This window comes from Streptomyces sp. NPDC005492, assembly GCF_040605995.1.
In the GTDB taxonomy this organism is placed as follows: domain Bacteria; phylum Actinomycetota; class Actinomycetes; order Streptomycetales; family Streptomycetaceae; genus Streptomyces.
The window spans coordinates 1-53,977 of the sequence record NZ_JBEXDX010000018.1 but is presented as its reverse complement, the minus strand read 5'-3'; the positions used below and the strand labels follow the sequence as shown (position 1 = coordinate 53,977).

The following is a 53,977-nucleotide window of genomic DNA, read 5'->3' as shown; positions in this document are numbered from 1 at the left end:
TGCGCGGCTGTCGCGGGGCGACGGACTCCTGCTCACGGGCCGGGGCGATCTCGGTGATCACTTGTCGCCACCTCCGAACTTGCTGAGCCGCAGATAGACGATCGAGAAGAACAGCAGGATCACGAACGCGACCGTGGTGAGGGCTGAGGCGTAGCCGAAGTTGTGGGCCTCGACGCTGGTGTTGGCGACATAGAGCGGGAGCGTGGTCGTCTCGCCGGCCGGGCCGCCGCCGGTCAGGGTGTAGAGGAGGTCGACGTTGTTGAACTCCCACACCGCGCGCAGCAGCGTGGACAGGACGATCGCGTCCTTGAGGTGCGGCAGGGTGATGTGCAGGAACTGCTTGAAGCGGCTGGCGCCGTCGACCTCGGCGGCCTCGTAGAGGTCCTTGGAGACGGACTGGAGGTCGGCCAGGATGAGGATCGCGAAGAAGGGGACGCCTCGCCAGAGGTCCGCGACCACCGCTGCGGAGAAGACGGTTGAGGGGTCCGACAGCCAACTCGTGCCGTACTGGCCGACTCCCATGTCGGCGAGGTAACGGGTCACGCCCGTCTGGGAGTTGTAGAGCAGCACCCAGATCGCGGAGGTCAGGACGCCCGACACGGCCCACGGGGAGAACACCAGCGCGCGGCCGATGGACCGGCCCACGAAGGTCTGGTTGACGATCAGCGCGAGCGCGAGCCCGAACAGCAGTTGCAGGCCGACCTCGACGACGACCCACTTGGCGCTGAAGGTCAACGTGTCCCAGAACTGCGGGTCGTTGGTGAAGGCCTGGGTGAAGTTGTCGAAGCCCGCGAAGCCGTTGCGCCACGGTTTGGTGGGGTTGTAGTTCTGCAGGCTGTAGTAGAAGACGCTGATGACCGGGTAGGCGATGAAGCCCAGCATGAGCAGTCCGGCCGGGGCGATCAGCAGGTACGGGAGCCTGCGCGGGGTCGCGGATCCACGGCGCCGCCGGGGTGGCGCAGGCGGTTTCGCCACGGCTGCGGCTTGGGCCATGACTGTTCTCCGTTCCAGTGGGGCGGGTACAGCAGGTGCGGATGCAGCGGGTACGGATGCGGCAGGTGCAGGAAGCGCTTGCTCGGCGGGCGCGCGAAGGCAGCGGGTGCTCAACCGGCGTACGGGTCCGGCACCTTGCCCGGCCGGGCCAGGAACTCGAAGTCGCAGCCGGTGTCCGCCTGGGTGATCTGTTCGTTGTAGAGCGCGCCGTAGCCGCGCTCGTACCGTGCGGGCGGCGGTGTCCACTCCGCCCTGCGTCGCTCCAACTCATCGTCGTCCACGTTGAGTTGGAGGGTGCGCGCCTCGACGTCCAGGGTGATGGTGTCCCCGTTCCGCACGAGCGCCAGCGGTCCGCCGATGTACGACTCGGGCGCGACGTGCAGCACGCACGCGCCGTAACTCGTCCCGCTCATCCGGGCGTCGGAGATCCGGAGCATGTCCCGGACGCCCTGCTTGAGCAGATGGTCGGGGAGCGGGAGCATGCCGTACTCGGGCATGCCCGGTCCGCCCTTGGGGCCCGCGTTGCGCAGCACCAGCACACTGTCGGCGGTGATGCCCAACTCCGGGTCGTTGATGGTCCGTTGCATGGTCCGGTAGTCGTCGAAGACGATCGCGGGGCCGGTGTGCTTGAGCAGGTGCGGTTCGGCGGCGATGTGCTTGATGACGGCGCCGTCCGGGCAGAGGTTGCCGCGCAGGACGGCCACCCCGCCCTCGTCCGCGACCGGGTTGTCGCGGGGTCGTATGACGTCGTCGTTGTGCACCCGCGCGCCGGCGAGCTGTTCGCGCAGGGTGTCGTGGGAGACGGTCGGCCGGTCCAGGTGGAGCAGGTCCGTGATCCGGGAGAGGAACCCGGGCAGGCCGCCGGCGAAGTGGAAGTCCTCCATGAGGTACGTCCGGCCGCCGGGCCGTACGTTCGCCAGGACCGGGACCGTACGCGCGATGCGGTCGAAGTCGTCGAGCGTGAGCCGGACGCCCGCGCGGCCGGCCATGGCGATGAGGTGGATCACGGCGTTGGTGGAGCCACCGAGGCCGAGGACGGTGGTGACCGCGTCCTCGAAGGCCTCCTGGGTGAGGATCGACGAGAGAACACGCTCCTTGTGGACTTGTTCAACGATCCTTATGCCGGATTGCGCGGCCATCCGATCGTGCCCCGAGTCGACGGCGGGAATGCTCGACGCGCCCGGCACGGTCACGCCCAGCGCCTCCGCCGCGGCCGTGAGCGTGGACGCGGTCCCCATGGTCATGCAGTGCCCGGGCGAGCGCGCGAGGCCGCTCTCCAGTTCGGTCAGCTCGCAGTCGCCGATGAGGCCGGCGCGCTTGTCGTCCCAGTACTTCCACATGTCGGTGCCGGAGCCGAGGACGTCGTTGCGCCAGTGCCCCGGCAGCATCGGTCCGGCGGGCACGAACACGGTCGGCAGGTCGACGCTCGCGGCGCCCATGAGCAGCGCGGGAGTCGACTTGTCGCAGCCACCCATGAGGACGGCCCCGTCGACCGGGTAGGACCGCAGCAGTTCCTCGGTCTCCATGGAGAGGAGGTTGCGGTAGAGCATCGGGGTCGGCTTCTGGAAGGTCTCGCTGAGTGTGGAGACCGGGAATTCGAGGGGGAAGCCGCCCGCCTGCCACACGCCTCGCTTGACCGCTTGGGCGCGCTCACGGAGGTGCACATGACAGGGATTGATGTCCGACCAGGTGTTGAGGATCGCGATGACGGGCTTGCCGAGGTGTTCCTCGGGGAGGTAGCCGAGCTGGCGGGTGCGGGCCCGGTGGCTGAAGGAGCGCAGCCCGTCGGTGCCGTACCACTGGTGGCTTCTGAGCTCTTCCGGTGACTTCACAGGGACCATCCGGCGGCTATCGCGGCGACCTCGTCGCGCTCGCTCTCGGGCAGGGGCTTGCTCGGCGGGCGGACCTCGCGGCGGCACAGGCCGAGGGACGCAAGCGCTTCCTTGACGATCGTGACGTTGTTCGCGGAGCCGTTCGCCGCCCGTAGTTCCTCGAATCGGCGGATCTGCTCCCACACCTTCATCGCCCCGGGATAGTCCCCGGATCGAAGCGCTTCGATCATGTTCAGCGAGACGGACGGGGCGACGTTCACGAGCCCCGAGGTGAAACCGGTGGCGCCCGCCGAGAAGTAGGAGGGCGCGTACGGTTCCGCCAACCCGGCCACCCACACGAAGCGTTCGAGCCCCGCGTCCCGGGCGAACGCGGCGAAGCGGGCCGCGTCCGGGACGGCGTACTTGACGCCGATGACGTTCGGGCAGTGGTCGGCGAGTTCGGCGAGCCGGGCGCCGAGCAGTTGGGCGTTGCGGATGTAGGGCACAACGCCCAGGTCGGGCACGGCCTCGGCGATGGCACGGTGGTAGTCGACCCAGCCGCCCTGCGAGACATAGGGGTGGACGGGCTGATGGACCATCACCATCTGGGCACCGAGGTCGCGGGCGTGCTGGGCGGAGGCGATGGCGGTGGGCACGTCGTGTCCGACACCGACGAGGACGACGGCGCGGTCGCGGGCCTCGGCGACGGTCAACTCCGTGACGAGTCGGCGCTCTTGAGGGGTCAGGGCGTAGAACTCGCCGGTGTTCCCGTTGGGCGTGAGGATGCGGATCCCGCCGTCGAGCAGCCGGCGCAGCAGGGCCCGGTGCGTGTCCTGGTCGACGCTGCCGTCCTCGGCGAAGGGGGTCACCGGGATCGCCACCACGTCGGCCAACGCGGCCCGCCCGGTCTCGAACGCCGCCGTCATGCCTGACCGTCCTCTCCCTGGGCCGCCGACTCGGCGTCGGGGAAGGCCCGTTGCACGAACGACGCGATGTGGGCGTGCAGTGCGGTCGCCGCGGCGTCCGCGTCGCCGTCGAGGGCGAGCCGCAGGATCTCGCGGTGTTCGCCGGCCTCCCGTTCCCAGGAGGGCGAGGCGGCCCAGGCGACGGCGGAGACGAGGGCGGCCTGGTCGCGGACCTCGTCGAGCATCCGGCCGAGCAGCGGGTTACCGCAGGGCAGGTACAGGGCGCGATGGAACTCCCGGTTGGCGAGGGAGCGTTCGGCGGTGTCGGTGGCCTCGTCGGCGCGGGTCAGGGCGGAGCGCGCGGCGTCCAGGGAGGAGCCCAGCCGTACGGCCCGCCTCAGCGCCTCGGGTTCGAGGAGCAGCCGGACGTCGTACACCTCGCGCGCCATGTCCGCGTCCACCATGCGCACCGTGACGCCCTTGTACTGGTTCATCACGACGAGCCCGGTACCGGCCAGGGTCTTGAGCGCCTCGCGCACCGGGGTCTTGGACACCCCGAACTGTGCGGCGAGTTCGGTCTCGACCAGCGGCTGACCAGGGGTCAACTGCCCGGTGAGGATGCGGTGTTTGATCGCGTCCAGCACGTACTGCGTGCGGGACGGGATCGGCGTGGGCACAGAGGTCATGCGCGCCTCTCGGATGTCACGTGGCTGCGGTCGCGTATCCGATCTCAGGTATCTGATCTCGCGTATCGCGTCTCATATATGACGTACGAAGTACGACGCGTTGAAGGTAGGAGCGGCCCTGTGTTTCGTCAATGCTTCTGACAGAAGAACGAGAAAGCGCTTCACATGGTCTTGGTGACGCCTTCGAGGGCGGCGGAGGTCCGGCCGGGGAAGATCGCGGCGGCGCGTTCCAGGGCCGCTTCCCTGGTGAGGGTGGGTCCCACGTGGGTGATGAGGAGTTCGCGCGCGCCCTTGGCGCAGGCCCCCGCGTCCTCGGGTGTGAGGTGCACCTGGCGTTCGCCTTCGCGATGCCGGTCGAGGTCGGCCTCGCAGAGGAACACGTCGGCGCCGCCCGCGAGTTCGGCCAGCGCCTCGCAGGGGCCGCTGTCCCCGGAGTAGCCGAGCACACTCCCCTGGCACTCGGCGCGCAGCCCGTACGCCTCGGTGTCGTGGAGGACGGCGCGGGCGGTGAGCCGGAGGTTCCAGTGCCGGACGGCGTGACCGTCGTAGAGCGGCCGGAAGTCGAAGACACCGCTCAGGAACCGTACGTCCGGCTGCCCGAAGAAGCCGGCGAGCCGGGCGGCGCAGGCCTGCGGGGCGTAGAGCGGGATCGGTGCGGCCGGGGCCATCCCGCCGAAGGCGAACGCGTAGGCCGCCGCGAGGAGATCGGCGCTGTGGTCGGCGTGCAGATGCGAGACCCAGATCGCGGTGAGCCGTGCCGGATCGGTGTGCCGCTGCAACTCCGCGAACGTGCCGGTGCCCGCGTCCATCCACACCTCGGCGCCGCCGCCGCGCAGCAGATATCCGGAGCAGGGGCGGCCGGGGCGCGGATGCGGGGAGGCGGTGCCGAGGACGGTCAGGCTGAGGGGCATGGTGGGGAAGAGTACGGTTCCGGGACCCTCCGTACTCATATTTCAGGGCGTTCCACGACGCCTGGCCCGGGAGCGCCCGGCCGTCAGTACCCTGACGCGGTGATGGCCACCACTCTCCTGTCGAGGGCGATGAGCGGCACCGTCGACCCGCCCCTGCTTCCGATGCCGGATCGTGTCGTCGAGCTGCTGCCGCGACTTGGCAGCCCGCCGCGGCTGGCGGCGCACCTGCGGGCGGTCCATGACGTCGCCCATCAGCTCGTCGACTGGGTCGAACGGCACTGTCCGGCCGCGGAGTTCGACCGCGAGGCGGTGCTCTTCGGGGCGGCGACGCACGACGTGGGCAAGACGGTGCACGTCTCCGAACTCTCCGGACCGGGCGCGGCGCACGAGGAGGCGGGCCGAACTCTCCTGCTCGACCACGGAGTTCCCCCCGAACTGGCCTGCTTCGCCGCGACGCACGCATCCTGGACGCGGTCGGCTGTCGGCCTGGAGGACCTCCTAGTGAGCCTCGCCGACAAGGTCTGGAAGAACAAACGCGTCCCCGACCTGGAGGACCTCGTCGTGGCCCGGCTCGCCGAGGCGACGGGCCGGGCGGTGTGGGAGGAGTTCCTCGCGCTCGACGAGATCCTCACCGGGATCGGCGACGGGGCGGACGCGCGTCTGGCGTTCCAGTCGTCGTTCCCGGTCCACGTGTGAGACCGGTTCAGTCTGAGGGCAATGGCTCCTCCTCCGCGCCTACGGCTTCCAGCCCGGATCCCGTCCGCTGAGGCCGACCGCCCGGTCCAGCAGAGGTGCTTGCGCCGCTACCGGCACCACCGGCCTGAAGATCCCCCGCCTCTGGTCGGATCCTCGGCTGCCGCAAGGGCGTTCCAGGCGTCGTTCCCGGTCCACGTCTGAGGGCGAAGGTTCCTCCCGTGTCTAAGGCTTCCAGCCCGGATCCCGTCCGCTGAGGCCGACCGCCCGGTCCAGCAGAGGCGCGTCCGCCGCTACCGGCACCACCGGTCCGAAGATGCCGCCCCCTCTGGTCGGATCCTCGGCTGCCGCGAGCAGGAAGGCGTGTGAGGCCTGGAGCGCGACCGGGTCGGGGTCGTAGGACTGGCCGGTGGCCGTGGCCAAGTCCCAGCCGTGGATGACGAGTTCGTCTACGGCGACGGCTGCGGCGACCGCGCCGGGGAGGTCGACGCCGCCCGCGCGGGTCATGCCGGTCCAGGCGGCCGGGTCGCGCCAGGCCTCGGCGAGTGCGTCGAGGACCTTGGGGAAGTCCTCGCGCCAGCCGGGGCCGATGTCCGAGGCGGCGCTGTCCGGTGCGGTGTCCGTCATGACGCCGAGGTCCTTGCGCGCGGCGTCACGGAAGGCGACGGACAGGCCGAGCAGGTGTCCCAGCAGGTTGCGTACGGCGGTGCCGGGACACGGGGTCACGTCCTTGAGCTGCTCGTCGGTGACGCCCTCCACGAGACGGGCGACGACACGTGTCTGCGGGCCGAGGTCGAAGATGCTGTCGCTCATGCGCTTCCCTTCCGGGGATCGGTCTTCACTCATGAGGTAGACCGCCGGCGCTCCCGAAACTCATCGCACACCCGTGGCGGACCCGCGCCGCGCGTCGTTTCTACGGCACCTGCCCGATGCCTCTCCCCCTGCCTTAGACCCACGATGACCAGGCATGACGACAAAAGACTGGACTGTGACCCGCGTCGTGCGGGACCGCAACGCGGGGCTCTCGCTCGCGGGGATCACGGTATCCGGCTTCGGCAGTTCCGCGCTGTGGCTGGCGTCCGGCATCTGGGTCAAGGATCTGACGGGCTCGAACGGTCTGGCGGCGCTGTGCCGGTTCGCCCTCTGGGCGCCGACCATGATCGGCCCCCTCCTCGGCACGCTCGCCGACCGCACCCGCCGCAAACCCCTGATGATCACACTCGACCTGGCCCTGGCGGCCCTCCTCCTCACCCTCTTCACCGTCGACTCCCGAGGTGACCTGTGGCTCCTCTTCGTGGTCCTCTTCCTCTACGGCGCGGCGGACGTCGTCCATGACGCCGCCGGGTCGGCACTCGTCTCCGCCGCCGTCGACAGTTCCCTGCTCGGCGACCTCAACGGCCTGCGCATGGCCGCCAACGAGGGCATGAAGCTCGTGGCGCCGCTGGCCGGAGCGGGCCTCTACACGGTGTACGGCGGCGCGCGTGTGGCGCTCCTGGACGCGGCCACGTTCGTGCTCGCCGCCGGCCTGTACGCCCGTCTCCGCGTCCACGAGACCGCGCCGGACCCGCGGCAGGTCACCAACTGGCGCAGGCAGACCGCCGAGGGCGTCCGTCACCTCCGGACGCACCCACGGCTGCGCCCACTGGTCGTGGCGGGCGGCTCCACGATGCTGTGCGCGGGTCTCAACGGCGCGATGATCTACGCGATCGTGGCCGGCCTCGGCCACTCGCCCGCGTTCACCGGTGTGCTGTACGTCGTCCAGGGCGCGGGCTCGGTCGCGATCGGGCTGCTGTCCGGGCCGGCCCTGCGGCGCCTGGGCGAGCGCCGGTTCGCGGCCTGCGGGATCGCCCTCACCGCGTGCGCGACGGCCCTGCGGGCGATTCCGTCCGACCCGGTCGCCCTGGCGTGCAGCGCAGCGAACGGTGTGGGCCTGCCCTGTGTGCTGATCGCGGCGCTGACTGCCGTACAGCAGGAGACACCCGGCTCCCTTCTCGGCCGTACGACCGCCACGGCCAACACCCTGATGTTCATGCCGAACGCGCTCGGGCTCGCCGTGGGTGCGGGCCTGGTCGAACTGGTCGACTACCGGCTCGTGTTGGCGGTGCTGGGCACGGCCGAGCTGCTGACGGCGGTGCCGTTGCTTCAGAGCGCCGCCAACGCCTCCCGTACCTCCGCCGAGTCACCGTCCGACGCCAACCCCGCGTGATAAAGCCGTAGTTCGCTCGCCCCGAGGTCCCGCGCCCGTGCGGCGTCCGCGGCCAGCGCTCCCGGCCGTCCGCCCATCCCGGAGACCACCGTGAAGTTGGCGGCCAACACCGCCCCGGCCCGGGCCTGTTCGGCGAACGGGGTCAGCAGGCCCGCTCCTCCCGTGCAGGGGACGACCACGCCGTCGGCGATCGAGAGGATGTGGCGGGGGTCCACGCCCGCGTTGGCGCCGCAGTGGTACGACTCCGGGTCCGCGTGGAGCAGGACCTGGAAGTCGGCCGGGGCGGCGGCTCGGACCGCCGCGACCGCTGTCTCCTGGAGTGCGCGGGCCCGCTCGTCGCGCCACGCGCGCGTGGCCGTCGCGTTGGCCATGCCGAGGAGTTTCTCGACGCCCGCCCAGCCGCCGTCGGAGGGCGCCCCACGCCACACCGGCTCCAGCGCGGCCCGTACCACCGCCGCCAACTCCTCGCCGTCGAGACCCTGTTCGCCGTAGCCCTCCCGGCAGGTCGGGCAGAAGCACAGGGCCATCAGGTACTGGCCGGCGTCCCCGAGGCCGATGCCGGCGGTCTTGTCGTGGGCGTGCAGGTGGGCGAAGCCGTACCAGCCCAGGGATTCGAGTTCCGTGCCCTGCGCGCCGGGGCGTACCGCCGCCTCGGCCGCGAGGTCGACGAGGTACTCGCGTGTGGCGGGCTGCGCGATGCAAGGTGCCCAGGGGTAGCGGTCGCCGTAGGCGTTGATCACCGAGGTGCCTGGATGTTCCGCGCCCAGGCGGGAGTTGTGGGCGAGGACGACCCAGGTGTGCACCTCCAGGCCCGCGTCCGCGAGGGCGTCGGCGGCCTCGCCGTAGGCGTCGCCGGGGGCCCAGTCGCCGGCCGGGTACGGCCTCAACTCCCGTCCCGCCCAACGGGTGTCCGGCGGATACAGGACGGCGGCGTGCTCGGCGGTGACGACGCGGTGGCGCGGGTGACGGGGCGTCAGCGCGCGTGTGGAGTGGTAGGCGGAGGCGAGGGTGGCTTGTCGGACGCCGAGTGCGGCGATCCTGGCGCCCGCTTCCGGGTCGCCGTTGACGTCCCAGGGGTAGACGAAAGCCGATGCCTTCACGCGTCCTCCTCGATCGGCGAGTCCGCCCGCGATTCGATCAACGCGTAGCCGCGCTCGATGAGTTGGGCGAGTTGCTTGATGTGGTCCTCGGTCGGTTCGGTCAGCGGTGGGCGGACCTCGCCGACGTCCAGTCCCCGCATGCGTACCCCCGCCTTGACGAGCGACACCGCGTAACCCCGGCCCTGGGCGCGGAGTTCGACGAACGGCCGGTAGAAGCCGTCCAGGAGGAGGTTCGCCGTGGTGTCGTCGCCGGTCGCCAGCGCCCGGTGGAAGGCGAGCGCGATCTCGGGGACGAAGCAGAACACGGCGGACGAGTAGAGGGTGATGCCGATGCCCCGGTAGGCGAGCTGGGTCTGTTCGGCGGTCGGCAGTCCGTTGAAGTACAGGAAGTCACCGGGTACTTCGGTGCGTACGGTGCTCACGATCCGCTGCATCAGATCGAGGTCGCCGAGGCCGTCCTTGAACCCGATGACGCCCTCGGTGCGCGCGAGTTCGACCACCATGGCGGGGGTGAACACCGCGTTGTCGCGCTGGTAGACGATGACGGGCAGCGCGGTCGCCGCGGCCACCTCCCGGTAGTGCCGCAGCAGCCCCTCCTGCCCGGCGACCACCAGATACGGCGGCATGGCGAGCAGCCCGTCCGCCCCGGCGCGCTCCGCGAGCCGCGCGTACCGTACGGCGAGCGCCGTGCCGTAGCCGGCGCCCGCGACCACCGGCACCCGGCCGTCCGTCGCCTCCACGGCCGCCCGGACACACGCCTCGAACTCCTCGGGCAGCAGCGCGTGGAACTCCCCGGTGCCGCAGCACGCGAACACCGCGGCGGCACCGGCCTCGACGCCCCGGCGGACATGCGCGCGGTAGACGTCGAGGTCCAGGGAACCGTCGGGGCCGTACGCGGTGACGGGGAAGAACAGCGGCCCGCTGGGGATACCGAGCCGGGCGGCGAGAGGGGCTGGCGTCACGGGCTCTCCCTTATGACAGGCGAACAGGCGCGTGCGTTCTTCTGATCAGTGTCTACATTTCTGAACATGCCCACCCTAAGGAGCCTCATAAGGGCGGGTCAAGCACGCGCATACGCAACGGAGGAGCGGATTCACCAGGTACGCGCCACACTTGACGCACCCGACGAGCAATCCCTAGCTTGTCCATGAATGTGAATGCCAGCCACACATGAGGAGAACGAGGATGCCCGCTCCCCGCACCGCTCCGCGCACCATTCTGCTCACCGGCGCCGCAGGCGGGCTCGGCACCCTGATGCGGGACCTGCTCCCCTCCTACGGCTACGACCTCCGTCTGCTGGACGTCCGCCCGATCGAGGACGCACCGGACGCGATCACCGCCGACCTCTCCGACCGGGCCGCGCTGCGCGAGGCCGTCCGGGGTGTCGACGCGATCATCCATCTCGCCGGCATCTCCCTGGAAGCCTCCTTCGAGAAAATCCTCCGGTCGAACATCGAGGGCACCTACAACCTGTACGAGGCCGCCCGCGAGGAGGGCGTCCCCCGCATCGTCTTCGCCTCCTCCAACCACGCGGTGGGCTACACACCCAGGCCGCGGCACGACGACCCGCTGATCCCGGTCGACACCCCGCACCGCCCCGACACCTTCTACGGCCTGTCCAAGTCCTTCGGCGAGGACCTCGCCCAGCTCTACTGGGACAAGCACGGTCTGGAGACCGTCTCCGTCCGCATCGGCTCCTGCTTCCCGGAGCCCAGCAGCGTGCGCATGCTGTCGATCTGGATGAGCCCCGCCGACGGCGCCCGCCTCTTCCACGCGGCCCTCACCGCAGAAGGCGTAGGGCACACCGTTGTCTACGGCTCCTCCGCCAACACCCGCCTGTGGTGGGACCTGACGACCGCGCGGGCTCTCGGTTACGAACCCCAGGACGACTCCGAGCCGTACGCCGAGAAGCTCATCGCCGAGCAGGGCGAGCTGGAGCCGGACAACGAGGCGCACGCCTACCTGGGCGGCCACTTCGTGAACGACCCGCCGATCTGGCCGTACTGACGGGAAAACGACCTTCGCGACGGCGGGCGGGCACCGAACGGGCCCGCCCGTCGGCATGTTCGGGCACGGACGCTGCCCGATCTCACGCCCCGGCGGACAGCCGTGCAGGTCCGCGACGGGCACCGCGTGCGGTAAACGGTCACACACGGGCAGCATCGGGCGTGCAACAGGCCTGGTCAGTGCCGCGCACCCGCTGTAGAACTTCCCCCAAGGGTCCCACCGGGCCCGAACGGGCAGTACTCCAGTGAGTGGGAAGGCGGTGTCGGCCATGAGCACGAGTTCGGCGGAAGAGCGTCAGCGCGAGATCGTGCGTGCCGCGCGGCGCACCGGCGCGGTCGACGTCACCGCGCTCGCCGCCGAGCTGGGCGTGGCCAAGGAGACCGTACGGCGGGATCTGCGGGCCCTGGAGGACCACGGGCTGATCCGCAGGACCCATGGCGGCGCCTACCCCGTGGAGAGCGCCGGTTTCGAGACGACGCTCGCCTTCCGCGCCACCAGCCATGTCCCGGAGAAGCGCCGGATCGCCCTCGCGGCGGCCGAGCTGCTCGGGGACGCCGAGACGGTCTTCGTCGACGAGGGCTTCACCCCCCAGCTCATCGCCGAGGCCCTGCCCAGGGACCGACCGCTGACCGTGGTCACCGCGTCCCTGCCGGTCGCGGGCGTGCTCGCCGAGTCGGAGAACACCTCGGTGCTGCTGCTCGGCGGCCGGGTCCGGCACGGCACCCTCGCCACCGTCGACCACTGGACGACGAAGATGCTCGCCGGCTTCGTCCTCGACCTCGCCTTCATCGGCGCCAACGGCATCTCCCGCGAACACGGCCTGACCACCCCCGACCCCGCGGTCAGCGAGGTCAAGGCACAGGCCATCCGCGCCTCCCGGCGCACCGTGTTCGCGGGCGTGCACACCAAGTTCGGGGCGGTCAGCTTCTGCCGGTTCGCCGACATCGGCGCCCTGGAGACGATCGTCACCAGCACCCTGCTCCCGTCGGCCGAGGCCCACCGCTACTCCTTGCTGGGGCCACAGGTCATCCGCGTCTAACGCACCGTTCGACATCCCAACTCACCCACCAGGGGTGTGCCGTTCCGGTGCGCATCCCTTTTCTCCCCATACGTGCAGGAGCGATCCATGCGAACCCAGAGCCGACGACGGCCGCCGCGAGCCACGCTCGCCCTGGCCGCCGTAGGGACGCTGCTCGCCCCGCTGCTCTCCGGCTGCTGGGTCGGAGCGGGCGGCGCCGGATCAGGCGGCAACTCGATCAACGTCCTGATGGTCAACAACCCCCAGATGACCGAACTCCAGAAACTGGCCCCGCGCTTCACGAAGGAGACCGGCATCAAGGTCAACTTCACGGTGCTGCCGGAGAACGACGTCCGCGACAAGATCAGCCAGGACTTCGCCAACCAGGCCGGCCAGTACGACGTGGCGACCCTGTCCAACTACGAGATCCCGATCTACGCCCGCAACGGCTGGCTGCACGAGATGGACTCGTACGTCGCCAAGGACACCGCCTATGACGAGCAGGACATCCTCAAGCCGATGCGGCAGTCCCTGACGGCCGACGATGGCAAGCTCTACGGGCAGCCGTTCTACGGCGAGTCCTCCTTCCTGATGTACCGCAAGGACGTGTTCGCCGCGAAGGGCCTCACCATGCCCGCGCACCCGACCTGGACCCAGGTGGCCGACCTGGCCGCCAAGGTCGACGGCGCGAAGCCGGGCATGAAGGGCATCTGTCTGCGCGGACTGCCGGGCTGGGGCGAGTTGATGGCGCCGCTGACGACTGTCGTGAACACCTTCGGCGGCACCTGGTTCGACAAGAACTGGAAGGCGCAGCTCGACTCCCCCGGCTTCGAACAGGCGACGAAGTTCTATGTCGACCTCGTCCGCAAGCACGGCGAGTCCGGAGCGGCCCAGTCCGGCTTCGCCGAGTGCCTCAACAACATCACCCAGAGCAAGGTCGCCATGTGGTACGACGCCACCTCGGCGGCCGGATCACTGGAGGCCAAGGGCTCCCCGGTCAAGGGCAAGATCGGTTACGTCCCCGCGCCCGTCGAGAAGACCGACTCCTCCGGCTGGCTCTACACCTGGGCCTGGGGCATCCAGAAGGCGTCCCACAACTCCGACAAGGCCTGGCAGTTCGTGTCCTGGGCGTCCAGCAAGCAGTACGAGCAGTTGGTCGGCGACACGGACGGCTGGTCCAACGTGCCGGCCGGCAAGCGCGCCTCGACGTACACGAACCCCGACTACGTCAAGGAGGCCGCCGCCTTCCAGGAGATGACCAAGGCGGCCATCGAGGGCGCCAAGCCCAACGACCCGGGGGTGCAGCCGCGCCCCGCGCCCGGCATCCAGTTCGTCGACATCCCCGAGTTCACCGACCTCGGTACGAAGGTCTCCCAGGAGATCAGTTCGGCCATCGCCGGACGCCAGTCCGTCGACTCGGCCCTGAAGAAGTCCCAGAAACTCGCCGAGAAGATCTCCAAGGAGTACGAGGGACGATGACCGCCACGACAACGGCCCCTCTGGCCGCTACTCCGACCCGCACCGCGCGACAGCCCTCGGACAGGCTGCGCGCCTGGGCCACCCGCGCCCCACTGCTGCCCGCCCTGGTCTTCATGATCGTCGTGACCCAACTCCCGTTCGTGGCCACGCTGGTGATCTCCTTCTTCGACTGGAACGCCCTCTATCCGAAGGCCCGTCACTTCACCGGCGTCGACAACTACCACGAGGTCCTGACCGACGCCGACCTGCGCCACTCGGTCTGGACGACCATCCTCCTCACCGTGGCGGTGGTCCTGGCCAGCCTGGTCCTGGGCCTGCTGCTCGCGCTGCTCCTGGACCGGAAGTTCCGCGGCCGGGGCTTCGTCCGCACCCTGCTGATCGCGCCCTTCCTGGTGGTGCCGGTGGCTGCGGCCCTGCTCTGGAAGCATGTGCTCTACAACCCTGAATACGGCCTTCTCAATGGGCTGTTGCACTATGTGGGCGGCCCCCAGCCGGACTGGATCTCCAACACCCCGCTGCTCGCGGTCGAGGCCTCCCTGGTGTGGCAGTGGACGCCGTTCATGATGCTGATCCTGCTGGCCGGGCTGCAGAGCCGCGACCACCAGCAGATCGAGGCCGCCAAGGTGGACGGCGCCAGCGACTGGCAGGTCTTCCGCTATCTGACGCTCCCGCATCTGCGCCGCTACCTCGAACTCGGCGCCCTGCTGGGCTCGATCTACATCGTCCAGAACTTCGACGCGGTCTTCACGATCACGTCCGGCGGACTGGGCACCGCCAACCTGCCCTACACCGTCTACCAGAGCTTCTACCAGGCGCACGAGAACGGCCTCGCCTCGGCGGCCGGTGTCCTGGTCGTCATCGGTTCGATCATCATCGCGACCTTCGCCCTGCGCGTGGTGTCGTCCCTGTTCCGTGAGGAGGCGTCCCGCGCATGAGCAGCATCGCCGTACGCGCGCGTGCCCGGCGCAAAGGAGCGGGCCTGGGCCTGGTGGCCTGGCTGCTCGGCATCGTGTTCTTCCTGCCCATCGCCTGGATGGCGCTGACGTCCTTCCACTCGGAGGCGGACGCGGCGACCAACCCGCCGTCCTTCGGGGCCGCCCTCACCCTGGACGGCTACCGGGAGTTCTTCGGCACCGGCGGCGGCGCGAGCCCCTGGCCCGCGCTGGTCAACTCACTGGTGGCGTCGGTGGCTTCGACGCTCTTCGTGCTGCTGCTGGCGTTCCCGGCGGCCTACGCGCTGTCGATCCGCCCGGTGAAGAAGTGGACCAACGTCCTGTTCTTCTTCCTGTCCACGAAGATGCTCCCCGTGGTGGCGGGCCTGCTGCCGATCTACCTGTTCGCGAAGAACGCCGGGATGCTGGACAACATCTGGCTCCTGGTCATCCTCTACACCTCCATGAACCTGCCGATCGCGGTGTGGATGATGCAGTCCTTCCTCGCCGAGGTCCCGGTCGCCGTCATCGAGGCGGCCCAGATCGACGGCGCCCGGCTGCCGACCATCCTCGCGCGCGTGGTGGCCCCGATCTCCCTCCCGGGTATCGCGGCGACCGCCCTGATCTGCTTCATCTTCAGTTGGAACGAGCTGCTGTTCGCCCGTGTGCTCACGGGTGTCGTGGCCGAGACCGCGCCCGTGTTCCTGACCGGTTTCATCACCAGCCAGGGCCTGTTCCTGGCGAAGGTGTGCGCCGCGTCGCTCGTCATCTCCCTGCCGGTGCTCGCCGCGGGGTTCGCCGCCCAGGACAAGCTGGTCCAGGGCCTCTCCCTGGGAGCCGTGAAATGAAGGCCGCCGTCATCGAGTCCGTGGGCCGCGCCGTCGTCACCGAGGTCCCCGATCCGACGCCGGGCCCCCGCGAGGTCGTCGTCGAGGTCGCCGCCTGCGGGCTGTGCGGCACCGATCTGCACATCCTCCAGGGCGAGTTCGCGCCCAAGCTGCCGATCGTGCCGGGCCACGAGTTCGCGGGCGAGATCGTCGCGGTCGGCACCCAGGTCACCGAGGTCTCGGTCGGCGACCAGGTGGCCGTGGACCCGTCGCTGTACTGCTACGAATGCCGGCAGTGCCGCAACGGCCACAACAACCTCTGCGAACGCTGGGCCGCGATCGGCGTCACCACGGCGGGCGGCGCGGCCCAGTACGCGGTGGCCCCGGTGGCGAACTGCGTGAAGCTGCCCGAGCACGTGCGCACCGAGGACGCGGCCCTCGTAGAGCCGCTGTCGTGCGCGGTGCGCGGCTACGACGTCCTCAAGTCCCGCCTCGGCGCGCACGTCCTGATCTACGGCTCCGGGACCATGGGCCTGATGATGCTGGAGCTGGCCAAGCGCACCGGCGCGGCGAGCGTCGACATAGTGGACCTCAACCCGACGCGCCTGGAGACGGCCCGCACGCTCGGTGTCTCCGGGTCGGCGGCGAACGCGGACGAGCTGGACCGGCCGCAGGGCTGGGACCTCGTCGTCGATGCCACCGGCAACGCGGCGGCGATCCAGGACGGCCTGGACCGGGTGGCGAAGGCGGGCACGTTCCTGCAGTTCGGCGTCGCCGACTACGCGACCCGGGTGACCATCGACCCGTACCGCATCTACAACCAGGAGATCACCATCACCGGCTCCATGGCCGTGCTGCACAGCTTCGAGCGGGCGGCGGAGCTGTTCGCGAACGGGGTGCTCGACCCGGAGGTCTTCATCAGCGACCGGATGGAGCTGGAGCGGTATCCGGAGGCATTGGCGCAGTTCGCGGCGGGTGTGGGGCGGAAGATCGTGGTGGTTCCCTGAGCCGAACGGGGGCCGGTCCAACAGTAAGGGAACGGTAAAGCGGTGTCGTTCGTTCACCGGCCATGACAGCTATGACCCCTGGCTCGAACATCCCTCTTCCGGTCTCCCGGGTGGCGGTGGATGTCGCCGCCCCCGTGCGGCTCGACGTGTCGAGCCTGCTGCTCACCGGCGACGGCAAGGTGCGCTCGGACGACGACTTCATCTTCTACAACCAGCCGAACGGCCCGGGTGTGGCGTACCGCTCCGGCGGCGGTACGTCCCCGGACGCGATCACCGTCGACACGGCCGCGCTGCCGCCCGGGATCGAGAAGATCGTCGTCACGGCGAGCCCCGACGCCGCGGGGCAGACCTTCCAGGGCATCGAGCCGACGGCGACGATCCGCAACGCGGACGACGGCTCGGTGCTGGCCACCTTCACACCGCCTCAACTGGGCGCCGAGACTGCCCTGGTGGTCGTCGAGATCTATCTCCGCAACGGCGCCTGGAAGGCCCGCGCGGTCGGCCAGGGCTACGCCAACGGCCTGGCGGGCATCGCCACCGACTTCGGCGTCTCGGTGGAGGAACCGGCCCCGGCCCCGGTGGCCGCGCCCACTCCGGTCGCTCCGCCGGTACAAGCCCCGATGGCTCCCCCGCCGCCGCCCGCCGCGCCCCCGCTCGGCGCCGGGAAGATCAACCTCGACAAGGGCCGCGTCAGCCTCCAGAAGAACCAGACGGTGTCCCTGGTCAAGGGCGGCCGCCCGCTCCTCTCCCAGGTCAAGATGGGCCTCGGCTGGGAGCCCGCGTTCCGCGGCAAGGACATCGACCTGGACGCCTCGGTCATCGCCTACGGCCCGCAGCGCAACCACATCGACAGTTGCTACTTCGGCAAGCTGTCGATCCTGAACGGCGCGATCAAGCACTCCGGGGACAATCTCACCGGCGAGGGCGGCGGTGACGACGAGGTGATCGTGGTCGACCTCGGCCGTATCCCCCAGGAGGTCACCGGCCTGGTCTTCACGGTCAACTCCTTCTCCGGCCAGAAGTTCACCGAGGTCGCCAAGGCCTACTGCCGCCTCTTGGACGCCGCGACCGGCGAGGAACTGGTCCGCTTCGACCTCACCAACGCCGAGGCCCAGACCGGCGTGATGATGGCCAAGCTGATCAAGCAGTTCTCCGGCGAGTGGGACATGACCGCGATGGGCGACTTCGTGAAGTCCCGCACGGTGCGCGGCATGGTGAAGCCGGCGGCACAGTCCCTGTAAACAGCACAAGCAACAGTCCTACGACCGCTGCGGGCGCCCCTGAGCCGGACAGGCACGGGGCGCCCGGCGCTCAGGGCCGCAGGCCGTCCGTCAGCAGGGACAGATAACGCCGGATGTGCTTGCCCTGTCCGTTCGCCAACTCCGAGGCCGTGGACACCCCGTGGGCCAGTCGCAGGACCTCGATCGGCTCGATGTCCTGACGCAGGGCCCCCTCCCGCTGCGCCGCTTCGACCAGCCGCTCCGCCGCGCCCTTCATCGACGTCGCGCAGGCCGTGAGCGCCGCCTGGCTGCCGTCCGTGACGGCCGAGCCCAGCAGGGCCTTCATCCCGCGCACCTGGATGGTGCCGACACAGACCTCGTACAGCCACTCGGCCAGCGCCTCGCCCGGCGGCAGTTCCTTCGCGAGTTCGTCGGCGCGGGTCCCGAGCGCCTCGATCCGCTCGACGTAGGCCGCCTCCAGCAGCGCCTGCCGTGTCGGGAAGTGCCGGTAGAGCGTGCCGGACCCGACCCCGGCGCGCTTCGCGATGTCGTCGAGCGACGCGTTCTCCCCGTGCTCGGCGAATGCCTCGGCCGCCACCTTCAGCAGGCGCTCGTAGTTGCGCCGAGCGTCCGCGCGCATGGGCCTGACCTGCGTCATCCAGATACTCCTTGCGAACCGGGGACTCTCTCCGTATCTTACCGAGTACTAAACGGAGACAGTCCCCGCTTATCTTGGCGGGCAGTCCGCGCTGCCCGCACGCCTTTCAGCCGGGGACACCAGACCGGGAGAACTCCATGTCCACCCCGTCCACCACCGTCAACGCTCCCTCCGCACCACCCCGACCCGTCAGGCTCGGCACCGTCCTCTTCGTCGTCGTCACCGCCTACTTGATGGTCGGCGTCGACTCCACCGTCGTCAACGTCGCGCTGCCCGACATCCAGAAAGACCTCGACTTCAGCCCCACCGGCCTGTCCTGGGTCCTCAACGCCTACACGCTCGCCTTCGGCGGACTGCTCCTGCTGGGCGGCCGGGTCGGGGACATCGTCGGCCGCCGCCGTACGCTCACGATCGGCGTCCTGCTCTTCGCCACGTCCTCCCTCCTGGGCGGGCTGGCCGCCGACAACGCCTGGTTGCTCGCGGCCCGCGCGCTCCAGGGCATGGGCGCCGCGCTCATCGCGCCCAACACCCTCGCCCTGATCACCACCAACTTCCCGGAGGGCCCGCGCCGCCACCACGCGCTCGGCATCTACACCTCCATGGCCGGCATCGGCGCCTCGATAGGGCTGGTCATCGGCGGCATGCTCACCTCGTGGGCGTCCTGGCGCTGGTCCCTGCTCATCAACGTACCGATCGGCATCGCGGTCGCCCTCGCCCTCCCCCGCTTCGTCGGCGAGACCCCGCGCCACGCGGGCCGGTTCGACGCGGCGGGCGCGCTCACCGGCACCGCCGGCATGACCTCGCTGGTGTACGCGTTCATCCGGGTCTCGTCGGACGGTTGGGGCGATCTCCAGGCACAGTTGGGGTTCAGCGCGGCGGCGGCCCTGCTGGCCGGCTTCACCCTGGTCGAGTCCCGCGCCGAACAGCCGATCATGCCGCTGCGCCTGTTCGCGAGCCGCAACCGCGCGGGCGGCTACGCGGGCGTCCTGCTGCTGCCGGCGGGCATGTTCGGCGCGTTCTACTTCCTCACCCTGATCAGTCAACGGGTACTGGACTACAGCCCGTTGCGCGCGGGCTTCGCCTTCCTGCCGATGACGCTCGCGATCTTCACGGTCGTCCGCTTCGTACCGCGACTGCTCGCCCGCTTCGGCGCGAAGCCGGTCCTGCTCACCGGTATGAGCCTGCTCGCCACTTCGGCCGGATGGCTCTGGCAACTCCGCCCGGACGACGGCTACTTGACCGGTCTCCTCGGCCCGCTCCTCCTGATGGGCGTGGGCGTCGGCCTCAGCTTCATGCCGCTCAACGCGACGATCCTCGCGGGCATCGAGCCCCGCGAGGCGGGCGCCGCGTCGGGCCTGCTCCAGACCCTCCAGTGGCTCGGCGGCACCCTGGGCCTGTCCATCCTGGTCACGGTCTACGGCACGGCGACCCGGCACGCGACCGGGTCACCGTCCGACATCCTGGTCCACGGCTCGGCCCGCGCGTTCGGCGTCGGCGCGCTGATCGCGCTGACCGCGCTGCTGGTGTCGGCGTTCGTGATCACCGGCAGGAGGACCGAGAAGGCGGCCTAGAACAGGGCGCTGTAGGCGTTCAGCGCCGGCTGACCGCCGAGGTGGGCGTAGAGCACGGTGGAGTCCCGGGCGATCTCGCCGCGCTCGACCAGGTCGATCATCCCGGCCATCGACTTGCCCTCGTAGACGGGGTCGGTGACCATCCCCTCGGTGCGGGCGGCGAGGCGCATCGCGTCCAGGGTGGTCTCGTCCGGGATGCCGTAGATGCCGGCGTGGTAGCGGTCGTCCAGTTCGACGTCGTCGACGGTCAACTCCCGCTTGACGCCAATCAGTTGGCCGGTGCCGTGCGCGATACGGGCGACCTGCTCGCGGGTCTCGGCGGGCTTCGCCGAGGCGTCGATGCCGAGCACGCGTCGCTCACGCCCGCCCGCCTCCTCCAGCGCCCGGAACCCGGCGACCATCCCTGCCTGGGTGGAGCCGGTCACCGAACACACCACCACGGTGTCGAAGAAGACGCCCAACTCCCGCTCCTGCTCGGCGACTTCGTAAGCCCAGTTGGCGAAGCCGAGGCCGCCGAGCGGGTGGTCGGAGGCGCCGGCCGGGATGGCGTACGGCTTGCCGCCGCTCTCCTCGACCTCCCGCAACGCCTGCTCCCAGCTCTCTTTGAAGCCGATACCGAACCCGGCCTTCACCAACCGCACATCGGCTCCGGCGAGCCGGCTGATCAGGATGTTGCCGACCTTGTCGTAGACGGAGTCGGGCCACTCCACCCAACTCTCCTGGATCAGCACGCACTTGAGCCCGGCGCGGGCGGCACAGGCCGCGACCTGGCGAGTGTGGTTGGACTGCACACCGCCGATCGAGACGAGGGTGTCGCAGCCCTTGGCGAGGGCGTCGGCGACGAGGTACTCCAGCTTGCGCGTCTTGTTGCCGCCGTACGCCACACCGGAGTTGCAGTCCTCGCGCTTGGCCCACAGGGCGGCGCCGCCGAGGTGGGCGGTGAGGCGCTCCAGCGGGTGGACGGGCGAGGGGCCGAAGAGGAGGGGGTAACGGTCGTACGAGGAAAGGGACATGGGGTTCTCCCGGGTCGGTCGGGGCACGGATCAGTCGGGGTCGGCGAGGCCTTCGAGGCCGCGCCAGATCTCCGCCGTCACGCGGACCGCGTCGTCCACGTCGCCGTCGGCACAGGCTTCGATGAGCCGCTCGTGCAGTCCTGCCGAACGGCAGTTGCCGCCCTCGCCGAAGCGTCGTCGCTCCAGCCGGCGGATCAGCGGGGTGTAGCGGGCGACGGTGGCGGCCGCGGCGCGGTTGCCGCTCACCCGGACCAGGACGTCGTGCAGTTCGTCGTCGGCACGCAGCGCGGCGTCCACGTCCCCGGCGCGCACGGCGGCGGCGAACCGGTCGTTGGCGGAGCGCATCACGTCAACGTCCGTATCCCGCAGGAGGGGTACGGCGATCCGCGTGACCAACTCGTGCAGAGCCCCGACCACGGCCGCCGCGTCCCGTACGTCGGCGGCCACGACCGGGGTCACCCGCGTGTAGCTCTGCGGCTTGCTCTCCAGGAGCCCGTCGTCCACGAGCCGCGAGAACGCCTCCCGCACCGGCGCCCGCGACAGCCCGAGCCGCTCCGCCAACTCGGCGTCGCGCACCACCGCGCCGGGCTCGATCTCCCCGGCGACGATGGCGTCGCGGATCGCTTCGTAGGCGCGGTCCCTGAGCAGGGTGCGCCGGACGGGTCGTAGGGCCTCCATGAACCGAATCGTAGAACTGAAATGTTAGATGTCAATAGTGGCCGAGCCCACTGACACCTCAGGCGGCCCAGGGCCAGTCCGCGTCCCGGGCGGCCTCCAGCAGCGGCACCATCCGGAAGGCCGCGTCCGAGAGGCCGCCGAAGGTGTGCCGGTTGGCCTTGCCGGACGGGCCGTGCCCCACCCGGTATCCGGCGAGGTTCCAGGTGTAGACCGGCACGTGGGCCGGGACCTGCTCGGTCGGGTCGCCGTGGCGGCTGTACGCGGCCTGCTCGTCGGTGATGATCAGCACCCGGTCCTGGCCCCGGTAGTGCGCGCGGACCGCCGAAGTGGTGTCGGTGCCGCCCAGGTCGCCGAAGCGGCCCAGGGTCTTGAGTACCGAGTCGCGCGCGCCGAAGTCCAGCCGCCTGCTCGTGGTGCCGAACTCGACGAGGTCCGCGTCGGCCGCCCGCAGCGCGAGCGCCGCGCCGAAGATCGCCGCCGCGTCGGCCCGGTTGAGCTCCGAGCGGTCGGACAGCCGCGCGTAGAACATCGAACCCGAGCGGTCCACCAGCACCAGCGTGCGGCCGGGCAGCGCGGGCACGTTGGCCAGCGAGTGGCCGAGCGCCCGCTCCAGCGGGTACGACCAGCGCAGCGAGGGCGCGTGCCGGTACGCGGCGAGGTACCGGAAGGGGAACTGCCGCGAGCGCGCGACCTCCGCCGGGTCGCTGATCTTCGCCGCGACCCGGGCCGCGACCTCGTCCGAGACCCCGGCCTCGTCGAAGTTGCGCAGGTTGCGGACCAGCGCCATCGAGCCCATGGAGGGGATGACGGCTTCCCAGGCCGCCTTGTCCATCGGGCCCTGGAGCCAGCCGGCCAGCGCCTCCCAGGTCATCCCGGCCGCCGCGAGCCGCTCGGCGCCGTCGGGCGCGGTGACGACCGCGCGCCGCCGCTCGACGGGCAGCGCCATCAGCTCGCGGTGCGCGGTCAGCACGGTGTTCGACGCGGGCGGTACGGCGGTGTCCGGGTGGTGCCGGCGGTCCAGGGCGTACTGGAACAGCTCGCCCTGCCACGCCTTGTCCGGGTCCGGCGCCGCGTGCACCAGGTTGAGGATGTCGCCGAAGCGGTACCCCTTGGACTCGGTGTCGTACTTCAGCAGCGACCGGCCGCCGTAGAGGCGTCGTACGGCGTCGGCGACACCGCGCTTGACGGGCTTGGGGATGTTACGGCCGTACAGCGCGGTCCAGTACGCGAGCAGCTCGCCGGGCTCGTCCGGGCGCCGGAGCACGGAGTCGACGACCTGGCGGTTGGAGGGGCCGTCGGTCGCGCCGGCGTCGAGGCGGGCCTTCACGTACTCGGCGGCGCCCACGATCGAGGCGGTACGGAGGTTTCCCTCGCCGCGCAGCCAGCCGAGGAGGCCGGCCGTCCAGGCGGGGTCGGTGACGGCGAGCTCGCGCACGAGGGTCGCGAAGCGGTCGTCGCGGTCGGCGCCGGTCTCGTAGAAGGTCTGCTGCGAGACGAAGTTGGCCACCGCGAGCAGGAAGAGCTCGGAGCGCGCGTCACGCTCACGGCCCTTGCCGCCCTGATAGGTACGGAGCACGCGGCCCGTGGAGGTGACGCGCGAAGTGGGCTGGGGCTTCGCCGCCTTGGTGTTGAATCGCGCCATGGTGAATTCCCCCGAATTCTTTGGTGTTTCGGAAGGAGGGCGCAGCGAAAGGTGGGTGCCCGAGTTCAGAAGGCGGCGACGGACTTAGCCAGATGCTCTACCGAATTGAGCTACACCGACCCGAAGTCGATGACGGGACTCGAACCCGCAACCGTCCGATCCAATGAAGTAACCGTTGCCTACGCACCGGGCACCCACCATGAGCTGCGCCTCCCGAGATCAAGAACGGCCGCGGTGCCTGATTCGGTTTCAACGAAGTAACCGCCGCCTGCGCACCGGGAGGTGCGTGCTGTTGTGATCTCAGAGTAGGAGGCGCAGCCGAGGATGGGCGAACGAATTACTAGCCGCGCTTCTGCCGCTTCCATGGCCCCGTGATCGCCAGCATGATCCCCGGCGTCTGGATGTTGGCGTACAGGGTCTTGCCGTCGGGTGAGAAAGTGACGCCGGTGAACTCGCTGTATTCGGGCTTCTCTGCGGTGCCGATGTTGAGTTCGTTGCGGGCGATCGGGTACGTGCGGCCGCTGTCCGTCGCGCCGAAGAGGTGCTGGACGCCCTCGCCGTCCTCGGCGATGACGAGGCCGCCGTAGGGAGAGACGGTGATGTTGTCGGGGCCGTCGAACGCGCCGTCCACGGACGGGTCCGGGTTGACGCCGAGCAGCACCTTCAGGGTCAGGGTGCGGCGCTTGGGGTCGTAGAACCAGACGGCGCCGTCGTGCTGGACGGGGCTCTCCGTGCGGGCGAACGAGGAGACGATGTAGGTGCCGCCGTCGCCCCACCACATGCCCTCCAGCTTGCGGGCGCGGGTGACCTCACCGGTGGCGAACTGCTTGCGGACGGAGGTGGTCTTGGCGTCGCGGTCGGGGACGTCGACCCAGTCCACGCCGTAGACCGTGCCGATCTTCGTGGCGCGGGAGAGGTCGTCGATGAACTTGCCGCCGGAGTCGAAGCACTTGAAGGCCTGGAGGACGCCCGCGTCGTCGGCGAGGGTGCGCAGTTGGCCGCGGCCGTGGTGGAAGTGCTCCGGCGGGGTCCAGCGGTAGAGGAGGCCGTTCGGGTTCGCCGCGTCCTCGGTCAGGTAGAGGTGGCCGCGCTTGGGGTCGACGACGACCGCTTCGTGGGCGTAGCGGCCAAGTGCCTTGATGGGCTTGGGGTTTCGGTTGGCGCGCCGGTCGGCGGGGTCGACCTCGAAGACGTAACCGTGGTCCTTGGTGAAGCCGTTGGTGCCGGCCTTGTCCTCGGTCTCCTCGCAGGTGAGCCAGGTGTCCCAAGGGGTGTTGCCGCCCGCGCAGTTGGTGGCGGTGCCGGCGACGCCGACCCACTCGGCGACGTGGTCGCGGCGGACCTCGACGACCGTGCAGCCGCCGGCCGCGGCGGGGTCGTAGACGAGGCCCTCGGTGAGCGGGACGGGGTGGGGCCAGTTGGCGCGGGGGCCGGCCAGTTCGTGGTTGTTGACGAGGAGGGTGGCGCCGCGCGGGCCGTCGAAGGTGGACGTGCCGTCGTGGTTGGAGGGGGTGAACTCGCCCGATTCCAGCTTGGTCTTGCCGCTGTAGGTGATGACGCGGTACTTGAAGCCGGCGGGGAGGGCGAGGAGGCCGTCGGGGTCGGCGATCAGCGGGCCGTAGCCGACGCCGACGTGTCCGGCCGTCGATTTCCCGGCCGTGCTCTCGGCGTCTACGTCGGTGTCGGTGAAGGCGAGTGCGTTGGGTGCGGTGGCGAGGGCGCCGACGCTGCCCGCCAGTGCGACCCCGGCACCGGTGATCGCGGATCTGGCGGCGAAATCCCTGCGAGTGAGCGACATGGTGTCTCCTGTGACGGTGGGTGTGCCGTGGAGGGTGGCGGACCTCGGTCGGCGCCACGCTTCCGCCCATGTCTGAACACGAGTTGAACGCCGGCCGACTTCGCCGGGCTCTCTTCCATGAATCCGTATGCGCTCACCCATGGGACTCAAAAGTCACGGGTGGCTCGCTGGTTCAACTCCCTTGCTGGGAGCGGGCCTTGAAGGCCGCCTTCCGTGCTTCCTTGGCGATCCGCTTGTCGGGGTGCAGCCGTCCCATCGCCTCCAGGACGTCCGCGGTCGCCGGGTGGTCCACCCGCCAGGCCGCCGCGAAGAACCCGTTGTGCTGCTGGGCCAGCCCCTCGACCAGGGCCTGCAGCTCCTCGGAGTTGCCCTCGGCGGCCAGTTGCGCGGCCACCGTGTCGACGGTCAGCCAGAACACCAGGTCCTCGGAGGGGGCGGGGACGTCACTCGCACCGCGTTCGCTGAGCCAGACGCGGGCGAGGCCGCCCAGTTCGGGGTCGTTGAGCACCGCGCGCACCGCGGGCTCGGCCTCGCCGCCAACGAGGGAGAGCGCCTGCTGGCAGAGCAGCCGTCGTAGCGGCGCGCCGGCGTCCCCACCGCGGGCCGCCGCCAGCAACTCCCGTGCGGCGTCGAGGGGTTCACGGCCGGCCAGCCACTGCTCGGTCTCGGCCCGCGCGGCCCCCTGCGGGAACGTCGACGTCCCGTCGAGCAGCGCGTCGGCGCCCTTGTCGGCGAGGTCTCCGACGGCGGGCGCCGCGAAGCCGGCCTCCAGGAGCCGGGCGCGCAGGCCGTAGAGGCCGAGCGGGGTGAGCCGCACCATGCCGTAGCGGGTGACGTCGGTCTCGTCGACGGCCGCCGAGGACCCGTCGGCCGGTTCGTCGGAGTCGGCCATGAGGGCCTCGTCGACGGGCTGGTACTCGACGATCCCGACCGGTGCGAGCAGCCGGAACTGGTCGTCGAGGCGCATCATCGCCTCGGAGACCTGCTCCAGTACGTCGTTGGTGGGCTCCCCCATGTCGCTGGGCACGATCATCGACGCGGCCAGCGCGGGCAGCGGGACGGGGCCGTCGCCGGGGCCGTCCTCGTTGACGGTCAGCAGATAGAGGTTGCCGAGGACGCCGTCGAGGAACTCGGCCTCCGCCTCGGGGTCCCAGTCGAGTGACGAGAAATCGACCTCGCCGCCCTCGTCCACGGCGTCGACAAGACCGTCCAGATCGGGCACGCTCGCATCGGCGAGGAGGGTGTCGAGGGCGCCGAGCCACACCGCGAGCACGTCGTGCGGCGAGCCGGAGGTGAGCAGGGCCAGCTCCTCGCCCGCCGCCACGGTGCCCTCCTCCTCGTCGACGACCTCGACGAGCCCGGTGTCCACGGCGACCCGCCAGGCCTCGCTCGCGTCGGCCGCGGCGTCGTCGCCGGTCAGCCCGAGCACCTCGGCCGCGGCGGGCAACTGCTCGTCGACAAGGCCGCCACCGGCGTCGATCCGGGTGTCGGGCCCCGCCCAGCGGGCGAGCCGTGCCGCCCGGGCGAGCAGGGGGGTGGACAGCGCGTCGCGCGCCAGCTCCGCTTCGGAGTGCAGCCGCACCGGCGGCAGGGGGGAGCTGTCTGACATCGGCGGGTTCTCCTAGGGCGCCTCGATGGCCGTACCACGGCCGTACACGACACACGACTCAGCCGCTCAGCCTAGACGGATTTCCACCCATGCCGCCCGGTTCACGTGCTGGCCGCACGGTGTACATGGCTGAAACCTTGACAACTGGGCGTCCCCGCAATGAGATTGACGCGCGTAGAAATGTCATGGACACCCAATCCAGGTATCTTCTACGCGCGTCGCAACCGCCCCACCGGTCGTGGCTCCCACCGCCGCCGCACCCGCTCCACCCTTTCCACGCACCCTCGTCCCGGCACTCATGCATGTCCCCGGAGGGATCCCGTTGCCGAGCAAGTCCTCCGCGCGTCTCGCCGCGCTGACCGTCGCCGCCGTCTGTTCCATGGCGTCCACGATCGTTCTCACCTCGCCCGCGCACGCCGACGGCGTCCGCATCCACGACATCCAGGGCACCACCCGGGTGTCCCCGTACGCCGGCCAGAAGGTCACGGACGTACCGGGCATCGTCACCGCCGTGCGGACGTACGGCTCGTCCAAGGGCTTCTGGTTCCAGGACGCGACCCCGGACGCCGACCCGGCCACCAGTGAGGGCGTGTTCGTCTTCACCAGCTCGACCCCGAAGGTCGCCGTCGGCGACGCGGTGACCGTCTCCGGCACGGTCTCCGAGTACGTCCCGGGCGGCGCCGCCACGGGCAACCAGTCGCTGACCGAGATCAGCAAGCCGACGGTCACCGTCGTCTCCAGCGGCAACGCCGTACCGGCCCCCGTGGTGATCAGCGCCAAGTCGGTGCCGGCCGCGTACACCCCGGCCGGCGACACCGCCGCGAGCGGTTCGATCAACGGGCTGCCCCTCCAGCCGAAGAAGTACGCCCTGGACTACTACGAGTCCCTCGAGGGCATGAACGTCCAGGTCTCCGACGCGCGCGTGGTCACCGCGACCGACCCGTACGCGGAGCTGTGGGTCACGGTCAAGCCGCACGAGAACGCCAGTCGCCGCGGCGGCACGGTCTACGGCTCGTACACCTCGCAGAACACCGGCCGCCTGCAGATCCAGTCCCTGGGCGCGACCGCGGACTTCCCGGTCGTCAACGTCGGCGACAAGCTGACAGGCACCACGGCCGGCCCGATGGACTTCAACGCGTACGGCGGCTACACGCTCGTCGCCAGCGAGATCGGCGCCGTGAAGAGCGGCGGCCTCCAGCGCGAGACGACGAAGAAGCAGTCGAAGAACCAGCTCGCGGTGGCGACGTACAACGTCGAGAACCTCGACCCGTCGGACGGCACCTTCGCCGCACACGCCGCCGCGATCGTGAACAACCTCCAGTCGCCCGACATCGTGTCCCTGGAGGAGATCCAGGACAACAACGGCGCGACGGACGACGGCACGGTCGACGCGAGCGTCACCGTGAACAAGCTGATCGACGCGATCGTCGCGGCGGGCGGCCCCCAGTACGACTGGCGCTCGATCGACCCGGTCAACGACCAGGACGGCGGCGAGCCCGGCGGCAACATCCGCCAGGTGTTCCTGTTCAACCCGCAGCGGGTCTCCTTCACCGACCGCGCGGGCGGCGACTCCACCACCGCCGTCGGTGTCACCAAGGTGCACGGCAAGGCCCAGCTGACCGCCTCCCCCGGCCGGATCGACCCGGCCAACGCTGCCTGGAGCGCCAGCCGCAAGCCGCTCGCGGGCGAGTTCGTCTTCAAGGGCAGGACAGTCTTCGTGATCGCCAACCACCTGATCTCGAAGGGCGGCGACCAGCCGCTGACCGCGCAGTACCAGCCGGTCACCCGCAGCTCGGAGACCCAGCGGCACGCGCAGGCGACGGCGGTCAACGCCTTCGTCCAGCAGATCCTCGCCGCGCAGAAGGACGCCGACGTCATCACGCTCGGCGACATGAACGACTTCGAGTTCTCCGACACGGCGAAGATCCTCGAAGGCAAGGGAGAGTTGTACTCGGCGATCAAGTCCCTGCCGAAGAACGAGCGTTACACGTACGACTACCAGGGCAACGAGCAGGTCCTGGACCAGATCCTGATCAGCCCGTCGATCCGCAAGGACTGCTTCGAGTACGACAGCGTTCACGTCAACTCGGAGTTCAACGACCAGATCAGCGACCACGACCCGCAGGTGCTGCGGTTCCAGCCGTAGCACCTACGGCGATCGAGGACGGGTTGGACGGGGTCTCGCACACCGGCACCAGGTCAGGCGAAGACCCCGTTCAGCCAGTTCTGCCAGGCGAGTTCGTTCGCCTTGGCGTCGGCGTCCGGCGCGAAGTCGTGGACGCTGACACCGACCGGGGCACCCCAGTGGTTGCGCCCGAAGAAGCGGATCAACGCGCTGTCGGTGCGCAGTCCGATGAAGTACGGGTCGCGGAAGTCGACCACGGCATCCAGGAGTTGACCCTCCGGTCCGCGCGCCTGGACCTGTGCCCCCTCCGCGATGTCGTCCGCGAGGCCGAGCGCCCGGCCGACAACTCCGAAGGCGTCGGCGGCGGTTGAGGCACCGGGGCCGTTGAGCGTGGCGAAGGCGACGGGCCGGCCCGCGAAGTGGGTGACGTACTCCCGCAGCGTGTGCAGGTAGAAGGCGTTGTGCTTGCTCGCGCCGTCGTACTGGTTGTCCCAGTCGTCGGTGAAGATCCCGCTGTGCACATACCGCACCCAGGCGCGGCGGCCGTCATCGCGGGGCTCGATGGTCTCGTCGATCTGGTTGAGGCTCTGGGTCGGGAAGCCGACGTCCTCGGTGCGGGCGGTGAGCCGGTGCGGCGGGTCGAAGGTGGTGAGGGTGGATCCGAAGGGGCCGACGCGGTTCTCGCCGTCGTACTCCATCGGCCACAGCCAGCCGCCCGTACCGTCGGTGATCGCCGCCCACACCTCCTCGGGGGTGGCGTCGACCTCAAACTCGTAGACGATCTCGAATTCCTTGGACATGACCAACTCCTGAGTCCTACTGGTCCAGTTCTGGGGTGGATGGCTTCTTGACCGTGGGGTGGACGGCGACCACGATCCGGTGGTCGCGGCCCTCCTCCGTCTCCCCCGCGTCGTACTTGCGGATGAGGGCGCTCACGCCTGCGGTCAGTTCCTGGATGAACGCGGCCCGGTCGGCGGCGGACGCGAAGCGCACCTCGCCGTCCAGCGCGTAGGTCGCCAGTCGCTGGTGGGCCTTGGCCGCGCCGGTGATCAGCGAGCCGACGTCCCGCACCAGCCGGGCGCCGAGCGCCAGCAGCCAGCGTGCGGAGAGCTGGTCGCGGAAGCGGTCCGGGTCCGGCTGTACGGCGGCGAGCGCGAGCGGCGAGATGACGTACGACGCGGCGGTCGCGCGCATCAGCCGCTCGGTGACATTGCCCTTGCGCCGCTCCCCGGCCAGCTCGACCAGGCCGTGCCGCTCCAGCGCCTTGAGGTGGTAGTTCACCTTCTGCCGGGGCAGTCCGACCTTGCCGGCCAGCATGGTGGCGGACGCGGGTCCGGCCGCCAGCTCGGCGAGCAGCCGGGCCCTTATGGGGTCCAGCGAGACGGCTGCGGCCTCGGGGTCCTCGATCACGGTGACGTCCAGCATGCGTCCACCGTCTCACCGAAAACTTTTTTTGTCCAGGAGGATGGGATTGTCGGTGGGACCATCGACCGCAGCGCGGAGGAGCACCGCACGGCCGCCGCGCTCACCGAGGCGCTGTCCGTCCTCGTGCCGTCGATCGAATCGGAGATCCGCGGCCCCAAGAGACCGCACGTCCGCGCCCCCTCGGCCCGTCCGCCCACTCCCGTCCGCGCACCGACCGAGAGCGAGCGGATCGCCAGGGAGAAGCAGCGACTCACCATGATCAGGAAGCACTGGAACCAGCTCTGCGGCATCGTCCACATCTGGCACGGGAGCGAGGGCTACGACCGGGACCGGTGGCGGCGGGTGAGCTTCCTGGACGCGGCCGCGGAGGCTGGGTATCACCGGGCTCGCGGCCGAGCGGTCGTCGTGACGGTCACCGGCCACAGTCAGTCGGGGACCAGCCCGAGTGCGTGGCCGTAGCGGCTGACCGTGGTGCTCTTCAACCCCGGCCAGGTCTGGACGCGTTCCCACAGTGCGGTGGCGGAGCCGATGCCGTCGCCCGGGGCCGCGAGGGCCTCGATGTGGGACTGGGCGCTGTCCCATTCGGCGTAGTTGAGGACGCGGGTGCCGTCGGTGGAGAGGTGAAAGTGGGCGGAGATGCCGCCGGGGTGCGGGGCCGGTTCGTGCTCCAGCGCCTCGAACACGGCGTCCACCCAGGCGCGTTGGCGGTCGGGGTCGGGACCCTCGAACTCGACGTCGACGATCACGACGCAGCCTGGGACGCGGCCACCCCGGTCCGCCGGGCCGCCGCTGCGGTAGTGCCGGTAGCGGCCGAGGCCCAGTCGTTCGATGCCGGGTACGGCGGCGTCGATCTCGTCGACGCGCTCCTGACGGCGGGTCCGGACGAAGGCCTCGTACGCCTGCTCGCTCGTCCACTGCGAGTAGTGCAGCAGGGTGGAGGCGTCGTGGCCGGTGTAGACGTGGTAGCCGAGGAGGTCGTCGCTGGGCCACGGCCGGCGCTCCCAGGCCCCGGCGACCGCCTCGGCCGTCCGCCGCTGGCGCAGTGGTGTGTCCACGCGCCAGGTGCTGAAGCAGGGGGCGCCGATGCGGGGGTCGGCGAGGTCGGGGTGGGAGTCGGTGCGACGGGTCGTGGTCATGCTGGCCTCCACTGATCGGTACGGGTGTGTGCACCGACCAGCCTTCAACCTCGACCAGCCTTGAGGTCAAGGCTCGGTCTGCGGCTGCGCCCCGCCCCCTTCCAGGCGTGCCAGCCGGCTCTGGAACCAGTCGAGCCTGGCCTGCAACAGGGCGGCCTCCGCGACGAGTTCGGGCACCCCGAGCCCCTCGGGCAGCCCCGGGTCGACGGTCGCCACCGTGCCGCTGCTCCCCGCCACCACCCGCAGTCCGTCCCCGGCCAGCCGGGCGAACGCGGCGAGCGAGACGGACGTACGGTCACGGACGCAGCCCGCGCACGTGGCGGCCAGGGCGCGCCAACCGGGCCTGCCCCAACCGGCGTCGGCGAGCGCGACGGCTCGCGCGCCGCAGGCACAGGGGCCGACGGTGGCGGTGCGGACGCGTTGGCGGGCGTAGCGGAAGCCGCGTTCGAAGCGGATGTAGGCGCCGAGCACGGTGATGTCGAGGAGGACCGCCTCGCGGTGCTCGGCGGTGCACAACAGGGCTTCCGCGGACGCCCGTTCATGCACACAGTGGAAGCCGCAGTCGCAGCGTCGCGCCGGGGCGCGGTGCCGTCGGCCGTACACGCAGGACGCGTCGGCCACGACTCCGTACGGCAGCGCGCCGCCCAGCGACACACCGGTGAACCCGGCCCGGGTGCCGTCCTGGGACAGCACCGGGTGGGCGATCTTGAATCCGGTCGGCGGCTCCGTCGGTCGTTCCTCGGGGAGCCGCAGCCTCATCGGGCGGCCGGGGCCTCTTCGGGTACCTTCAACTCCTCGGCCCGCTCAGCCAGTTGAAGTTCCTCTTCGTGGTCCTGGGGTCGCTCTTCCGCGACTCCGGTGGCCAGTGCCTTGCCGAGCTTCATGACGCCTCCCGTGACCAGGGTGGATCGGCTTCCTGTACCTGTGACCTTCCTGGCCATGGTGGCCCATGAAGGGGCCAATTGGACATAGGGCCTTGTGACGGCGGGCGGGCGGCAGGCGGCGGGTACGCATGGCCGGGGGCGCCGACGGGCATCGTGGCCCTGTGCACACGTTCGGGGTCGTCATCATCGTGGTCGTCGGTGTGTTCGTCTGGCTGCTCGCCGCCCTGCTCCTCGGCATCGGCCACACCTACTGGAGCGCACGGTGGACACGGGCGGCACACGTCGTGGTGTCCGTGGCGATCCTGGGGGCGCTGGCATTCGGGGTCTACAGGCTCGTCCTCGCCATTCCGGCCGACGGGTGCGGTGGGTCGTCGGCCCAGAAGTCGTGGTGCTCCCTGGGCTGACTCCGGTCAGTACGGGCCGCCCCGGAAGTACACGCTGCGTTGGCGCCGAGGTCGGTCGCCGTGTTCGTGTGCCGCGTCGGAGCGGTCGGCGGGGGCCGTGCGCTCGGCCAGGGCTCGGAGGGTGTTCAGGCCGGTCAGGATCTCGGCCCGGTGTTCGGAGGTCTTCATCCAGGCCGGCAGCCGCGCGAACATCGCCAGGGTCGGCGACAGACTGCCCCGCTCGCGCAACCGCGCGCCCACGTAGGCCCAGAGGGCATCGACATGCGCCTCGTCGTAGGCCCACAGGACGTGGCCGACGCACCGGGTCTGGAGCCAGAGGGGTCGCCGGAAGAAGGGGTCCTCGGTGCCGCCGGGTTCGGCGCCGACCAGGGCGTTGTCCCGCAGGTCGGCCGTCCAGTCGCGGACGGCACCGCATCCGGCGCACACCAACCGGCGCGGCTGGTACAGGAGTTCCGTGGCGTACCTGGGCGCGGGCAGACCAGGCCGCGGGACCACGAGCGCGCGGCCACCGCAGCCGGGGCAGACCACCAGTACGCGGCCGGTGAACCGGGCCAGCGGGACGCCGTCGTCGCGGTGGCGCGCGGGGTCCCCGGTGTCCGCGTCATCCATGTCGCAGCATTCCTTATCGATACCCTGCAGAAGAATTAAGTGGAGCTTCACTGTCGCTCCGCCGAGACTACTCCCATGACGAACACCGCGCCCTCCGCCCCACCGCCCTTCGGCCGCGCCCTGTGCGCGATGGTCACGCCCTTCACCGAGGCGGGGGCGCTCGACCTCGACGGTGCCCGACTCCTCGCCGAGCGGCTGGTGTCGGCGGGCTGTGACGGGCTGGTGCTGTCCGGGACGACCGGTGAGTCGCCGACCACGACGGACGCGGAGAAGTCGGCGCTCGTCACGGCGGTCCGGGAGGCGGTGGGTGCCGACGTGTCCCTCATCTCCGGCGTCGGCACCTTCGACACCCGGCACACCGTGGAACTCGCCCTGGCGGCCGAAAAGGCGGGCGCCGACGGAGTGTTGGTGGTCTCGCCCTACTACAGCAGGCCCCCGCAGGACGCCCTGGAAGCACACTTCCGCGAGGTCGCCGACGCCTCCGGACTGCCTCTCGTGCTCTACGACATCCCGGGCCGCACCGGCACCCGTATCGAACCGGAGACCATGATCCGGCTCGCCGAGCATCCCAGGATCGTCGCGGTCAAGGACTGCTCCTACGACATCCTCGGCACCCAAAAGGTGCTGGCCCGAACCGACTTGGCGTACTACGCGGGGTGCGACGAGCAGATTCTGGCGCTGTACGCGGTGGGCGCGACGGGGTACGTGAGCACGGTCGCGAACGTCGTGCCCACCCAACTCCGGGCGATCCTGGACGCGTTCGAGGCGGGCGACACCCCCGTGTCCGCCCGCCTCCAGCAACGCGCCACGCCGCTCATCGAGTTGATGATGGCGGCGGGGCTGCCCGGCACCGTCACCGCGAAGGCCCTGCTCAACGCGCTGGGCCTGCCCGGGGGGCCGGTCCGGGCACCGCTGCGGTCCGCCGGCCGCGGGGCGGTCGACGAACTCCTGGCGGCCTACGAGGAGTTCGTGACCGGGTGACCGAGGTGCTCAACGCTCCGCGAACACGGGCTGCCAGCGTCCGGCACTGACGTCGGTGCCCTTGCGGAAGCCGCTCAGCGGTACCTCCTTGTCACTGCCGACGGTGACCAGGACGAGCCGCTGGTGGAACTCGCTCTCGTTGGCGCCTTTGCCCACGTCCCAGGCGATGAGTGTCCTGTCGTCGGCCCAGGCAAGCAGTTCCTGCCCGTGGATCTCGGTCTTCGCGCCAGTGCGGGAGTCGATGACGTAGGACGAGGTGTGCCAGTTCTCTCCCGCGAAGTCACCTGCGACGAGCTTGCCGCTGGGGGACAGCCCCGCGCCGATGAACCAGTACAGGTACTTGTTGCCGTCCTCCGGTGCGGGGACCTCGGCGCCCGTGAAGTCGTAGAACAGCTTGTTGACGCCGTCGGAGGGGAGACCGGCCCAGATGTACTTGCCGTCGCTGGTGAGGGCGAAGTCCTGGCGGTTGTTGATGGAGGTCTCCAGGCCGTCCACCCGCTGGCCGTCGACCGCGACCCCACTCCAGGGGCCCTTGCCGGAGGCCACGTCGAGGACGTAGAAACCGGTGCGGCTCGACGGGTGTTCGAGCTCGCCGACATTGGGGTCCAGCGGGTGGAACTGCGCGTCGGGGTTGGCGGTGTAGGTCGTCGCGACCAGTTTCCGCCCGTCGGCCGAGAAGGACAGACCACCGACCCTGTGGCTGACCGGGATCCACCGCTTCACCTCACCGGTGGCCAGGTCGAGCAGGCCGATCCGGGAGGCGGGCAGGGGCCGCTCCAGGACGGCGGCGGTCTTCATGCCCGGAGCGACGGCGACGACCGACCACTTGGGGGCCTTCACATAGGTGTTGGTCTTCGGGTCGAGCAGCCAGTAGGTGCGCTCTGAGGCGGTTTCCGTGGCCGACAGCTTGACGGTGGCCGGGACGTAGTAGGCGGCGAGTGCGGACTTACCGGCGGCGATCAGCTCGTGCGGCGGCGACTGGCTCGGGTGGCCGCTCACCTTCTCCCGGTCGACGACATTCGCCGGACGGACGTCGCCCTTCCCTGAGTCGAGCAGCGGCACGCCCACGGCGACGGCGATCACGGCGACCGTCGCGGCGACTACGGTCACCAGCCTTCGGGTACGGCGGCGCCGGCGGACGGCGAGCACCCAGTCGGCGAACCCCGGCCCCGCCGGGGGCTGTTCGGCCGCCTGCTCGCGCAACGCGTCGCGTAGGAGATCGTCGACGTTCACGGGCGCACCTCCACGGGCAAGTGGTCACGGGACGACCGGAGTTCGGCGTCGGCCGGGCCCAGGGCGGCCAGTTCGGGCGCCAGGACGCGCAGCCGGGCGAGGGAACGGTGGGTGGTGGACCGTACGGTGCCGACCGAGCAGCCCAGCAGCCGCGCCACTTCGGCCTCCGGCAGGTCCTCGAAGTAGCGGAGCACGAGGACGGTGCGCTGTCGGGCGGTGAGCCGGGACAGCGCCTCGCGCATCACCACGCGCAGCTCGGCGGCGGACGAGGCGTCCGGGGCCGTACCGGTCTCCGGCGGTTCGGCGACGGTCAGTTCGCGTCTTCGCCATTTCAGCCGCCATCGGCCGATCTGCTGGCGGTAGAGGATCTGCCGTACATAGGCCTCGGGTTCGTCGATCCGCTCCCAGCGTCCGGCCGCCTTGGCCAAGGCGTTCTGCAGCAGATCCTCACCGGCGTGCCGGTCTCCCCCGCTGAGCAGCACGGCGGTCCTCAGCAGCGCCGACGACCTGTTGTCCACGAAGTCCCGGAAACCTTCCAGCCCTTCGGCATCCATCGTCACCTTCACTCACTTCCCCGACGGCACCCGATGCCCCGCCCCTGTTCCCCTTGTGACGCTCGCGGGGACGGGCGGCTATGCCTCTCACCTTGAACCAATTCCATCCGCCTCCCACAACCACTCCCGTACGGTGACCCCATGAGCCGCCGCCCTCTGCTGTTCCTCGACGTCGACGGCCCCCTCAACCCGTACGCCGCGCAGCCGGAGCGCCGCCCCGAGGGCTATACGACGATCAGGGCCGCCGTGCGACCGGGCCGCCCGCTCCGGGTCTGGCTGAACCCCGCGCACGGACCGGCGCTCCTGGGTCTCGGCTACGACCTCTGCTGGGCGACCACCTGGATGGACGCCGCGAACCGCTGGATCGGTCCGGTCGTCGGGCTCCCCGAGCTGCCGTACGTCGACTTCGGCACCGGCCTGTTCGCCGTCCGGCCCGACGGGGTCCACTGGAAGACGGCGGCGATCGTGGCGTACGCAGAGGGCCGTCCGTTCGCCTGGGTGGACGACGAACAGAGCGCGCCGGACGGTGAGTTCGTGACCGCCCATCATCCCGGCCCGGCGCTGCTGCATCACGTGAGCCCCCGACTCGGGCTGCGCGAGGGGGACTTCACGGCGCTGGCGGGTTTCGCGGCGACCGTACGGACATGAGCGAGCGCCCTCCCGGCGGACGGAAGGGCGCTCGACTCGCGTCACGGCACGGCTAGTTGTGGCTGTGCAGGATCTCGTTCAGGCCGCCCCAGACCGCGTTGTTCGGGCGGGCCTCGACCGTGCCGGTGACCGAGTTGCGGCGGAAGAGGATGTTGGAGGCGCCGGAGAGTTCGCGGGCCTTGACGATCTGGCCGTCGGGCATCGTGACGCGGGTGCCGGCGGTGACGTAGAGGCCGGCCTCGACCACGCACTCGTCGCCGAGGGCGATGCCGACGCCCGCCTCGGCGCCGACCAGGCAGCGCTCGCCGATGGTGATACGGACGTTGCCGCCGCCGGACAGCGTGCCCATGGTGGACGCGCCGCCGCCGATGTCCGAGCCGTCACCGATCACGACACCGGCGGAGATCCGGCCCTCGACCATCGACGTGCCGAGCGTGCCGGCGTTGAAGTTGACGAAGCCCTCGTGCATCACGGTGGTGCCCGCGGCGAGGTGCGCGCCGAGCCGGACCCGGTCGGCGTCGGCGATACGGACGCCCTTCGGGGCCACGTAGTCCGTCATGCGCGGGAACTTGTCGATGGACGTCACCTGGAGGTGCAGGCCCTCGGCGCGCGCGTTGAGCCGGACCTTCTCCACGTCGTCCACGGCGACCGGGCCGAGCGAGGTCCAGGCGACGTTGGCGAGGAAGCCGAACATGCCGTCCAGGCTCTGGCCGTGCGGCTGGACCAGACGGTGCGAGAGGAGGTGCAGACGCAGGTACACGTCGTGCGCGTCGAGCGGCTTGTCGTCGAGGGAGGCGATGACCGTGCGGACCGCGATCACCTCGACGCCCCGGCGGACGTCCGGGCCGATCGCCTTGGCCGCACCCGCGCCGAGCAGTTCCACGGCACGCTCGGCGGAGAGCCGCTCCGTACCGGCGGGGCCGGGTTCGGCGGACAGTTCGGGCGCCGGGTACCAGGTGTCGAGGACGGTCCCGTCGGCGGCGACGGTGGCGAGGCCGGCGGCAACGGCGCCGGTGGTGCGAGCTGCGGTCGTGTCGGTCATGAGGGAAACCTAACCTGGCGGGGGCGACGGGGACCAACTCGTCCACGGGGCGTCTCAGGGAACGACACACACGGCCCCCGCGGCCCGCTCAGGGAATCACCCGGGCCAACACCTCCCGCGCGTACGCCTCGTCGTACGGCGCGTCCGTCAGCAGTACCTGGAGACAGATCCCGTCCATCAGCGCGACCAGGGCCCGCGCGGTCACCGGGTCGGTGCGCCGGGACAGCCGCTCGGCGAGGTCGCGGGCCCACTCGTCGGCGACGGGGCGCAGGGCGGGGCGGCGCAGGGCGGCCAGATACAGCTCGTACTCCAGCTCGACGCCCGTGCGGTCGCCCGCGAGCCACTCCCCCATCCAGCCGGCGAGTTCCCCGGCCAGGTCGGTACGCGGGTCCTCCAGACCGCCGCGTGCCGCGATCACCTTGGCGAAGCCTTCGTTGGCCTGGCGCAGTGCGGCGACCATCAGTTCGTCGAGGGTCTTGAAGTGGTACGTCGTCGAGCCGAGCGGTACGTCGGCCTCTGCGGCGACGGAGCGGTGGCTGAGTCCGGCGATGCCCTTCCGCCCGACGACCCGGATCGCCGCGTCGATGATCCGCTGGCGCCGCTCGGGGTCGTAGCGCCGGGCCATCAGTGCGCGCCGCCCAGGTTGAGGACCACGACCCCGATGATGATCAGCGCGATACCGGTGGCCTTCGCGAAGGTCATCCCCTCGCCCAGGAACACCGTCCCGATGCCCACGATGGCCGCGGTGCCGAGGCCGGCCCAGATCGCATAGGCCGTACCCACCGACATGGACTTCAGCGTCTGCGCGAGCAGCGCGAAGGAGAGCACGTATCCGAGGACCGTGAGGACCGAGGGCCACAGCCGGCTGAAGCCGTGGCTGAACTTCATGGCGGTGGTGCCGCCCACCTCCGCGGCGATCGCCGTGAGGAGCATCAGGAATCCCATGTGTACGAGTGTACATAACAGGGGTGGCACAGCCTGGCCACAGCGCGACCGACCGGCACCCGTGGATCAGACCCCGGACTCCGAGGCGGCAACCGGTCCCGGTTCACGCATTCGCGCCACGCGGTCGAGCAGTCGCCGCTTGGCGTGGGCCGCGCGGCGCAGCGCCGACACCCTTCGGTAGCGCAGGAGTTCGGCCGGGTCGGGTCGGACGGCGCCGCTCAGTTCGTAGCCGTGCCGGACCAGGCGGTCACCCAACACGGCGTCGCACAACCGGATCTGATCGGGCGTCAGACGTAGTTGCCAGCTCCCCGCCCGGGAGGCGTCCAGCGCGCCGTGGGTGCGGCGGTGCCAGGTCTTGCGGGCGGGCACCGCCTGCCGGGCGAGGCGGCGCGGTTCGGTCATCTCGGGGGCGTACTCCTCGCCCAAGTAGGCGCAGATCTCCCTGAGTCGGGGCTCGGGGTCGGCCAACAGGTCCTCGAAGCGGACCTCGTGCCAGCTCTCCGGCCCCAACTTGCCCGCGTAGCGCCGCGTCACGTCCATCACCTGGGCCCAGGTGGCGACGGCCTCGTGGAAACCGCGGTGCCACCAGGGCATGCCGAGCAGCGAGGCGACACAGTCGCGGCCGTCCCGGACCAGGTGCACGAACTGCGCGTCCGGGAAGAGCCGCAGGATCTCCTCGACGTGCAGGGCGTATGCGGGCCGCTTGTCGCCCCAGCGCGCCTTGCCGTGGCTCTCCGCGTACGCCTTGAGCGTGATCCCGAGGGCCGAGCCGAGGGTGGGCGGGCCGCCCGCGATCTTCCGCGCCACCGCGCCCGCGTCGAGCCCCAGTTCATGGAAGCGGGTCTCCTTCCGTCCGGTGATCCACCGGGCGAGCCCGGCCCGGTTGTCCGGTTCCCGCAGGTCACCGAAGCGGAGGCGGCCCTCGTAGGCGGGGAGCACGAAGCGGGTCTCGGGCGGGAGCGCGATTCTCGGGTGCGCGTGCAGCATCAACTGCAGCAGCGTGGTGCCGGAGCGGGGGCAGCCGAGGACGAACACGGGGCGGGTGGGGGTAAGAGCGGAGGTAGCCACTCCGCCACGGTGCCGTCCGCCGATGAGCCGACGATGGGAGGGCGCTGAGAGGGGGATGTGAAGTCCCATACGTCACACGAGGGCCGTTACGTCGCACGTCGGCGCCGGAATCTCGTAGAAACCGCTCGCTGAAACGGGTGCTCGGAATCCTCTCGCTCCACTACTGTTTCACCGTTCACACACCTGGCTCTTACGGTCACGACCGTCGCCATGGGCGCCGCTGGAGGAACAGCGCATGCCAGACAGTTCGTCCCCACCCTCCCCCAACTCCCCCTGGGAGAACGGCTGGACCCCCGACAGCTCCCGGGCCCCCGGCACCCGCCGGCTCTGGCTGGCCGGGGCGCTCGCCCTGACCACCGTCCTCACCTGCGTCGCCACGATCGCCGTGATGGACAAGTCGTCCGACGAGACATCACCCGCCAATCAGGCCGATCCCACCTCACCGATCGGCGCGGACGGCCCCGGCCTGCTCTCCTTCGCCTCACCGTCGAAGAAGAGCACGCCCACACCGGACGAGCACACGCCGGCCTCGGCGACGGCCACCACTCCTTCGGCCGCCACCGCGAAACACAGCTCCACGCCGTCCGCGAAGGCACCCGCACCGTCCAAGTCGACGGCGCCCCAAGGGAGTTCATCCGGTTCGTCGTCCAGCTCCTCGTCGACCTTGAGGTCGGTCCGCTCGGTCAACTACCCGGACCGCTACTGGCAGGTGAGCGGCGACTACGTCAAGCTCAACCCGATCAGCTCCGCGACGGCCCGCGGCGCCGCCACCTTCAAACTGGTCAAGGGCCTTGCCAACAGCTCCTGTTACTCCTTCGCGACAGCCGACGGCGGCTACCTCCGCCACCGCAACTTCATCCTCCGCGCGGAACGCAACGACGGCTCGTCCCTCTTCAAGCAGGACGCCACCTTCTGCCCCCGCACGTCGTCCTACTCGGGCGCGGTGATGCTGGAGTCGGTCAACTACCCGGGCCGCTATCTACGCCACCAGAACTTCCAACTCAAGCTGGACCAGTACCAGAACAGCGGCCAGTACCGCGCGGATTCGGCGTTCCGGCTGGTGGACGGACTCGACTAAGCGGGCGGGTCGCGGAAGGCGATCAGCGAGGCCTTGGGGCGCAGTACGCAGAACTCGTTGCCCTCCGGATCGGCGAGCACCACCCACCTCACGGCCTCCCCCTGCCCGATGTCGACCCGCCGCGCACCCAGGGCGAGGATCCTCTCGACCTCGGCGTCCTGATCGTCGGGCGCGAGGTCGAGGTGCAGCCGGTTCTTCACGGTCTTCGGCTCGCCGGCCGGCATGAAGCAGATGCCGGTCCCGGCGGACTCGTCGGTGCCGATCACCACTTCGCGCGGTTTCTCGGAGAGGATCCGCCAGTCCAGCACCCGGCACCAGAAGCGGGCGAGCCCCGGCAGATCGTGCGCGTCGACGACGACATGATGCAGCGAAACGGCCATACCGCAAAGGTATGGCCGTTTCCGTGAGCGCGAGGGCTCAGACGTTGAACCCCAACGCCCGCAACTGCTCCCGCCCGTCGTCCGTGATCTTGTCCGGGCCCCACGGCGGCATCCAGACCCAGTTGATGCGCAACTCGTTGACGAGGCCGTCCGTGGCGGACTTGGCCTGGTCCTCGATGACGTCGGTCAGCGGGCAGGCCGCCGAGGTCAGGGTCATGTCGATGGTGGCGATGTTGGCGTCGTCGATGTGCACGCCGTAGATGAGGCCGAGGTTGACGACGTCGATGCCCAGTTCGGGGTCGACGACGTCCAGCAGGGCCTCGCGGACCTCCTCCTCGGAGGCGGGCTTGATCTCTGTGGTCTCGCTCATGCCGTCTTCCTTTCGGCGTCGGCTCCGCCCAGGGCCTGGGCCGTCGCGTCCTTCCACGCCATCCAGCTCAGGAGGGCGCACTTCACCCGTGCCGGGTACTTGGAGACACCGGCGAACGCGATCGCGTCCTCCAGCACCTCCTCCATCGCGTCGTCGGGCTCGATCCTGCCCTTGGACTGCATCAGCTCCAGGAAGGTCCCCTGGATCTTCTGCGCCTCGGACAGCTCCTTGCCGACGAGGAGGTCGTTCAGTACGGAGGCCGAGGCCTGGCTGATGGAGCAGCCCTGGCCCTCGTACGAGATGTCCGCGATCTGCTCGCCGTCGTACTTCACGCGCAGGGTGATCTCGTCGCCGCACGTCGGATTGACGTGGTGCACCTCGGCATCGCCGTCCCGCAAGCCCCGGCCGTGCGGGTGCTTGTAGTGGTCCAGGATGACTTCCTGGTACATCGAATCCAGCTTCACGTCTCAGCCAGCTCCTCAGCCGAAGAAGTTCCGTACGTGCTCCAGGCCGTCGACCAGTGCGTCGATCTCGGCCGGCGTGGAGTACAGATAGAACGACGCTCGCGTGGTCGCAGGAATTCCGTAGCGGAGGCAGACAGGGCGTGCGCAGTGATGACCGACACGCACCGCGATGCCCTCCTCGTCGAGGACCTGGCCCACGTCGTGCGGGTGGATGTCACCGAGCGTGAAGGAGATCGCCGCGCCCCGGTCCTCGGCCGTGGTGGGGCCGATGATCCGCAGGTCGGGGACCTCGCCGAGCCGCTTCACCGCGTACTCGGTGAGCGCGTGCTCATGGGCGAGGATCTTGTCCATGCCGATCGCCGAGAGGTAGTCGATCGCCGCACCGAGACCGACCGCCTGCGCGATCGGCGGGGTGCCCGCCTCGAACTTGTGCGGGGCCGGAGCGTATGTCGACGAGTGCATCGACACGGTCTCGATCATCTCGCCGCCGCCGAGGAACGGTGGGAGGTCCTCCAGCAGCTCCTGCCGGCCCCAGAGGACACCGATGCCGGTCGGACCGCACATCTTGTGGCCGGTGAAGGCCACGAAGTCGGCCTGGAGGGCCTGGACGTCCAGCGGCATGTGCGGCGCCGCCTGCGAGGCGTCGATCAGGACCAGGGCCCCGACCTCCTGCGCGCGGCGCACGATCTTCTCGACCGGGTTGACCGTGCCGAGGATGTTGGAGACCAGCACGAAGGAGACGATCTTCGTCTTCTCGGTGATGATCTCGTCTATGTTCGACAGGTCCAGCCGGCCGTCGTCCGTGAGGCCGAACCACTTCAGCTTCGCGCCGGTGCGCTGCGAGAGCAACTGCCACGGCACGATGTTGGAGTGGTGCTCCATCTCCGTGATGACGATCTCGGTCTCGTGGTCCACGCGGTAGGGCTCGTCGGCCCAACCCAGCATGTTCGCAACGAGGTTGAGCGACTCGGAGGCGTTCTTGGTGAAGATCACCTCGTCGCGGCTGGGCGCGTTGATGAACGCGGCGACCTTGTCGCGCGCACCCTCGTACAGCGCCGTGGCCTCCTCGGCGAGCACATGCACACCGCGGTGGACGTTGGCGTTGTACTGCTCGTAGTAACCACTGAGAGCGTCCAGCACCTGGCGCGGCTTCTGCGAGGTCGCCGCGTTGTCCAGGTACACGAGCTTCTTACCGTCGTGGACCGTGCGGTCCAGGATGGGGAAGTCCTTGCGGAGCGCCTCGGTGTCGAGGAGGCCCGGCAACTGTGTCACGCGGATACGCCACCCTTCGTGGTGTAGGCCTCGTAGCCCTCGTTCTCCAGCTTGTCGGCGAGTTCGGCGCCGCCGGACTCGACGATCCTGCCGCCGGAGAAGACGTGCACGAAGTCGGGCTTGATGTAGCGCAGGATGCGCGTGTAGTGCGTGATCAGCAGGGTGCCGACCTCGCCGGTCTCGCGGACGCGGTTGACGCCCTCGGAGACGACCCGGAGCGCGTCGACGTCGAGGCCGGAGTCGGTCTCGTCGAGGATCGCGATCTTCGGCTTGAGCAGCTCCAACTGAAGGATCTCGTGGCGCTTCTTCTCACCGCCGGAGAAGCCCTCGTTGACGTTGCGCTCGGCGAAGGAGGGGTCCATGGAGAGGCGCTCCATGGTCTCCTTGACCTCCTTGACCCACGTCCGCAGCTTGGGCGCTTCGCCGCGGACGGCGGTGGCGGACGTACGCAGGAAGTTGGAGACCGAGACGCCGGGGACCTCGACGGGGTACTGCATCGCGAGGAACAGGCCGGCGCGGGCGCGCTCGTCGACGGACATCTCCAGGACGTCCTCGCCGTCGAGGGTGACGGTGCCGCCGGTGATCGTGTACTTGGGGTGACCCGCGAGCGAGTAGGCGAGGGTCGACTTGCCGGAGCCGTTCGGGCCCATGATGGCGTGCGTCTCGCCCTGCTTCACGGTGAGGTCGACGCCCTTGAGGATCTCCTTCGTGGCGTTGTCGGCCTCGACGGTGACGTGCAGGTCGTGGATTTCAAGCGTTGCCATGGGTTCCTCAGGACTCCTGGGTGAGGGAGACGAGCACGTCGTCCCCTTCGATCTTTACGGGGTAAACGGGTACGGGGCGGGTGGCGGGAAGGCCGGACGGCTTGCCGGTGCGCAGGTCGAACGCGGAGCCGTGCAGCCAGCACTCGATCTGGCAGTCCTCCACCTCGCCCTCGGAGAGCGAGACGTTCGCGTGCGAGCAGATGTCGTTGATCGCGAACACCTCCCCCTCGGTCTTCACGACCGAGACCGGTGTGCCGTCGAGTTCCACCCGCTTCGGGGTGTCCTCCTCCAGCTCACCGAAACCGCAGGCGCGGACGAAGGCCGACATCAGACCGACGCCCCCAGCTCCGCGTCGATCTTCTCCAGCAGCCGCTCCTCGATGTCGGCGACACCGATCTGCTGGACCAGTTCGGCGAAGAAGCCGCGGACCACCAGACGACGGGCCTCGCCGGCCGGGATGCCGCGGGCCATCAGGTAGAAGAGCTGCTCGTCGTCGAAGCGGCCGGTCGCGGAGGCGTGTCCGGCGCCGACGATCTCACCGGTCTCGATCTCCAGGTTCGGCACGGAGTCGACCCGGGCGCCGTCGGTCAGCACGAGGTTGCGGTTCATCTCGTAGGTGTCGGTGCCCTCGGCCTTGGCCTCGATGAGGACGTCGCCGATCCACACGGCGTGGGCACCCTCGCCCTGGAGCGCGCCCTTGTAGGCCACGTTCGACTTGCAGTGCGGGGTGTTGTGGTCGACCAGGAGACGGTGCTCCTGGTGCTGACCGGCGTCCGTGAAGTACAGCCCGAACAGCTCGGCGTCGCCGCCGGGTCCGGCGTAGGCCACGCGCGGGTGCAGTCGTACGACATCGCCGCCGAAGGTGACCACGAACGACTTGAAGGTGGCGTCCCGGCCGACCAGCGCGTTGTGCTGGCCGATGTGGACCGCCTTGTCGTCCCAGTCCTGGACGGAGACGACGGTGAGCTTGGCGCCGTCGCCGAGGATGTAGTCGACGTTGGCGGCGAGGACCGCGTCACCGGTGTGGTCGATGACGACGACGGCCTCGGCGAAGGCTCCCAGCTCGATGACCTGGTGGCCGTAGGCGACCCCGCCCTCGCCGTGCACGACGATGCGGATCGGCTCGGTCAGGACCGTCTCCTTGGGGACGGTCACCACCGAGGCCTTCTCGAAGGACGAGTAGGCCTGCGCGGCCACGCGGTCCACCGGGGTGCCGGCCTTGCCGAGCCGCGCGTCGTCACGGCCGACGGTCTCCACGGTGACCCCGTCCGGGGTGCCGATGGCGACCTTCACGCCGTCGCCGGTGGCGACCGCGGTGCCGTCGTGCAGCCCGCGCAGGCGCTCCAGCGGGGTGAACCGCCACTCCTCCTCGCGGCCGTGGGGGACCGGGAAGTCCGCCACGTCGAAGGAGGGGGGCGCGCTCATGCGCGTGGCGACGGTCGACTCGGCGGCCACCGCGATCTGGCCGGCGGTCGTGCTGCCCACCGGGATGTTCTGAGCCTCAGCCATGGCTGTCGGTCTGCTCTCTTTCCTGCGTAAGTGACGTGATGGATACGGCGGTTGACGCTTAGCCGACCGCGCCTTCCATCTGGAGCTCGATCAGCCGGTTGAGCTCAAGGGCGTACTCCATGGGCAGTTCCTTCGCGATCGGCTCGACAAAGCCGCGCACGATCATCGCCATCGCCTCGAACTCGGTCAGACCGCGGCTCATCAGGTAGAAGAGCTGGTCCTCGGAGACCTTGGAGACGGTCGCCTCGTGACCCATGGACACGTCGTCCTCGCGGACGTCGACGTACGGGTACGTGTCGGAGCGGGAGATGGTGTCGACGAGCAGCGCGTCGCACAGCACGTTCGACTTGGAGCCGTGGGCGCCCTCGCCGATCTCGACGAGACCGCGGTAGGAGGTACGGCCGCCGCCACGCGCCACCGACTTGGAGACGATGTTGGAGGAGGTGTTCGGCGCCATGTGGACCATCTTGGAGCCGGCGTCCTGGTGCTGGCCCTCGCCCGCGAAGGCGATGGAGAGGGTCTCGCCCTTGGCGTGCTCGCCCATCAGGTAGACGGCCGGGTACTTCATCGTCACCTTGGAGCCGATGTTGCCGTCGATCCACTCCATGGTCGCGCCCTCGTAGGCGACGGCGCGCTTGGTGACCAGGTTGTAGACGTTGTTCGACCAGTTCTGGATGGTCGTGTAGCGGCAGCGGGCGTTCTTCTTGACGATGATCTCGACCACGGCGGAGTGCAGCGAGTCGCTCTTGTAGATCGGCGCCGTACAGCCCTCGACGTAGTGCACATAGGCACCCTCGTCGACGATGATCAGGGTCCGCTCGAACTGGCCCATGTTCTCCGTGTTGATACGGAAGTAGGCCTGGAGCGGGATCTCGACGTGCACACCCTTCGGCACGTAGATGAAGGAGCCGCCGGACCACACGGCCGTGTTGAGCGACGCGAACTTGTTGTCGCCGACCGGGATGACGGTGCCGAAGTACTCCTTGAAGAGCTCCGGGTGCTCCTTCAGCGCGGTGTCGGTGTCGAGGAAGATGACGCCCTGCTCCTCCAGGTCCTCGCGGATCTGGTGGTAGACGACCTCGGACTCGTACTGCGCGGCGACGCCGGCGACGAGGCGCTGCTTCTCCGCCTCGGGGATGCCGAGCTTGTCGTACGTGTTCTTGATGTCCTCGGGCAGGTCCTCCCAGGACTCCGCCTGCTTCTCCGTGGAGCGCACGAAGTACTTGATGTTGTCGAAGTCGATGCCGGAGAGGTCGGAGCCCCAGTTCGGCATGGGCTTCTTCTCGAACAGGCGCAGGCCCTTGAGGCGGAGCTTGGTCATCCACTCCGGCTCGTTCTTCTTGCCGGAGATGTCCCGGACGACGTCCTCGTTGATGCCGCGCTTCGCAGAGGCACCGGCCACGTCGGAGTCGGCCCAGCCGTATTCGTAGGTGCCCAGACCCTCGAGCTCGGGGTGGGCAGCGGTCTCCTCGATGGGGAGCGTCATGCGGGGTTCCTCCCGGCGGTACTTGCAGATACGTCAGATTTGTCAGATACGGTCTTGGAAATCTTGGGGATGAACGTGGTGCACACACCGTCGCCGTGGGCGATGGTCGCCAGTCGCTGGACATGGGTGCCGAGCAGTTGGGAGAAGAGCTCGGTCTCCGCCTCGCACAGTTGCGGGAACTGCTCGGCGACATGGGCGACCGGGCAGTGGTGCTGGCAGAGCTGCTCACCGACCGGTGCGCTACGCGCCGTAGCAGCGTACCCGTCCGTGCTCAGGGCCTTGGCCAGCGCTTCCGCGCGGTTCTCGGGGGCGACGGCCTCGACGGCCTTGCGGTACGCGACGGCCTGGGCGGCCATGCGGTCACGGGCGAAGGCGACGACGGCCTCGTCCCCGCCACTGTGCTTGGCGATCCAGCGCAGCGCGTCCGCGGCGAGCTTGTCGTAGGACTGGTCGAAGGCGTCACGACCGCAGTCGGTCAGGGCGAACACCTTGGCGGGCCGGCCGCGCGTGCGCGCTCCGTAGACCCGCTGCTCACGTGCTTCCACGACGTCGTCGGCGACGAGCGCGTCGAGATGACGGCGTACGGCGGCCTGGGTCAGCCCCAGCCGGCCGGCGAGGTCGGCCACGGTCGACGGGCCGTGGTCCAGGATGGAGCGCGCGACACGGTTGCGGGTGGACCGCTCACCGGTCGCGAGTTCCTCCTGCGGAGCCTCGCCAACGTTTTTCACAACGCCATTGTTGCGTAATTCCTCAGGGGCAGGCAACCCGCGCCCCTTCCGGTGGGCGGTGCGCTGCGTCACTTAGGCATACCTAATCTGACCTGCGGAAACGATCTTTGATCGATCAATCGGGTGGCGCCGCGAGCCCACTTCCGGAACACTCCACACCCATGCCTATACCCCCTCCCACCGGCCCACTTGTCACCCGGGACACCATCGCCGCGGACCTGCGCGAGGTGGGCGTGCGCCCCGGTGAGACCCTCCTCGCGCACACCTCCCTCAGCTCCCTCGGCTGGGTGTGCGGAGGCGCCGTCGCGGTGGTCCAGGGAATCTTCGACACGCTGGGCCCGGAGGGCACCCTGGTGGTCCCCACCCAGACCGGCGACGTCTCGGACCCGGCCCACTGGGGAAACCCGCCGGTACCACGCGAATGGTGGGCCGCCATCCGCGCCTCCATGCCGTCCTACGACCCCCTCGTCACGCCTTCGCGCGGGGTGGGCGTCGTCCCGGAGACCGTCCGCACCTGGCCCGGGGCCCGGCGCTCCGCGCATCCGCAGACCTCCTTCGCGGCGATCGGCCCGCGGGCCGCCGAGATCCTCGACGGCCACGCCCCCGACTGCCGGCTCGGGGAGCGCAGTCCGCTGGCCCGCCTGGAGGCCCTCCACGCGCGCGTGCTGCTGCTCGGCGCGGGCTACGACTCCTGCACGAGCTTCCACCTCGCCGAGTACCGCATCCCGTCCCCGCCGGCGCAGGTCGGACGCCCCGGCCCGGACGGCTGGGAGACGGTGACCGAGGTGTCGATCTCCTCCGACCGCTTCGACGAACTGGGCCACGACTTCGAACGGGACCGTCCCGTCGTACGGGGAAAGGTGGGCGCGGCCGACATACGCCTGTTCCCGGTGGCCGACGCCGTGGCCTACGCGGAACGCTGGTTGGCGCTGCACCGGCCCCGCGAGGAGGAGATCCCGCACCCGCCCGCCTGAGACCGGACGCGGCTACCTAGACTCGGGCGCATGCGAAGTGAGCCCGTGCTTCAGGTCCAGGCCCTGGAGAAGCGGTACGGCACGAAGACCGCGGTGAACGGCCTCGACCTGGTGGCCACGACGGGTGTCACCGCCGTGCTCGGCCCCAACGGGGCGGGCAAGACGACCACGGTCGAGACCTGCGAGGGGTACCGGAAGCCGGACGCCGGCACAGTGCGCGTCCTGGGCCTCGACCCGGTCCGTCAGTCCGCCGCCCTGCGCCCCAGAATCGGCGTGATGCTCCAGTCCGGCGGCGTCTACTCGGGCGCCCGCGCCGACGAGATGCTCCGCCACATCGCCAAGCTGCATGCGCACCCGCTGGACGTGGACGCGCTCATCGAGCGCCTGGGACTGGGCAGTTGCGGTCGTACGACGTACCGCCGTCTCTCCGGCGGCCAGCAGCAGCGCCTCGCGCTCGCGATGGCCGTCGTGGGCCGCCCCGAACTCGTCTTCCTGGACGAGCCCACCGCGGGCCTCGACCCGCAGGCCCGCCGCGCCACCTGGGACCTGGTCCGCGACCTGCGCACGGACGGTGTCTCGGTCGTCCTCACGACCCACCACATGGACGAGGCCGAGCAGCTCGCCGACGACGTCGCCATCATCGACGCCGGCAAGGTCATCGCCCAGGGCTCCCCCGAGGACCTGTGCCGAGGCGGCGCCGAGAACACCCTCCGCTTCACCGGCCGCCCCGGCCTCGACGTCGGCTCCCTGCTGAAGGCCCTCCCTGCCGACGCCACGGCCGCCGAACTGACCCCGGGCTCCTACCGCGTCGGCGGCAAGGTCGACCCGCAACTGCTCGCCACGGTCGCCTCGTGGTGTGCGCAGCACGGGGTGATGCCGGAGAAGATCTCGGTCGAACGGCACACCCTGGAGGACGTTTTTCTGGAGCTCACTGGCAAGGAGCTGCGCTCATGACCACGGCGACCTATACGCCCGCCCCGGGGGCGGCCCCTCTTCCCCGCATGATCGCTGCGCAGGCGATCCTCGAAACGAAGATGCTCCTGCGCAACGGCGAGCAACTCCTCCTCACGGTGGTCATCCCGACCCTCCTGCTGGTCCTGTTCAGCTCGGTGGACATCGTCGACACCGGCAAGGGCAAGTCCGTCGACTTCCTCACCCCGGGCATCCTCGCCCTCGCCGTGATGTCCACGGCGTTCACGGGCCAGGCCATCGCGACGGGCTTCGAGCGCCGCTACGGCGTCCTCAAGCGCCTCGCGTCCTCACCGCTCCCCCGCTGGGGCCTGATGACCGCGAAGACCGCGTCGGTGCTGGTGACGGAGATCCTCCAGATCATCCTGCTGACGGCGATCGCCTTCGCCCTCGGCTGGTCCCCGCACGGCAACCCCCTCGCCGTCCTGCTCCTCCTGGTCCTCGGCACGGCGGCCTTCTCCGGCCTCGGCCTCCTGATGGCGGGCACCCTCAAGGCGGAGGCGACGCTGGCCGCCGCGAACCTGGTGTTCCTGCTGCTCCTGGTCGGCGGCGGGGTGATCGTGCCGATGGACAAGTACCCGTCGGGGGTCCAGGACGTGCTGGGGCTGCTGCCGATCTCGGCGCTCTCGGACGGACTCCGGGACGTGTTGCAGCACGGGGCCGGGATGCCGTGGGGCGACCTGGGGATTCTGGGGGTGTGGGCGGTCGTCGGGCTCGCGGCCGCGGGGCGGTTCTTCCGCTGGGAGTAGTCACGCGCCGGGGACCCTCGTGAAAGCGTGCACAAGCACCCCCCTACGATGGTCCCCGTGCCAAACGTGACCCGCGCCGACGTCGTAGCCGCCGCGCGCAACCCCCTCGCCTTCATCGCCGCACGCTGGACCCCGGATCCCCGGACGGTCCGGCGGGCGGCTCTCGCCGCGCTCGTCATGTCGGTGGTCATCGTGGTCACCGGCGGGGCCGTGCGGCTGACGGGATCGGGGCTCGGCTGCCCGACCTGGCCCAAGTGCACCGACCAGTCGCTGACCGCGACCAGTGAGACGGGCTTCCACAGCTACATCGAGTTCGGCAACCGCATGCTGACGTACGTGCTGTGCGCGGCCGTCGGCTGGGCGATCATCGCCGCGCGCTCGGAGAAGCCGTACCGCCGTACGCTCACCCGACTGGGCTGGGCGCAGTTCTGGATCGTGATGAGCAACGCGGTCCTCGGCGGGATCGTGGTGCTGGTCGGTCTCAACCCGTACACGGTCGCGGCCCACTTCCTGCTCTCCTCGGCGCTGATCGCGGTCGCCACGCTGATGTGGCAGCGCAGCCGGGAGGGCGACGGTGAGCCCAAGCCGCTGGTCGGCAAGGCCGTGCAGCAGTTGGTGTGGTTCCTGGTCACCGCCTCCGTGCTGCTGATCGCGGTCGGCACGGTGGTGACCGGCGCGGGCCCGCACGCCGGTGACTCCAAGGAGGTCGAGCGGATCCCGATCGACTGGGAGACGGTAGCCAAGCTGCACGCGGTGCTCGCCTGGATCGTGGTCACGCTGACGTTCGCCCTGTGGTTCGTCCTCAAGGCGGTCGACGCCCCGCCGGGCCCCCTGGCACGGACCCGCGATCTCTTCCTGATCCTGCTCTCCCAGGGCGTCATCGGTTACGTCCAGTACTTCACGAACCTCCCCGAGGCCCTGGTCGCACTCCACATGCTCGGCTCCTGCCTGGTGTGGATCGGGGTGCTGCGGGTGCTGCTCTCACTGCGCGAGCGACCGGACGTCCTCGCGGATCTACCGGGACCCTCGGCCGAGCAGTCGGTGCCCACGCGCGCGTGAAGCACTGCCCTCGACGGATCACTCACCCGTAGCGGGTGACCAACTCGTCGATCGCCGGGCCGAGATAGGACCGGGTCAGTTCGGCACGGCGGTCCAGCCAAGCCGCGTCGGCGGACGGTACCGGATCGTCGTAACGCCGCCGTACGACGTCCTCGACGACCTCGGCGGGCGCGCCGAGGACGGGCAGCAGGTCGAGTGCCTCGCGCTTGGTGATCAGCCGGCCGTCCCGCAAGGTCACGGTCGCCCGGGCGAACGTGGTCAGGCCCACGCCGACCCATCCGTCCTCACGCCACAGCTGCGGCTTGTCGACGCACGGCCGCCAGAACTCCCGCTGGTCGCGTAGGACGAACTCGGCCAGCTCCTGGTCGGTCACGGCCGGCAGCAGGTCCCTCGGGGAGCCGCCCTGCAACACCCGCCCGAAGGCGTGCAGTTCACGCCGGGTGACGGGGGTGACCGGTCGGCGCATGACGTGGTCGTGCGCCCAGGTCAGGTGGCTCTGGTTCGGGGCGTCCTGCGTACCGGGGGCGAGGTAGCTGCAGTGCAGCCGCACGGCCAGGGGGTCGGTGCGCAGCCCTCGGTGCAGGGCGACGAGCCGGCGGGCGGTGCTGGGCTTGAGGGGATGGTCCAGGATGGCTATCAGGTCCAGATCGCTGCGCCCCTCCTGGTAGTCGCCCCCGGCGAGCGAACCATGGGCCCATACGGCGACAGGCTCAAGAGGGGCCAGTTCGTTCAGGAAGCGGTCGAGCAACGCGTCGGTCGGCATTGGCCCAGTCTGTACAGCTCACTCCAGCCCGTACACCCTGTTTGCGTTGCCGACCGCGATCAGTCCCGCGACCCGCTGTGCATCGGCCAGTGACCAGGCTCCCTCGGCGACCCAGTTGCCGAGCACCCGCCCGAGCGCCTCGCGGAACAACCGGGCGCCCACGACGTGCAGTTCGGGCAGCCCGTGGGCCCCGCTGGAGAAGAGGATCTTCCCGAAGGGGGCCAGCTCCAGGATCTCGGCGAGCACGGTCGCGGCGCGGGCGCCGGTGCGGACCAGCGCGGCGCCCGAGTCGGCGTAGACATGTGGGAAGACGCCCGCGAGATGGGCCGCGTGCCGGTGGTACGGGTAGCTGTGCAGCAGCACCAGGTCCGTGCCGAGCCCGGCCGTCGCGCGCACGAAGTCGGTGAGCAGGACGGGGTCGGTGCGGTCGATGCGCAGGCCCGGTTCGCCCAGCCCGGCGTGCAGTTGGAGGGGCAGCCCGGAGGCCACCGCGATCCACAGCAGGTGTCGTAGGAGTACTGGATCACTGAGCGGTCCGCCCACCCGCCGACCCGCCAACCAGCGCCCGGCCGCGCCCCTCACCTCACCCGGGCCGGGCGGTTCGGGCGCGAGCGCGAGACCGTGCCGTACGCCCGCCACGGAGGTGAAGGCCACGGCGCTGCCCGCGGCGCCGTGCACCGACTCGGCGAGGTTGGCGAGGAAGGACTCGACGGTGCCGGAGGTGTCGGCGACCTGTTCGGCGAGGAGTTCGAGACGGACGATCTCCCGCGCGTCCGCCCGGCCCGCCGAAGCCATCTCGGCAGGTCCGGTGAGGTCGCCGGGCAGACCCGTGTCGATCAGATAGGTCGTGATACCGCTTCCGCGCAGCAGCCGGCGGCCCGCTTCCAGTACGCCGAGTTCACGGCGCCGGGCGAGATAGCGGGCGGGCGGACAGTGCGGCTCCAGACCCAGCAGGGGCGGGCACCACCGTCGTACGGCGAAACCGGTCTGGGTGTCGAAGAGGGTGGTGCCGGGTGCGGGTGGGCCCTCGGTGCGGGCGAGTTGGGCCTCGAAGGTGCCGAGGCCCAGCTCCGTTCTCAGTACGCCGTGGCAGTACTGGTCCACGAGGGACGGCGTTTCGATCATCCGGACTCCCCGTGGCTGGACCGTGTCTTCCTGAGGTCCTAACGGGTGAACCGGGTGTCAGGTGTTGCTCGCACACACCCCGTGTGAGCGAGCGCCCCTCTTGTCAGCCGTTGCGCGGGCCGCCGAGCTGGATGCCCGCCATGCGCTTCCATTCGTACGGGCCCGTCGTCACCTTGGCCGCGAACTCGCCGTCGAAGTCCTCGTGGACGGTGATCCCGGACTTCTGCACGGCCTGCTGGGCGATCTCGTAGGAGGTGGCCACCAGGTCTCCCCAGCCGCCGTCCTCGCCGACGAGGACGATGCGGGCGCCGCGCTCCCCGATGTACGCGACCTGGCCCTCAGCCCCGCCGTGCGCCTTGGAGAAGGTGCCGATCTGCTTGGCGAGGCGGGCCACCTGGCGCTGCGTATGTGAGCGGTGTGGGACATGAGACCAACCGGTATCAGGGGCTCCTCCATACCTTCAAGAAAC

At 70.1% G+C, this 53,977-nt stretch carries 59 protein-coding genes (1 of these 59 cut by a window edge); 20 read left to right on the top strand and 39 right to left on the bottom strand.

Annotated features, from left to right (window positions below; all coding sequences use genetic code 11):
* The 6 genes from ABZT04_RS24055 to ABZT04_RS24030 form a co-directional block, all read right to left on the bottom strand.
* Positions 1-61, bottom strand: partial view of a carbohydrate ABC transporter permease gene (locus ABZT04_RS24055; RefSeq protein ID WP_355912783.1) — the 5' end (the start) only. 824 nt of this gene lie to the left of the window's left edge; only the first 61 of its 885 coding nucleotides appear in the window; the start codon lies at positions 59-61; its stop codon lies beyond the left edge, outside the window.
* Positions 58-993 (bottom strand): sugar ABC transporter permease, encoded by a 936-nt coding sequence (locus tag ABZT04_RS24050; protein WP_356059024.1) that lies wholly within the window; start codon positions 991-993, stop codon positions 58-60. The genes ABZT04_RS24055 and ABZT04_RS24050 overlap by 4 nt, the downstream gene beginning before the upstream one ends.
* A 110-nt stretch (positions 994-1,103) precedes the next feature.
* On the bottom strand, positions 1,104-2,834 hold the full coding sequence (gene araD / locus ABZT04_RS24045; RefSeq protein WP_356059023.1) for an L-arabinonate dehydratase: 1,731 nt from the start codon (positions 2,832-2,834) through the stop codon (positions 1,104-1,106).
* Positions 2,822-3,730, bottom strand: coding sequence for a dihydrodipicolinate synthase family protein (locus tag ABZT04_RS24040; protein WP_356059022.1), 909 nt, complete (start codon positions 3,728-3,730; stop codon positions 2,822-2,824). Before ABZT04_RS24040 ends, araD begins: the two co-directional genes overlap by 13 nt.
* On the bottom strand, positions 3,727-4,395 hold the full coding sequence (locus ABZT04_RS24035) for a GntR family transcriptional regulator (protein ID WP_356059021.1): 669 nt from the start codon (positions 4,393-4,395) through the stop codon (positions 3,727-3,729). Before ABZT04_RS24035 ends, ABZT04_RS24040 begins: the two co-directional genes overlap by 4 nt.
* Before the next feature lie 161 nt (positions 4,396-4,556).
* The gene (locus ABZT04_RS24030) at positions 4,557-5,306 is read right to left on the bottom strand and encodes an MBL fold metallo-hydrolase (RefSeq protein ID WP_356059020.1); all 750 of its coding nucleotides are present in this window, start codon (positions 5,304-5,306) and stop codon (positions 4,557-4,559) included.
* A gap of 102 nt (positions 5,307-5,408) precedes the next feature.
* Here ABZT04_RS24030 and ABZT04_RS24025 point away from each other — a divergent pair, with 102 nt between their 5' ends.
* Positions 5,409-6,002, top strand: coding sequence for an HD domain-containing protein (locus tag ABZT04_RS24025; protein ID WP_356059019.1), 594 nt, complete (start codon positions 5,409-5,411; stop codon positions 6,000-6,002).
* A 222-nt stretch (positions 6,003-6,224) separates the two neighbouring features.
* Here ABZT04_RS24025 and ABZT04_RS24020 read toward each other — a convergent pair whose 3' ends face one another.
* Positions 6,225-6,812 (bottom strand): TIGR03086 family metal-binding protein, encoded by a 588-nt coding sequence (locus ABZT04_RS24020; RefSeq protein ID WP_356059018.1) that lies wholly within the window; start codon positions 6,810-6,812, stop codon positions 6,225-6,227.
* A 154-nt stretch (positions 6,813-6,966) separates the two neighbouring features.
* Here ABZT04_RS24020 and ABZT04_RS24015 point away from each other — a divergent pair, with 154 nt between their 5' ends.
* Positions 6,967-8,205 (top strand): MFS transporter, encoded by a 1,239-nt coding sequence (locus ABZT04_RS24015; RefSeq protein ID WP_356059017.1) that lies wholly within the window; start codon positions 6,967-6,969, stop codon positions 8,203-8,205.
* Here ABZT04_RS24015 and ABZT04_RS24010 read toward each other — a convergent pair.
* Entirely contained in the window at positions 8,142-9,305 is a 1,164-nt protein-coding gene (locus ABZT04_RS24010) for a hypothetical protein (RefSeq protein WP_356059016.1), read from the bottom strand. The two genes, ABZT04_RS24015 and ABZT04_RS24010, sit on opposite strands and share 64 nt — an antisense overlap.
* On the bottom strand, positions 9,302-10,267 hold the full coding sequence (locus ABZT04_RS24005; protein ID WP_356059015.1) for a 5-dehydro-4-deoxyglucarate dehydratase: 966 nt from the start codon (positions 10,265-10,267) through the stop codon (positions 9,302-9,304). Before ABZT04_RS24005 ends, ABZT04_RS24010 begins: the two co-directional genes overlap by 4 nt.
* Before the next feature lie 223 nt (positions 10,268-10,490).
* On the opposite strand from ABZT04_RS24005, the gene ABZT04_RS24000 reads away from it, so the two are divergent.
* The 7 genes from ABZT04_RS24000 (at position 10,491) to ABZT04_RS23970 (ending at position 17,816) form a co-directional block, all read left to right on the top strand.
* Positions 10,491-11,312, top strand: a complete 822-nt coding sequence (locus ABZT04_RS24000) for an NAD(P)-dependent oxidoreductase (RefSeq protein ID WP_356059014.1) — start codon at positions 10,491-10,493, stop codon at positions 11,310-11,312.
* Positions 11,313-11,580: 268 nt separating this feature from the next.
* A complete protein-coding gene (locus tag ABZT04_RS23995) occupies positions 11,581-12,351 on the top strand; it encodes a DeoR/GlpR family DNA-binding transcription regulator (RefSeq protein ID WP_356059013.1) in 771 nt (256 codons plus the stop codon).
* An 87-nt stretch (positions 12,352-12,438) separates the two neighbouring features.
* Positions 12,439-13,809, top strand: a complete 1,371-nt coding sequence (locus ABZT04_RS23990) for a sugar ABC transporter substrate-binding protein (protein WP_356059012.1) — start codon at positions 12,439-12,441, stop codon at positions 13,807-13,809.
* A complete protein-coding gene (locus ABZT04_RS23985; RefSeq protein ID WP_356059011.1) occupies positions 13,806-14,744 on the top strand; it encodes a sugar ABC transporter permease in 939 nt (312 codons plus the stop codon). Before ABZT04_RS23990 ends, ABZT04_RS23985 begins: the two co-directional genes overlap by 4 nt.
* A complete protein-coding gene (locus tag ABZT04_RS23980) occupies positions 14,741-15,589 on the top strand; it encodes a carbohydrate ABC transporter permease (protein ID WP_355912827.1) in 849 nt (282 codons plus the stop codon). The genes ABZT04_RS23985 and ABZT04_RS23980 overlap by 4 nt, the downstream gene beginning before the upstream one ends.
* Complete coding sequence (locus ABZT04_RS23975) at positions 15,586-16,575, top strand: zinc-dependent alcohol dehydrogenase family protein (RefSeq protein WP_356059010.1); 990 nt, start codon at positions 15,586-15,588, stop codon at positions 16,573-16,575. Before ABZT04_RS23980 ends, ABZT04_RS23975 begins: the two co-directional genes overlap by 4 nt.
* Positions 16,576-16,646: 71 nt before the next feature.
* Positions 16,647-17,816, top strand: a complete 1,170-nt coding sequence (locus ABZT04_RS23970; RefSeq protein ID WP_356059009.1) for a TerD family protein — start codon at positions 16,647-16,649, stop codon at positions 17,814-17,816.
* A gap of 70 nt (positions 17,817-17,886) precedes the next feature.
* Here the strand turns inward: ABZT04_RS23970 and ABZT04_RS23965 are convergent, their stop codons facing one another.
* Positions 17,887-18,453, bottom strand: a complete 567-nt coding sequence (locus ABZT04_RS23965) for a helix-turn-helix domain-containing protein (protein ID WP_356059008.1) — start codon at positions 18,451-18,453, stop codon at positions 17,887-17,889.
* 137 nt (positions 18,454-18,590) lie between these two features.
* On the opposite strand from ABZT04_RS23965, the gene ABZT04_RS23960 reads away from it, so the two are divergent.
* The gene (locus ABZT04_RS23960) at positions 18,591-20,024 is read left to right on the top strand and encodes an MFS transporter (protein ID WP_356059007.1); all 1,434 of its coding nucleotides are present in this window, start codon (positions 18,591-18,593) and stop codon (positions 20,022-20,024) included.
* On the opposite strand, the gene ABZT04_RS23955 is transcribed toward ABZT04_RS23960, so the two are convergent.
* From ABZT04_RS23955 to ABZT04_RS23935, 5 genes are all read right to left on the bottom strand, one after another.
* On the bottom strand, positions 20,021-21,037 hold the full coding sequence (locus ABZT04_RS23955) for a 1-aminocyclopropane-1-carboxylate deaminase (RefSeq protein ID WP_356059006.1): 1,017 nt from the start codon (positions 21,035-21,037) through the stop codon (positions 20,021-20,023). The two genes, ABZT04_RS23960 and ABZT04_RS23955, sit on opposite strands and share 4 nt — an antisense overlap.
* Before the next feature lie 30 nt (positions 21,038-21,067).
* A complete protein-coding gene (locus ABZT04_RS23950; RefSeq protein WP_356059005.1) occupies positions 21,068-21,715 on the bottom strand; it encodes a GntR family transcriptional regulator in 648 nt (215 codons plus the stop codon).
* Positions 21,716-21,773: 58 nt separating this feature from the next.
* The gene (locus ABZT04_RS23945; RefSeq protein WP_356059004.1) at positions 21,774-23,357 is read right to left on the bottom strand and encodes a TROVE domain-containing protein; all 1,584 of its coding nucleotides are present in this window, start codon (positions 23,355-23,357) and stop codon (positions 21,774-21,776) included.
* Positions 23,358-23,697: 340 nt separating this feature from the next.
* Entirely contained in the window at positions 23,698-25,155 is a 1,458-nt protein-coding gene (locus ABZT04_RS23940; protein ID WP_356059003.1) for an alkaline phosphatase PhoX, read from the bottom strand.
* Positions 25,156-25,327: 172 nt separating this feature from the next.
* Entirely contained in the window at positions 25,328-26,764 is a 1,437-nt protein-coding gene (locus tag ABZT04_RS23935; protein ID WP_356059002.1) for a hypothetical protein, read from the bottom strand.
* A gap of 322 nt (positions 26,765-27,086) precedes the next feature.
* Here ABZT04_RS23935 and ABZT04_RS23930 point away from each other — a divergent pair, with 322 nt between their 5' ends.
* Complete coding sequence (locus tag ABZT04_RS23930) at positions 27,087-28,910, top strand: endonuclease/exonuclease/phosphatase family protein (protein ID WP_356059001.1); 1,824 nt, start codon at positions 27,087-27,089, stop codon at positions 28,908-28,910.
* A 53-nt stretch (positions 28,911-28,963) separates the two neighbouring features.
* Here the strand turns inward: ABZT04_RS23930 and ABZT04_RS23925 are convergent, their stop codons facing one another.
* Entirely contained in the window at positions 28,964-29,689 is a 726-nt protein-coding gene (locus ABZT04_RS23925; protein ID WP_356059000.1) for an SRPBCC domain-containing protein, read from the bottom strand.
* A gap of 16 nt (positions 29,690-29,705) precedes the next feature.
* The gene (locus ABZT04_RS23920) at positions 29,706-30,314 is read right to left on the bottom strand and encodes a winged helix-turn-helix domain-containing protein (RefSeq protein ID WP_356058999.1); all 609 of its coding nucleotides are present in this window, start codon (positions 30,312-30,314) and stop codon (positions 29,706-29,708) included.
* A 123-nt stretch (positions 30,315-30,437) separates the two neighbouring features.
* Here ABZT04_RS23920 and ABZT04_RS23915 point away from each other — a divergent pair, with 123 nt between their 5' ends.
* Entirely contained in the window at positions 30,438-30,773 is a 336-nt protein-coding gene (locus tag ABZT04_RS23915; protein ID WP_356058998.1) for a hypothetical protein, read from the top strand.
* On the opposite strand, the gene ABZT04_RS23910 is transcribed toward ABZT04_RS23915, so the two are convergent.
* The 3 genes from ABZT04_RS23910 to ABZT04_RS23900 all read right to left on the bottom strand — a co-directional run bounded on the left by ABZT04_RS23910 (position 30,740) and on the right by ABZT04_RS23900 (position 32,334).
* On the bottom strand, positions 30,740-31,450 hold the full coding sequence (locus tag ABZT04_RS23910) for an antibiotic biosynthesis monooxygenase (RefSeq protein WP_356058997.1): 711 nt from the start codon (positions 31,448-31,450) through the stop codon (positions 30,740-30,742). The two genes, ABZT04_RS23915 and ABZT04_RS23910, sit on opposite strands and share 34 nt — an antisense overlap.
* A gap of 66 nt (positions 31,451-31,516) precedes the next feature.
* Positions 31,517-32,209: a hypothetical protein gene (locus ABZT04_RS23905; protein ID WP_356058996.1), complete on the bottom strand. Its 693-nt coding sequence runs from the start codon at positions 32,207-32,209 to the stop codon at positions 31,517-31,519.
* Positions 32,206-32,334, bottom strand: coding sequence for a hypothetical protein (locus ABZT04_RS23900; RefSeq protein ID WP_356058995.1), 129 nt, complete (start codon positions 32,332-32,334; stop codon positions 32,206-32,208). The genes ABZT04_RS23905 and ABZT04_RS23900 overlap by 4 nt, the downstream gene beginning before the upstream one ends.
* Positions 32,335-32,495: 161 nt before the next feature.
* Between ABZT04_RS23900 and ABZT04_RS23895 the strand changes: the two genes are divergently transcribed.
* Complete coding sequence (locus ABZT04_RS23895) at positions 32,496-32,738, top strand: hypothetical protein (RefSeq protein WP_356058994.1); 243 nt, start codon at positions 32,496-32,498, stop codon at positions 32,736-32,738.
* Between the two features lie 6 nt (positions 32,739-32,744).
* On the opposite strand, the gene ABZT04_RS23890 is transcribed toward ABZT04_RS23895, so the two are convergent.
* Positions 32,745-33,347 (bottom strand): hypothetical protein, encoded by a 603-nt coding sequence (locus tag ABZT04_RS23890; RefSeq protein ID WP_356058993.1) that lies wholly within the window; start codon positions 33,345-33,347, stop codon positions 32,745-32,747.
* Positions 33,348-33,422: 75 nt separating this feature from the next.
* On the opposite strand from ABZT04_RS23890, the gene dapA reads away from it, so the two are divergent.
* Positions 33,423-34,328, top strand: a complete 906-nt coding sequence (gene dapA, locus ABZT04_RS23885; RefSeq protein ID WP_356058992.1) for a 4-hydroxy-tetrahydrodipicolinate synthase — start codon at positions 33,423-33,425, stop codon at positions 34,326-34,328.
* 9 nt (positions 34,329-34,337) lie between these two features.
* Here the strand turns inward: dapA and ABZT04_RS23880 are convergent, their stop codons facing one another.
* Together ABZT04_RS23880 and ABZT04_RS23875 are read right to left on the bottom strand one after the other, a co-directional pair.
* Positions 34,338-35,561 carry a WD40 repeat domain-containing protein gene (locus ABZT04_RS23880; protein ID WP_356058991.1) on the bottom strand — a complete coding sequence of 408 codons (1,224 nt, stop codon included), beginning with the start codon at positions 35,559-35,561 and terminating at the stop codon, positions 34,338-34,340.
* Positions 35,558-36,115 (bottom strand): SigE family RNA polymerase sigma factor, encoded by a 558-nt coding sequence (locus ABZT04_RS23875; RefSeq protein ID WP_356058990.1) that lies wholly within the window; start codon positions 36,113-36,115, stop codon positions 35,558-35,560. Before ABZT04_RS23875 ends, ABZT04_RS23880 begins: the two co-directional genes overlap by 4 nt.
* Before the next feature lie 141 nt (positions 36,116-36,256).
* Between ABZT04_RS23875 and ABZT04_RS23870 the strand changes: the two genes are divergently transcribed.
* Positions 36,257-36,763: a hypothetical protein gene (locus ABZT04_RS23870; RefSeq protein WP_356058989.1), complete on the top strand. Its 507-nt coding sequence runs from the start codon at positions 36,257-36,259 to the stop codon at positions 36,761-36,763.
* Between the two features lie 52 nt (positions 36,764-36,815).
* Here ABZT04_RS23870 and dapD read toward each other — a convergent pair whose 3' ends face one another.
* The 4 genes from dapD to ABZT04_RS23850 form a co-directional block, all read right to left on the bottom strand.
* Positions 36,816-37,805 carry a 2,3,4,5-tetrahydropyridine-2,6-dicarboxylate N-succinyltransferase gene (gene dapD / locus ABZT04_RS23865; protein WP_356058988.1) on the bottom strand — a complete coding sequence of 330 codons (990 nt, stop codon included), beginning with the start codon at positions 37,803-37,805 and terminating at the stop codon, positions 36,816-36,818.
* Between the two features lie 88 nt (positions 37,806-37,893).
* Positions 37,894-38,430, bottom strand: coding sequence for a TetR family transcriptional regulator (locus ABZT04_RS23860; protein WP_356058987.1), 537 nt, complete (start codon positions 38,428-38,430; stop codon positions 37,894-37,896).
* Positions 38,430-38,771, bottom strand: a complete 342-nt coding sequence (locus ABZT04_RS23855) for a multidrug efflux SMR transporter (protein WP_356059131.1) — start codon at positions 38,769-38,771, stop codon at positions 38,430-38,432. The genes ABZT04_RS23860 and ABZT04_RS23855 overlap by 1 nt, the downstream gene beginning before the upstream one ends.
* A 45-nt stretch (positions 38,772-38,816) precedes the next feature.
* Complete coding sequence (locus tag ABZT04_RS23850) at positions 38,817-39,818, bottom strand: sulfotransferase (RefSeq protein ID WP_356058986.1); 1,002 nt, start codon at positions 39,816-39,818, stop codon at positions 38,817-38,819.
* 235 nt (positions 39,819-40,053) lie between these two features.
* Between ABZT04_RS23850 and ABZT04_RS23845 the strand changes: the two genes are divergently transcribed.
* The gene (locus ABZT04_RS23845; RefSeq protein ID WP_356058985.1) at positions 40,054-40,896 is read left to right on the top strand and encodes an AbfB domain-containing protein; all 843 of its coding nucleotides are present in this window, start codon (positions 40,054-40,056) and stop codon (positions 40,894-40,896) included.
* Here the strand turns inward: ABZT04_RS23845 and ABZT04_RS23840 are convergent.
* Genes ABZT04_RS23840 through ABZT04_RS23800 form a run of 9 tightly spaced genes read right to left on the bottom strand, consistent with a single transcriptional unit; the run spans position 40,893 to position 47,869 of the window.
* Positions 40,893-41,276, bottom strand: a complete 384-nt coding sequence (locus tag ABZT04_RS23840) for a VOC family protein (RefSeq protein WP_356058984.1) — start codon at positions 41,274-41,276, stop codon at positions 40,893-40,895. The genes ABZT04_RS23845 and ABZT04_RS23840 overlap by 4 nt on opposite strands.
* Positions 41,277-41,313: 37 nt before the next feature.
* Entirely contained in the window at positions 41,314-41,646 is a 333-nt protein-coding gene (locus ABZT04_RS23835; protein WP_355912906.1) for a metal-sulfur cluster assembly factor, read from the bottom strand.
* Positions 41,643-42,110, bottom strand: coding sequence for a Fe-S cluster assembly sulfur transfer protein SufU (gene sufU, locus ABZT04_RS23830; protein ID WP_356058983.1), 468 nt, complete (start codon positions 42,108-42,110; stop codon positions 41,643-41,645). Before sufU ends, ABZT04_RS23835 begins: the two co-directional genes overlap by 4 nt.
* A 15-nt stretch (positions 42,111-42,125) precedes the next feature.
* Positions 42,126-43,382 (bottom strand): cysteine desulfurase, encoded by a 1,257-nt coding sequence (locus ABZT04_RS23825; RefSeq protein WP_356058982.1) that lies wholly within the window; start codon positions 43,380-43,382, stop codon positions 42,126-42,128.
* Positions 43,379-44,146, bottom strand: coding sequence for a Fe-S cluster assembly ATPase SufC (sufC, locus tag ABZT04_RS23820; RefSeq protein ID WP_355912915.1), 768 nt, complete (start codon positions 44,144-44,146; stop codon positions 43,379-43,381). Before sufC ends, ABZT04_RS23825 begins: the two co-directional genes overlap by 4 nt.
* 7 nt (positions 44,147-44,153) lie before the next feature.
* On the bottom strand, positions 44,154-44,474 hold the full coding sequence (locus ABZT04_RS23815; RefSeq protein WP_356058981.1) for a non-heme iron oxygenase ferredoxin subunit: 321 nt from the start codon (positions 44,472-44,474) through the stop codon (positions 44,154-44,156).
* Positions 44,474-45,655, bottom strand: coding sequence for a Fe-S cluster assembly protein SufD (sufD, locus tag ABZT04_RS23810; protein WP_356058980.1), 1,182 nt, complete (start codon positions 45,653-45,655; stop codon positions 44,474-44,476). The genes ABZT04_RS23815 and sufD overlap by 1 nt, the downstream gene beginning before the upstream one ends.
* Positions 45,656-45,713: 58 nt before the next feature.
* A complete protein-coding gene (gene sufB, locus ABZT04_RS23805; RefSeq protein ID WP_356058979.1) occupies positions 45,714-47,141 on the bottom strand; it encodes a Fe-S cluster assembly protein SufB in 1,428 nt (475 codons plus the stop codon).
* Positions 47,138-47,869: a metalloregulator ArsR/SmtB family transcription factor gene (locus tag ABZT04_RS23800; protein WP_356058978.1), complete on the bottom strand. Its 732-nt coding sequence runs from the start codon at positions 47,867-47,869 to the stop codon at positions 47,138-47,140. Before ABZT04_RS23800 ends, sufB begins: the two co-directional genes overlap by 4 nt.
* Before the next feature lie 161 nt (positions 47,870-48,030).
* Here ABZT04_RS23800 and ABZT04_RS23795 point away from each other — a divergent pair, with 161 nt between their 5' ends.
* From ABZT04_RS23795 to ABZT04_RS23780, 4 genes are read left to right on the top strand one after another with little or no spacing between them, the layout of a single operon-like run.
* On the top strand, positions 48,031-48,843 hold the full coding sequence (locus ABZT04_RS23795) for an AAC(3) family N-acetyltransferase (RefSeq protein ID WP_356058977.1): 813 nt from the start codon (positions 48,031-48,033) through the stop codon (positions 48,841-48,843).
* A gap of 30 nt (positions 48,844-48,873) precedes the next feature.
* Positions 48,874-49,797 carry an ABC transporter ATP-binding protein gene (locus ABZT04_RS23790; RefSeq protein ID WP_356058976.1) on the top strand — a complete coding sequence of 308 codons (924 nt, stop codon included), beginning with the start codon at positions 48,874-48,876 and terminating at the stop codon, positions 49,795-49,797.
* Positions 49,794-50,561, top strand: a complete 768-nt coding sequence (locus tag ABZT04_RS23785) for an ABC transporter permease (RefSeq protein ID WP_356058975.1) — start codon at positions 49,794-49,796, stop codon at positions 50,559-50,561. The genes ABZT04_RS23790 and ABZT04_RS23785 overlap by 4 nt, the downstream gene beginning before the upstream one ends.
* 48 nt (positions 50,562-50,609) lie before the next feature.
* Positions 50,610-51,620: a COX15/CtaA family protein gene (locus ABZT04_RS23780; RefSeq protein ID WP_356058974.1), complete on the top strand. Its 1,011-nt coding sequence runs from the start codon at positions 50,610-50,612 to the stop codon at positions 51,618-51,620.
* 22 nt (positions 51,621-51,642) lie between these two features.
* Here the strand turns inward: ABZT04_RS23780 and ABZT04_RS23775 are convergent, their stop codons facing one another.
* The 3 genes from ABZT04_RS23775 to ABZT04_RS23765 all read right to left on the bottom strand — a co-directional run bounded on the left by ABZT04_RS23775 (position 51,643) and on the right by ABZT04_RS23765 (position 53,902).
* Positions 51,643-52,383, bottom strand: coding sequence for a nucleotidyltransferase domain-containing protein (locus ABZT04_RS23775; RefSeq protein ID WP_356058973.1), 741 nt, complete (start codon positions 52,381-52,383; stop codon positions 51,643-51,645).
* An 18-nt stretch (positions 52,384-52,401) separates the two neighbouring features.
* Positions 52,402-53,508: an amidohydrolase family protein gene (locus ABZT04_RS23770; protein WP_356058972.1), complete on the bottom strand. Its 1,107-nt coding sequence runs from the start codon at positions 53,506-53,508 to the stop codon at positions 52,402-52,404.
* 103 nt (positions 53,509-53,611) lie between these two features.
* The gene (locus ABZT04_RS23765; protein WP_356058971.1) at positions 53,612-53,902 is read right to left on the bottom strand and encodes a hypothetical protein; all 291 of its coding nucleotides are present in this window, start codon (positions 53,900-53,902) and stop codon (positions 53,612-53,614) included.
* Between the last annotated feature and the right edge of the window lie 75 nt (positions 53,903-53,977).

Excerpts from the sequence above, each read along its gene's own strand:
- ABZT04_RS24025 (WP_356059019.1), top strand. The coding sequence starts at position 5,409 with ATGGCCACCACTCTCCTGTCGAGGGCGATGAGCGGCACCGTCGACCCG.
- ABZT04_RS23965 (WP_356059008.1), bottom strand. The coding sequence starts at position 18,453 with ATGACGCAGGTCAGGCCCATGCGCGCGGACGCTCGGCGCAACTACGAG.
- ABZT04_RS23845 (WP_356058985.1), top strand. The coding sequence starts at position 40,054 with ATGCCAGACAGTTCGTCCCCACCCTCCCCCAACTCCCCCTGGGAGAAC.
- ABZT04_RS23910 (WP_356058997.1), bottom strand. The coding sequence starts at position 31,450 with ATGACCACGACCCGTCGCACCGACTCCCACCCCGACCTCGCCGACCCC.
- ABZT04_RS23835 (WP_355912906.1), bottom strand. The coding sequence starts at position 41,646 with ATGAGCGAGACCACAGAGATCAAGCCCGCCTCCGAGGAGGAGGTCCGC.
- ABZT04_RS23875 (WP_356058990.1), bottom strand. The coding sequence starts at position 36,115 with ATGGATGCCGAAGGGCTGGAAGGTTTCCGGGACTTCGTGGACAACAGG.
- dapA (WP_356058992.1), top strand. The coding sequence starts at position 33,423 with ATGACGAACACCGCGCCCTCCGCCCCACCGCCCTTCGGCCGCGCCCTG.
- ABZT04_RS23985 (WP_356059011.1), top strand. The coding sequence starts at position 13,806 with ATGACCGCCACGACAACGGCCCCTCTGGCCGCTACTCCGACCCGCACC.
- ABZT04_RS23815 (WP_356058981.1), bottom strand. The coding sequence starts at position 44,474 with ATGTCGGCCTTCGTCCGCGCCTGCGGTTTCGGTGAGCTGGAGGAGGAC.
- ABZT04_RS23995 (WP_356059013.1), top strand. The coding sequence starts at position 11,581 with ATGAGCACGAGTTCGGCGGAAGAGCGTCAGCGCGAGATCGTGCGTGCC.
- ABZT04_RS24040 (WP_356059022.1), bottom strand. The coding sequence starts at position 3,730 with ATGACGGCGGCGTTCGAGACCGGGCGGGCCGCGTTGGCCGACGTGGTG.
- ABZT04_RS23860 (WP_356058987.1), bottom strand. The coding sequence starts at position 38,430 with ATGGCCCGGCGCTACGACCCCGAGCGGCGCCAGCGGATCATCGACGCG.
- ABZT04_RS23925 (WP_356059000.1), bottom strand. The coding sequence starts at position 29,689 with ATGTCCAAGGAATTCGAGATCGTCTACGAGTTTGAGGTCGACGCCACC.
- ABZT04_RS23975 (WP_356059010.1), top strand. The coding sequence starts at position 15,586 with ATGAAGGCCGCCGTCATCGAGTCCGTGGGCCGCGCCGTCGTCACCGAG.
- ABZT04_RS24000 (WP_356059014.1), top strand. The coding sequence starts at position 10,491 with ATGCCCGCTCCCCGCACCGCTCCGCGCACCATTCTGCTCACCGGCGCC.
- ABZT04_RS23980 (WP_355912827.1), top strand. The coding sequence starts at position 14,741 with ATGAGCAGCATCGCCGTACGCGCGCGTGCCCGGCGCAAAGGAGCGGGC.
- ABZT04_RS23905 (WP_356058996.1), bottom strand. The coding sequence starts at position 32,209 with ATGAGGCTGCGGCTCCCCGAGGAACGACCGACGGAGCCGCCGACCGGA.
- ABZT04_RS23935 (WP_356059002.1), bottom strand. The coding sequence starts at position 26,764 with ATGTCAGACAGCTCCCCCCTGCCGCCGGTGCGGCTGCACTCCGAAGCG.
- ABZT04_RS23920 (WP_356058999.1), bottom strand. The coding sequence starts at position 30,314 with ATGCTGGACGTCACCGTGATCGAGGACCCCGAGGCCGCAGCCGTCTCG.
- ABZT04_RS23940 (WP_356059003.1), bottom strand. The coding sequence starts at position 25,155 with ATGTCGCTCACTCGCAGGGATTTCGCCGCCAGATCCGCGATCACCGGT.
- ABZT04_RS23900 (WP_356058995.1), bottom strand. The coding sequence starts at position 32,334 with ATGAAGCTCGGCAAGGCACTGGCCACCGGAGTCGCGGAAGAGCGACCC.
- ABZT04_RS23780 (WP_356058974.1), top strand. The coding sequence starts at position 50,610 with ATGGTCCCCGTGCCAAACGTGACCCGCGCCGACGTCGTAGCCGCCGCG.
- dapD (WP_356058988.1), bottom strand. The coding sequence starts at position 37,805 with ATGACCGACACGACCGCAGCTCGCACCACCGGCGCCGTTGCCGCCGGC.
- ABZT04_RS23790 (WP_356058976.1), top strand. The coding sequence starts at position 48,874 with ATGCGAAGTGAGCCCGTGCTTCAGGTCCAGGCCCTGGAGAAGCGGTAC.
- ABZT04_RS23840 (WP_356058984.1), bottom strand. The coding sequence starts at position 41,276 with ATGGCCGTTTCGCTGCATCATGTCGTCGTCGACGCGCACGATCTGCCG.
- ABZT04_RS23945 (WP_356059004.1), bottom strand. The coding sequence starts at position 23,357 with ATGGCGCGATTCAACACCAAGGCGGCGAAGCCCCAGCCCACTTCGCGC.
- ABZT04_RS23960 (WP_356059007.1), top strand. The coding sequence starts at position 18,591 with ATGTCCACCCCGTCCACCACCGTCAACGCTCCCTCCGCACCACCCCGA.
- ABZT04_RS23990 (WP_356059012.1), top strand. The coding sequence starts at position 12,439 with ATGCGAACCCAGAGCCGACGACGGCCGCCGCGAGCCACGCTCGCCCTG.
- ABZT04_RS24020 (WP_356059018.1), bottom strand. The coding sequence starts at position 6,812 with ATGAGCGACAGCATCTTCGACCTCGGCCCGCAGACACGTGTCGTCGCC.
- ABZT04_RS23795 (WP_356058977.1), top strand. The coding sequence starts at position 48,031 with ATGCCTATACCCCCTCCCACCGGCCCACTTGTCACCCGGGACACCATC.
- araD (WP_356059023.1), bottom strand. The coding sequence starts at position 2,834 with ATGGTCCCTGTGAAGTCACCGGAAGAGCTCAGAAGCCACCAGTGGTAC.
- ABZT04_RS24050 (WP_356059024.1), bottom strand. The coding sequence starts at position 993 with ATGGCCCAAGCCGCAGCCGTGGCGAAACCGCCTGCGCCACCCCGGCGG.
- ABZT04_RS24030 (WP_356059020.1), bottom strand. The coding sequence starts at position 5,306 with ATGCCCCTCAGCCTGACCGTCCTCGGCACCGCCTCCCCGCATCCGCGC.
- ABZT04_RS23770 (WP_356058972.1), bottom strand. The coding sequence starts at position 53,508 with ATGATCGAAACGCCGTCCCTCGTGGACCAGTACTGCCACGGCGTACTG.
- ABZT04_RS24015 (WP_356059017.1), top strand. The coding sequence starts at position 6,967 with ATGACGACAAAAGACTGGACTGTGACCCGCGTCGTGCGGGACCGCAAC.
- ABZT04_RS23950 (WP_356059005.1), bottom strand. The coding sequence starts at position 21,715 with ATGGAGGCCCTACGACCCGTCCGGCGCACCCTGCTCAGGGACCGCGCC.
- sufC (WP_355912915.1), bottom strand. The coding sequence starts at position 44,146 with ATGGCAACGCTTGAAATCCACGACCTGCACGTCACCGTCGAGGCCGAC.
- sufB (WP_356058979.1), bottom strand. The coding sequence starts at position 47,141 with ATGACGCTCCCCATCGAGGAGACCGCTGCCCACCCCGAGCTCGAGGGT.
- sufD (WP_356058980.1), bottom strand. The coding sequence starts at position 45,655 with ATGGCTGAGGCTCAGAACATCCCGGTGGGCAGCACGACCGCCGGCCAG.
- ABZT04_RS24035 (WP_356059021.1), bottom strand. The coding sequence starts at position 4,395 with ATGACCTCTGTGCCCACGCCGATCCCGTCCCGCACGCAGTACGTGCTG.
- ABZT04_RS23970 (WP_356059009.1), top strand. The coding sequence starts at position 16,647 with ATGACCCCTGGCTCGAACATCCCTCTTCCGGTCTCCCGGGTGGCGGTG.
- ABZT04_RS23955 (WP_356059006.1), bottom strand. The coding sequence starts at position 21,037 with ATGTCCCTTTCCTCGTACGACCGTTACCCCCTCCTCTTCGGCCCCTCG.
- ABZT04_RS23870 (WP_356058989.1), top strand. The coding sequence starts at position 36,257 with ATGAGCCGCCGCCCTCTGCTGTTCCTCGACGTCGACGGCCCCCTCAAC.
- ABZT04_RS23775 (WP_356058973.1), bottom strand. The coding sequence starts at position 52,383 with ATGCCGACCGACGCGTTGCTCGACCGCTTCCTGAACGAACTGGCCCCT.
- ABZT04_RS23785 (WP_356058975.1), top strand. The coding sequence starts at position 49,794 with ATGACCACGGCGACCTATACGCCCGCCCCGGGGGCGGCCCCTCTTCCC.
- ABZT04_RS23890 (WP_356058993.1), bottom strand. The coding sequence starts at position 33,347 with ATGGATGACGCGGACACCGGGGACCCCGCGCGCCACCGCGACGACGGC.